46 protein-coding genes, 2 tRNA genes, 1 CRISPR repeat array and 1 other annotated feature (1 of these 50 running past the window's edge) are annotated in these 57,671 nt (G+C 58.0%); of the genes, 14 read left to right on the top strand and 34 right to left on the bottom strand.

What is annotated here, in order from left to right:
* Positions 1–586: the 5' end (the start) of an acetolactate synthase large subunit gene (locus RBT76_13265; protein MDX9858754.1), read on the bottom strand. Its footprint begins 1,055 nt before the window's first position; 586 of the gene's 1,641 nt are visible here — the first part of the coding sequence; its start codon is at positions 584–586; its stop codon lies beyond the left edge, outside the window.
* 309 nt (positions 587–895) lie between these two features.
* Here RBT76_13265 and RBT76_13260 point away from each other — a divergent pair, with 309 nt between their 5' ends.
* A complete protein-coding gene (locus RBT76_13260; GenBank protein ID MDX9858753.1) occupies positions 896–2,152 on the top strand; it encodes a HAMP domain-containing sensor histidine kinase in 1,257 nt (418 codons plus the stop codon).
* Positions 2,153–2,208: 56 nt separating this feature from the next.
* On the opposite strand, the gene RBT76_13255 is transcribed toward RBT76_13260, so the two are convergent.
* The gene (locus RBT76_13255; protein ID MDX9858752.1) at positions 2,209–3,213 is read right to left on the bottom strand and encodes a hypothetical protein; all 1,005 of its coding nucleotides are present in this window, start codon (positions 3,211–3,213) and stop codon (positions 2,209–2,211) included.
* A gap of 304 nt (positions 3,214–3,517) precedes the next feature.
* Between RBT76_13255 and RBT76_13250 the strand changes: the two genes are divergently transcribed.
* From RBT76_13250 to RBT76_13235, 4 genes are all read left to right on the top strand, one after another.
* Positions 3,518–4,336, top strand: a complete 819-nt coding sequence (locus RBT76_13250; protein ID MDX9858751.1) for a hypothetical protein — start codon at positions 3,518–3,520, stop codon at positions 4,334–4,336.
* Between the two features lie 138 nt (positions 4,337–4,474).
* The gene (locus RBT76_13245; protein MDX9858750.1) at positions 4,475–5,200 is read left to right on the top strand and encodes a glycosyltransferase family 2 protein; all 726 of its coding nucleotides are present in this window, start codon (positions 4,475–4,477) and stop codon (positions 5,198–5,200) included.
* A 4-nt stretch (positions 5,201–5,204) separates the two neighbouring features.
* A complete protein-coding gene (locus RBT76_13240) occupies positions 5,205–6,164 on the top strand; it encodes an NAD-dependent epimerase/dehydratase family protein (GenBank protein MDX9858749.1) in 960 nt (319 codons plus the stop codon).
* Positions 6,165–6,371: 207 nt separating this feature from the next.
* Entirely contained in the window at positions 6,372–7,082 is a 711-nt protein-coding gene (locus RBT76_13235; GenBank protein MDX9858748.1) for a hypothetical protein, read from the top strand.
* Positions 7,083–7,153: 71 nt separating this feature from the next.
* Here RBT76_13235 and RBT76_13230 read toward each other — a convergent pair whose 3' ends face one another.
* Positions 7,154–8,683 carry an ATP-binding cassette domain-containing protein gene (locus RBT76_13230; protein MDX9858747.1) on the bottom strand — a complete coding sequence of 510 codons (1,530 nt, stop codon included), beginning with the start codon at positions 8,681–8,683 and terminating at the stop codon, positions 7,154–7,156.
* A gap of 777 nt (positions 8,684–9,460) precedes the next feature.
* On the opposite strand from RBT76_13230, the gene RBT76_13225 reads away from it, so the two are divergent.
* Positions 9,461–9,685, top strand: a complete 225-nt coding sequence (locus RBT76_13225; protein ID MDX9858746.1) for a hypothetical protein — start codon at positions 9,461–9,463, stop codon at positions 9,683–9,685.
* A 225-nt stretch (positions 9,686–9,910) separates the two neighbouring features.
* A complete protein-coding gene (locus RBT76_13220; GenBank protein ID MDX9858745.1) occupies positions 9,911–10,915 on the top strand; it encodes a phosphotransferase in 1,005 nt (334 codons plus the stop codon).
* 46 nt (positions 10,916–10,961) lie between these two features.
* Here the strand turns inward: RBT76_13220 and RBT76_13215 are convergent, their stop codons facing one another.
* A complete protein-coding gene (locus RBT76_13215) occupies positions 10,962–12,080 on the bottom strand; it encodes a metallophosphoesterase (GenBank protein MDX9858744.1) in 1,119 nt (372 codons plus the stop codon).
* A 250-nt stretch (positions 12,081–12,330) separates the two neighbouring features.
* Between RBT76_13215 and RBT76_13210 the strand changes: the two genes are divergently transcribed.
* The 3 genes from RBT76_13210 to RBT76_13200 all read left to right on the top strand — a co-directional run bounded on the left by RBT76_13210 (position 12,331) and on the right by RBT76_13200 (position 15,508).
* Positions 12,331–12,732: a hypothetical protein gene (locus tag RBT76_13210; protein ID MDX9858743.1), complete on the top strand. Its 402-nt coding sequence runs from the start codon at positions 12,331–12,333 to the stop codon at positions 12,730–12,732.
* A gap of 303 nt (positions 12,733–13,035) precedes the next feature.
* Positions 13,036–13,914, top strand: a complete 879-nt coding sequence (locus RBT76_13205; protein MDX9858742.1) for an ABC transporter ATP-binding protein — start codon at positions 13,036–13,038, stop codon at positions 13,912–13,914.
* A 1-nt stretch (position 13,915) separates the two neighbouring features.
* Positions 13,916–15,508, top strand: a complete 1,593-nt coding sequence (locus RBT76_13200; GenBank protein ID MDX9858741.1) for a hypothetical protein — start codon at positions 13,916–13,918, stop codon at positions 15,506–15,508.
* 25 nt (positions 15,509–15,533) lie between these two features.
* Here the strand turns inward: RBT76_13200 and RBT76_13195 are convergent, their stop codons facing one another.
* Positions 15,534–15,854 (bottom strand): antibiotic biosynthesis monooxygenase family protein, encoded by a 321-nt coding sequence (locus tag RBT76_13195; GenBank protein ID MDX9858740.1) that lies wholly within the window; start codon positions 15,852–15,854, stop codon positions 15,534–15,536.
* Between the two features lie 216 nt (positions 15,855–16,070).
* On the opposite strand from RBT76_13195, the gene RBT76_13190 reads away from it, so the two are divergent.
* The gene (locus RBT76_13190) at positions 16,071–16,937 is read left to right on the top strand and encodes an MBL fold metallo-hydrolase (protein ID MDX9858739.1); all 867 of its coding nucleotides are present in this window, start codon (positions 16,071–16,073) and stop codon (positions 16,935–16,937) included.
* Positions 16,938–17,183: 246 nt separating this feature from the next.
* On the opposite strand, the gene RBT76_13185 is transcribed toward RBT76_13190, so the two are convergent.
* The 22 genes from RBT76_13185 to RBT76_13080 form a co-directional block, all read right to left on the bottom strand.
* Positions 17,184–18,405, bottom strand: a protein-coding gene (locus RBT76_13185; GenBank protein MDX9858738.1) for an IS3 family transposase whose coding sequence is annotated in 2 segments (ribosomal slippage) — positions 17,184–18,113 and positions 18,115–18,405 — 1,221 coding nt in all. Because the reading frame shifts where the segments join, the coding sequence is not laid out codon by codon here.
* Positions 18,009–18,127, bottom strand: a sequence feature (AL1L pseudoknot). Its footprint overlaps the gene before it by 119 nt.
* 47 nt (positions 18,406–18,452) lie before the next feature.
* A CRISPR array of direct repeats spans positions 18,453–23,733; the repeat unit is 29 nt; unit sequence CGGTTCATCCCCACACCCGTGGGGAACAC.
* 65 nt (positions 23,734–23,798) lie between these two features.
* Complete coding sequence (gene cas2e, locus RBT76_13180) at positions 23,799–24,122, bottom strand: type I-E CRISPR-associated endoribonuclease Cas2e (GenBank protein MDX9858737.1); 324 nt, start codon at positions 24,120–24,122, stop codon at positions 23,799–23,801.
* The gene (cas1e, locus tag RBT76_13175; GenBank protein MDX9858736.1) at positions 24,103–25,014 is read right to left on the bottom strand and encodes a type I-E CRISPR-associated endonuclease Cas1e; all 912 of its coding nucleotides are present in this window, start codon (positions 25,012–25,014) and stop codon (positions 24,103–24,105) included. The genes cas2e and cas1e overlap by 20 nt, the downstream gene beginning before the upstream one ends.
* Positions 25,015–25,017: 3 nt before the next feature.
* Positions 25,018–25,695: a type I-E CRISPR-associated protein Cas6/Cse3/CasE gene (gene cas6e / locus RBT76_13170; protein ID MDX9858735.1), complete on the bottom strand. Its 678-nt coding sequence runs from the start codon at positions 25,693–25,695 to the stop codon at positions 25,018–25,020.
* A 3-nt stretch (positions 25,696–25,698) separates the two neighbouring features.
* Positions 25,699–26,451: a type I-E CRISPR-associated protein Cas5/CasD gene (gene cas5e / locus RBT76_13165; protein ID MDX9858734.1), complete on the bottom strand. Its 753-nt coding sequence runs from the start codon at positions 26,449–26,451 to the stop codon at positions 25,699–25,701.
* 2 nt (positions 26,452–26,453) lie between these two features.
* Positions 26,454–27,494: a type I-E CRISPR-associated protein Cas7/Cse4/CasC gene (cas7e, locus tag RBT76_13160; protein MDX9858733.1), complete on the bottom strand. Its 1,041-nt coding sequence runs from the start codon at positions 27,492–27,494 to the stop codon at positions 26,454–26,456.
* A gap of 27 nt (positions 27,495–27,521) precedes the next feature.
* Positions 27,522–28,022: a type I-E CRISPR-associated protein Cse2/CasB gene (gene casB, locus RBT76_13155; GenBank protein MDX9858732.1), complete on the bottom strand. Its 501-nt coding sequence runs from the start codon at positions 28,020–28,022 to the stop codon at positions 27,522–27,524.
* Positions 28,019–29,593, bottom strand: a complete 1,575-nt coding sequence (gene casA / locus RBT76_13150) for a type I-E CRISPR-associated protein Cse1/CasA (GenBank protein MDX9858731.1) — start codon at positions 29,591–29,593, stop codon at positions 28,019–28,021. The genes casB and casA overlap by 4 nt, the downstream gene beginning before the upstream one ends.
* A complete protein-coding gene (gene cas3, locus RBT76_13145; protein ID MDX9858730.1) occupies positions 29,580–32,360 on the bottom strand; it encodes a CRISPR-associated helicase Cas3' in 2,781 nt (926 codons plus the stop codon). The genes casA and cas3 overlap by 14 nt, the downstream gene beginning before the upstream one ends.
* Positions 32,361–32,431: 71 nt before the next feature.
* Positions 32,432–33,457: a tyrosine-type recombinase/integrase gene (locus RBT76_13140; GenBank protein ID MDX9858729.1), complete on the bottom strand. Its 1,026-nt coding sequence runs from the start codon at positions 33,455–33,457 to the stop codon at positions 32,432–32,434.
* Positions 33,450–33,522, bottom strand: a tRNA-Lys gene (locus RBT76_13135). Before RBT76_13135 ends, RBT76_13140 begins: the two co-directional genes overlap by 8 nt.
* 221 nt (positions 33,523–33,743) lie before the next feature.
* Positions 33,744–33,815 (bottom strand) — tRNA-Lys (locus tag RBT76_13130).
* A gap of 285 nt (positions 33,816–34,100) precedes the next feature.
* Positions 34,101–34,706 (bottom strand): superoxide dismutase, encoded by a 606-nt coding sequence (locus tag RBT76_13125; protein MDX9858728.1) that lies wholly within the window; start codon positions 34,704–34,706, stop codon positions 34,101–34,103.
* Between the two features lie 225 nt (positions 34,707–34,931).
* Complete coding sequence (locus RBT76_13120) at positions 34,932–35,492, bottom strand: FKBP-type peptidyl-prolyl cis-trans isomerase (GenBank protein ID MDX9858727.1); 561 nt, start codon at positions 35,490–35,492, stop codon at positions 34,932–34,934.
* A 67-nt stretch (positions 35,493–35,559) separates the two neighbouring features.
* Complete coding sequence (locus RBT76_13115) at positions 35,560–36,834, bottom strand: adenylosuccinate synthase (protein MDX9858726.1); 1,275 nt, start codon at positions 36,832–36,834, stop codon at positions 35,560–35,562.
* Positions 36,835–36,847: 13 nt separating this feature from the next.
* The gene (gene yihA / locus RBT76_13110) at positions 36,848–37,441 is read right to left on the bottom strand and encodes a ribosome biogenesis GTP-binding protein YihA/YsxC (GenBank protein ID MDX9858725.1); all 594 of its coding nucleotides are present in this window, start codon (positions 37,439–37,441) and stop codon (positions 36,848–36,850) included.
* Positions 37,442–37,493: 52 nt separating this feature from the next.
* Entirely contained in the window at positions 37,494–39,893 is a 2,400-nt protein-coding gene (gene lon / locus RBT76_13105; protein ID MDX9858724.1) for an endopeptidase La, read from the bottom strand.
* A 155-nt stretch (positions 39,894–40,048) separates the two neighbouring features.
* On the bottom strand, positions 40,049–40,984 hold the full coding sequence (locus RBT76_13100) for a serine/threonine-protein kinase (GenBank protein MDX9858723.1): 936 nt from the start codon (positions 40,982–40,984) through the stop codon (positions 40,049–40,051).
* 62 nt (positions 40,985–41,046) lie between these two features.
* Complete coding sequence (locus RBT76_13095; protein MDX9858722.1) at positions 41,047–41,853, bottom strand: GIY-YIG nuclease family protein; 807 nt, start codon at positions 41,851–41,853, stop codon at positions 41,047–41,049.
* 46 nt (positions 41,854–41,899) lie between these two features.
* On the bottom strand, positions 41,900–42,655 hold the full coding sequence (locus RBT76_13090; GenBank protein MDX9858721.1) for an arylamine N-acetyltransferase: 756 nt from the start codon (positions 42,653–42,655) through the stop codon (positions 41,900–41,902).
* Between the two features lie 151 nt (positions 42,656–42,806).
* Positions 42,807–43,448, bottom strand: coding sequence for a hypothetical protein (locus RBT76_13085; GenBank protein MDX9858720.1), 642 nt, complete (start codon positions 43,446–43,448; stop codon positions 42,807–42,809).
* A gap of 60 nt (positions 43,449–43,508) precedes the next feature.
* Positions 43,509–45,716, bottom strand: a complete 2,208-nt coding sequence (locus RBT76_13080; protein MDX9858719.1) for a UvrD-helicase domain-containing protein — start codon at positions 45,714–45,716, stop codon at positions 43,509–43,511.
* A 443-nt stretch (positions 45,717–46,159) separates the two neighbouring features.
* Between RBT76_13080 and RBT76_13075 the strand changes: the two genes are divergently transcribed.
* Positions 46,160–46,747: a DUF899 family protein gene (locus tag RBT76_13075; GenBank protein ID MDX9858718.1), complete on the top strand. Its 588-nt coding sequence runs from the start codon at positions 46,160–46,162 to the stop codon at positions 46,745–46,747.
* Positions 46,748–47,104: 357 nt separating this feature from the next.
* Here RBT76_13075 and RBT76_13070 read toward each other — a convergent pair whose 3' ends face one another.
* From RBT76_13070 to RBT76_13055, 4 genes are all read right to left on the bottom strand, one after another.
* The gene (locus RBT76_13070; protein MDX9858717.1) at positions 47,105–47,995 is read right to left on the bottom strand and encodes a radical SAM protein; all 891 of its coding nucleotides are present in this window, start codon (positions 47,993–47,995) and stop codon (positions 47,105–47,107) included.
* Between the two features lie 96 nt (positions 47,996–48,091).
* Positions 48,092–48,880: a PhzF family phenazine biosynthesis protein gene (locus RBT76_13065; GenBank protein MDX9858716.1), complete on the bottom strand. Its 789-nt coding sequence runs from the start codon at positions 48,878–48,880 to the stop codon at positions 48,092–48,094.
* Between the two features lie 84 nt (positions 48,881–48,964).
* The gene (locus RBT76_13060) at positions 48,965–51,301 is read right to left on the bottom strand and encodes a DUF5916 domain-containing protein (GenBank protein MDX9858715.1); all 2,337 of its coding nucleotides are present in this window, start codon (positions 51,299–51,301) and stop codon (positions 48,965–48,967) included.
* A 103-nt stretch (positions 51,302–51,404) separates the two neighbouring features.
* Complete coding sequence (locus RBT76_13055) at positions 51,405–51,740, bottom strand: STAS domain-containing protein (protein ID MDX9858714.1); 336 nt, start codon at positions 51,738–51,740, stop codon at positions 51,405–51,407.
* A gap of 242 nt (positions 51,741–51,982) precedes the next feature.
* On the opposite strand from RBT76_13055, the gene RBT76_13050 reads away from it, so the two are divergent.
* Both RBT76_13050 and RBT76_13045 read left to right on the top strand, forming a co-directional pair.
* Complete coding sequence (locus RBT76_13050; GenBank protein MDX9858713.1) at positions 51,983–52,879, top strand: sulfite exporter TauE/SafE family protein; 897 nt, start codon at positions 51,983–51,985, stop codon at positions 52,877–52,879.
* Entirely contained in the window at positions 52,876–53,487 is a 612-nt protein-coding gene (locus RBT76_13045) for an HAD family phosphatase (protein ID MDX9858712.1), read from the top strand. Before RBT76_13050 ends, RBT76_13045 begins: the two co-directional genes overlap by 4 nt.
* Positions 53,488–53,815: 328 nt before the next feature.
* On the opposite strand, the gene clpX is transcribed toward RBT76_13045, so the two are convergent.
* From clpX to tig, 3 genes are read right to left on the bottom strand one after another with little or no spacing between them, the layout of a single operon-like run.
* Positions 53,816–55,096 carry an ATP-dependent Clp protease ATP-binding subunit ClpX gene (clpX, locus tag RBT76_13040; protein MDX9858711.1) on the bottom strand — a complete coding sequence of 427 codons (1,281 nt, stop codon included), beginning with the start codon at positions 55,094–55,096 and terminating at the stop codon, positions 53,816–53,818.
* 45 nt (positions 55,097–55,141) lie between these two features.
* On the bottom strand, positions 55,142–55,765 hold the full coding sequence (gene clpP, locus RBT76_13035) for an ATP-dependent Clp endopeptidase proteolytic subunit ClpP (protein ID MDX9858710.1): 624 nt from the start codon (positions 55,763–55,765) through the stop codon (positions 55,142–55,144).
* A gap of 52 nt (positions 55,766–55,817) precedes the next feature.
* Positions 55,818–57,074 carry a trigger factor gene (tig, locus tag RBT76_13030; GenBank protein ID MDX9858709.1) on the bottom strand — a complete coding sequence of 419 codons (1,257 nt, stop codon included), beginning with the start codon at positions 57,072–57,074 and terminating at the stop codon, positions 55,818–55,820.
* Positions 57,075–57,671 lie beyond the last annotated feature (597 nt).

Here is a 57,671-nt window from a genome sequence, read left to right as displayed (position 1 = left end):
ACCGCTCGATCATCTCGACCGCTTCGCCGATCGACTGCTCGCTGCAGTCCGGACGGCGTATCCGCACCGAGGGAATCACCGCGGCATCGGTTTCTTCCGTCGCAATATCCTCGGGCAGCTCGAGGTGCACCGCGCCCGGCCGCTCGATCGTCGCCAGTCGGAACGCTTCGCGCACGATCGCCGGTATGGTGTTGCCGTGGACTATCTGTTTCGTGAATTTGGTGAGCGGGTGCATCATGTCGACGATATCGATTATTTGGAAGCGCCCCTGTTTGCTCTTGAGAATCGGTTTCTGACCGGTAATCATCACCATCGGCATGGCGCCCAGCTGCGCGTACGCCGCTGCCGTCACCAGGTTGGTCGCCCCGGGGCCGAGCGTCGACAGACACACCCCCGGCGTGCCCGTCAGCCGCCCGTAGGTCGCCGCCATAAACCCGGCCGCCTGCTCGTGACGGGTGACCACCAGCCGGATCGATGATTTCCGGATCGATTCGAGCAGGTCGAGGTTTTCTTCGCCGGGAAGACCGAAGATGTATTTGACGCCTTCGTTTTCGAGGGCTTTGACAAACAGGTCCGATGCTTTCATAGTACTCAGAGCCTTCAGGTGGTGCGGCATGTCTCAGGCTATCTCGGCGGGCCCGAAAACGGACCCTCCCTGCAACAGTCTCACATCAGATTTTTGAACGTCACGTAAGTAAATCGCAACGGCAGCCCGTTCCAAGCGGTTTTCCGGGCAGGAACGCTCTTGAGCGGGCCGCGAATCTTGTCACGTAACCGGTACGCCGCGGCGGGAGTTCCTGTAATCGGGCAGGTCTCTGCGACCCCTGCCGGTTTTCTGAATCAATTCGGCGCCATCCGAATCAAAACAGAAAGGGTAAACTACTAAACGGGTGCAATGCCGACAACATCGACCATCACCGATCTGGACATAAAGCGCTATCTGGATACCTGCAACCGTCTGCTGACGGAGTCGACCCGAACGGAGGACGACCGCCGAATGCTGGCACTTGCCGAACGGATTCTGGCCAACCAGCTTATCGGGCTGCATATCTACGCCGATGATCCCGACCGCGCCTGTGGCAAGGTCACGCTTCGGTTTGCCGACGGTCGGTTTGTGCGGGCCGAAGGTCGGTTCGAGCAGGCCGATGTGGTTTGGAAAATCAGTTGTGACAAGATCCTCGGGGTTGCAGGCAATCCCGATGACTACCTGGATCATCCGGAGAAACAGGACTGGTCCTGCCTGATCAGCCGCCTCGGTCTGCACCCGGTGCCTCCGGCGGTGCTTGCCGGACCGGAGCAGGCAGCATGTGCGACCGACTCTTCGGCGATGTGTGTCACCGAAATTCAGCAGAAATACCGCGAACTGGTGGCGGCGATTCAGCACTTGCAGGAAGGTCAGTCGGAGCTGGTGACCTCGACCAAGATGTCCTGTCTCGCGGATTTTGTCTCCGCGGTCGCACATGAGTTAAATACGCCGCTGGGCGTGATCAACTCCTCCGCCGATTCACTCCGACGGGCCGTCGACAAGCTGAATGCCATTCTGGAGACCGACGAGGCGGGCGGTGTTGCGGACTCGCACTCGCAACGCTCGCGGTTGTTGAAGATTGTCCAGGACAACACCGCCGTGACAGTCGAAGCGAGCGCGCGGATCGCCGATCTGGTCCGCCGCCTCAAGCGCTTCGCCCATCACGACGAGGCTGAGTACCAGCCCGTGGATATAGTGGAAGGAGTCGAGGCCGCGCTCGGGCTGATAGAGCACAAGCTCAACAGCGGTATTGTCGTGCACCGGGAATTCAACGCCGTACCGATGATCAAAGGATATCCGAACAAGTTAAACGAGATGTTTCTGAGTATTCTTCGGAACGCTGTTCGCGCGATTGGATCGACCGGGCGCGGGGGCGATATCCGAATTACGACCGCATCGGATGAACACACGGTCTATGTAACGATTGCCGACAACGGTCCGGGCATTCCATCCGAAAAGCGCGCGCATTTATTCGATTTTGCATTCACGAAACATCGCGACCGTATCGGCGTGCAGACGGGTCTGGCGAGCAGTTTTAATATCGTCAGGCTTCACGGCGGGGATATACGCGTTGACAGCGAGGAAGGCAAGGGCACGACCGTGACAATCACGCTGCCCGTGGGGTGAGGGGGGGCGTAAGGTTTCAGTCTTTTGATGCGGACCATGGCCCGGACAGATCAGAGTCATTCGAACATATCAAAGTAATCATGGAGTCTATTCCTCCACTCTGTCAAACTAGACTCAAAATTCGCAAACTCGGCGGCGGTGACGACCCTGCACGAGTTGACTTGGTATGCGTGTTCGTATCCATAAAGCTCCACCAAGACATAGGTTGGCTCCTGAGAGTCACCTAGTAAATACTTGCCACCCAAAACGGCTCTTCTCCATAAGTCGAGATCCACGGGGTCTTTGTAGTCTTTCGCGCCTGTTGGGAGGGCATATTCAGCAGTTTGCACGATATCAACAAAGGCCGGAAGTGCCACCGCATCCTTAATATAGGTCACCGAAGACCAATCTACACGGTTTCCAAATCCGCCGAAGGATGCAGGAAAGTGAATCCGATACGGCAGCGCAGGACAACTGAAATACGAATTAACGCAATTCTCAGCAAAGTAATTGGTCAGATGAGTCTGCTTTAATCTTGGCACACGGGGAGTAATGGTGCGATCCGCGGGCAGCTCACTCAGTAGTAGCTGAGTCACTCCGTACACGTCTCCCAATATGTCGGGGCCAGTTGTACGCCACATCGACTCGCCCTTCCATATCACCACATGCTCAGTATCAGTAATCTCAATGGATACGGTGTGCAAGTACTGGACCCCCTGTCTAAAGTACTGCGAAGTGGTTGCGGCGCGGGTGCTCATGAGCGAGGCGACTGTTTGAGCGATAGAAACTCCGACAGAGCCGATTCCGCGCGCGTTCGGTGCCGAAACAATCCCTGATCCCGCCGTGGCCGAGAGCGAAAGACTCGAAATCCCCAAAGTGGATTGATTAGATAAGACCTCGATATCATCTACCCGTTCAGTCTGAAAACTGAAGACAAGTCTGAGGTCTGATACCGAATCAGATATCGTAAAACCGCGACGGCTCAGCAATGAGCGTAAACCCGTTTCAATATTTTTCTGCAACAATTCCTCTGTTCCAAGCAGGGGTTCACTTTCCCCATTAACCGCTATAGCTATACTCATCCCGACTTGGATCCTTGACTCGCCAATGAGGGTACGGCTCCATGGTCTCCAGGCTATTTGCCGTGGTATAGTCGGCCCACAGCCCGTAACAAGCAACATGAGAACAACGACGGCTATTGATCGCATATGAAATTACCTCCCTCACTTTTCACCAAGTAGGTCCCAAGCTCTCAATATTCAAAAGAATAAAGAGTACCACGCGATACGCAATCTTTTTCCCCCCACTTTTCCCTATCTTCTCCCCCTCCGTCTTCCGATACTTATCATAGACATTCCTATCGCCTATCACGGAAAGGATATCCATATGCGTTCCGGGCACCGTAAGTTGCTGCTGGGGCTTGGGTTACTTGCTGTTTTCGGCCTGATGTGCGCCTGCTCCTCCGACGACACTCCGTCCAAAAACGGTACGCTCGACCCCACTGGCGAAATCGACGGTTTTGTCGCCACTCATCTCGCCGCCGATCAGTTCGACCAGATCCCGACCGCTGCGTTTGATTCGGTCCGCTCGAAATTCAGCATTTTCTACGGCCATACCTCCCACGGCAGCCAGCTTATGACCGGGCTCGACCTGCTGGAATCCGAGCACCCGTACTGCGGACAACCGACCGTGCACGAGTACGGCGATGATCTCGGACTTACCGGGGATACCTCGTGGGTGCCACCGACGCGCTCATGGCTCAACGCACACCCGGAGTACAATATGGTTATCTGGTCCTGGTGCGGCGGGTGTTCGGGCAACACGTACGCGGGCATTCAGGCGTACCTTGGGGCCATGTCCGGTCTCGAGGAGGATTACCCCGAAGTCATATTCGTGTACATGACGGGGCATCTCGACGGCACCGGACCGTCCGGCAATCTATACTACTGCAACGGGCTGATCCGCCAGTACTGCGCCGATCACGACAAGGTGCTGTTTGATTTCGCCGATATCGAAAGCTACGATCCCGACGGCGCGTATTATCCCGACGAGACCGATGCCTGCGGGTGGTGTTCCGACTGGTGCGACGAGAACGATTGTGAATCGTGCAGTTGCGCGCACTCGCATTGTTTCAACTGCTACCGCAAGGGACAGGCCTTCTGGTGGCTTCTGGCGCGCCTGGGCGGCTGGGGGGATACGATCTAGCCCGGCCACCGAGCGCCGGGCGCCGGGCATTCGCCGGCCCCGTTTCGGACAAACACCTTGCCCGCCACCGTCTTGTGCCGCTATATTGCGGTTTCACGAGACCATGGGACTTCCCGCGCGACCGTCACAGTCAATTGAATGAGTACCACGCACCGCATACTCTGTATCCTCCCGGCCTACAACGAATCGGGCAAAATCGGCAAGGTCGTTCGCAAGGTGAAAGCTACGGGGCAGGTCGATGAGATAGTCGTTGTTGATGACTGTTCCACCGATACCACCGGCGAGGAAGCCCGGGAGGCCGGCGCAACGGTTGTCCGCCACGAGACCAATCAGGGTGTAGGAGCGGGTATCCGGTCGGGACTGATCTACGGCCGCGCTCACGGATTCACGATTGCCGTAATCATGTCGGGCGACGACCAGCACGAACCAGAAGAGCTGCAATCCGTGCTCGATATCCTCCGCGAAGACCGGGCCGATTTCGTGCAGGGTTCGCGGCGCATTCCCGGCGGCAGGACCGTGAACGCCCCGGTGTTTCGCGAGATATCGACACGGCTGTTTTCGCTGGCGTTTACGCTGCTGTCGGGACGGCGGATCACCGACGGTACCAACGGGTTTCGCGCGTTTTTTCTGAGAATCCTCGACAACCCGCGCATCAGACTGGACCAACCGTGGCTCAACACCTACGAGCTGGAGCCGTACCTGCTTTTCCGCGCCGTGCAGGACAAAAACTGCCGGGTTGTCGAAGCGCCGGTCACTGTGTATTATCACACGGAAAGCCGACAGTATACCAAGATGAAGCCGTTCCGGGACTGGTGGCGACTGGCTCGTCCCCTGTTCCTGCTGCGGCTCGGGCTGAGAGAGTAATTCCATGACCGATGTGCAGTTTGCGGGAAAAACGGTTCTGGTCACCGGCGGCGCCGGATTTGTCGGGTCGAACCTGGTCGGCCGTGTTGCCCGGTGCGGCGGAAAGGTGATTGTCCTCGACGATCTCTGCTCCGGAAGTCTCGACAACCTCGACCGGGATATCGACTACGAGTTCGTGAAGGGGTCGGTGACCGATACTGCGCTGGTGAACCAACTCGTGCAGCGGGTCGATTATATCGCGCACATGGCGGCGCGCAATATTGTCGTCTCGACCAAAAATCCCCGCGAGGATTTCGAAGTCAACATCGGCGGTACGCTCAATGTCCTGATGGCTGCGAGAGAACACCCGGTCGAACGGATCGTCTACACCTCGTCGGCATCGGTCTACGGCAACCCGCGGATTATCCCGATTCTCGAAGACGAGCGTCCGCTGACGTTTTCGCCGTACGCCGTCTCCAAGCTCGCGGGCGAAAACTACTGCTATGCCTTCTACGAAACCTACGGTCTGCCGGTGACGTCGGTCCGCTACTCCAACGTCTACGGCCCCAAACAAAGCCCCGCGAACCCGTACTGCGGCGTTATCGCGAAGTTTCTTGATACCATCAGCCATGGCCGGCGGCCGTCGGTGCACGGCGACGGCCAGCAGACGCGCGACTTCACGTATGTCGATGACGCGGTCGACGCCACCCTGATTGCGCTGCTGTCGCCGAAGTCCGAGGGCAGCGTGTACAATGTCGGCACCGGTATCGAAACGAAAGTAATCGACCTCGTCGCCATCCTCTCGCGCCTGCTCTCCCGCGAGGCAGAGCCGGACCATATCGACCGCCGCGATATCGACAATATCAGGCGGCGCGTGGTCAGTATCGAAAAGATCCGCACTCATCTTCGATGGCAGCCGACCGTCTCGCTCGAAGAGGGACTGCGCCGAACGGTGGATTGGTTTTTGTCCAACCGGCGCTCGTAGCGCAGTGCACATCCCGGTTCCGCCGGGCATCCGCTGTGCATTCAAGTGATCAATCACGCCCGCGCTCGCTCCTGTGGGCGGTCTCCCATACTGTGCCAGTCTCTTGCGGGCGTTGAGGATACAATTCCCGCGTCAGGACCGGCCAATTCGGCCTGCCGTTTGCAGGATATCCCTCCAGAAGAAAGGCCCTCCCCTACGGAGACTTGTATGAAAAGACTGCTTGTCCTCGCTTCAGCGCTTCTGCTCCTCTCGCTTGTGCCTCTGTTCTCCGGCTGCGACAAGGAGAGGATCGTCGAGTCCACCGAGTATATCGAGAAAATCGAATACGTGGATGTTCCCGCGGATACCGTGATCGTTATCGACACGGTCGTCATTCGCGACTCGGTCTCGGTGAACACCACGGACACCGTCGTTGTCATTGATACCGTCTACAGTCAGACTACCATCCATGACACAATCACGGTGGTCCAGAATCACTACGATACAACCATTGTCACGGTTACGGATACGGTGGTAACCGTGCAACACCATTACGACACGGTGGAGGTTGTCAGCTTTGCGCCGAACGGGGCGCTGGCGTTCACGGCCATGCAGGCGTACAGCGATCAACTGGTGATCGACTTTATCACGCAGGAATTCGGCTACACCGACGGCTGGGTGCTTTACCTGTCAACCTACCAGGTCGACCTGCAGCAGCAGTCGGCGGGCGTGTACGACATCTATGGATACATCGATTACTGGCTGCCGGACTGGTCCGCCTACTACCCGCTTGAATTCTACTGGCGAATGTCGTACGACGGCGGCGATCCGGCCGACCCGAACAACTGGTCAATCGCCGAGCCGACCTCGTCGATCGGTCACGAGCCGGGAATCAGCCTCTCGGCCGACGCCCGACGCGACATGCTGGATATGAGATAGACCCCTCCCTTCTTGCTGAACATAGAACCCGGGCCCGGGAAGCGAGCTTCACGCTTCCCGGGTTCATTATTTCAGGCCAGGCGAACGGTGCGGTTTTCAATGACGTACAGCGTCTCGGCCACCGCGGCGACAAAAACCCGGTCATGACTGACAATCAAGAAACCGCCGTCAAACTCTCCGAGCACGTCCTCGAGAACCCGAATCGATTCGATATCGAGATGCGATGTTGGCTCGTCGAGGATGAGAAACTCCGCCCGGTGCAGAAGACACTTCGCGATAGCGGCCCTCATCAGCTCGCCTCGGGAAAACGACTCGACCGGCTCATGGACCTTGTCCTGCCTGATCTGGACTGCGCCAAGCACCCTGCGAATCTCCGTCTCGGCGATGGGGCAGTCGACGAAGTTCTCGATGAGAGTCGTATGTCTGAAAAACGAATCCAGGTCCTGCGCGACCTCCGCCACCGCTACGGCGTCGTTTCGCTCGGCTGTGCCGGCGGTGGGCTGGAGGGTACCGGTAACCAGCCGCAGCAGCGTCGACTTGCCTGACCCGTTGCTGCCCATCAGGCATATCTTGTCGCGGGTCGAGGCTCCGAACGACACGTCCTCGAGCAGCGGCTGCCCTGCGGCGTAGGAGTATGCCGCCCCACTCAGCGAAAAGACCCGGCGGTTTGGCACGGTGCGGGCGGCAAGCATCAGGTGCACACGCTTCGGGACGAAGGGCTTGATCTGCAACAGACGCTGCCGTTCCTTCTCGGCGAACTGCTCCACGACCTTTGCCCGCTTCGCCATTTTGGCGGCTCGCTTGGCGATAAATGACCGCTCCAGGCCGGACCCGCGTTTGGACTGTTCCTTGCGGTATGCCCACGTCGTGCGGCGCTGTACGTCGGCCTGCAGTTTCTGAATGGTTCTGCGGATTTGCCCGGCCTGCCGGGTGCGGCTCTGCAGGTCATCCTCGCGGGCTCCCCACACCAGCGTCGCGCCGCCGGGTACGCGGTAGCTTCGCTCGCGTGTCAGAAGCACGGTCTCGTCGGCGCACGTATCGGTCAGGGCGCGGTCGTGCGTGACCAACAGCACGCCCGCACCTCGCCGACGCTGCTGATCAAGATGATACTCCAACGCTGCCAGACCGTCGATGTCCAGGTAGTTGGTGGGCTCGTCCAGAAGCAGAAGATCCGCGTCGGAGCAGATCACTCGCGCAAGGGCAGCCTTTTGTAACTCTCCCGGGGAAAGCTGCGCGAGCGGCCGTTCCGGGTCTATCATGCCGAAATCGGCCGCGATCCGCATGGTCGTTCCGAATCGGTCGGGCGGCAACGACATACCCGGCTCCGCACTCGAAACGGACTGTGGAAGGTACGCGACCGATAAGCCGGATGTAACCTGGAGGTGCCCTCGAAGAAGCGGGCCGGCGACAAATTCCGGTTCCGGCCGATTGCCCGACCTGCGGTGGATAGCATCAAGCAGGGTCGATTTCCCGCAGCCGTTGCCGCCGACCAGGCACACGATCGCACCGGCGGGCACGGAAAACGTCACGTGGGAAGCGAGCGGAGCAGTATCCAGTGAGATGGTCAGATCAGTACAATGTACCAGTACGCGAAAAGACATTCGTCACCCCTATCATCCTGACGGTGAATGGTGATTGCAGCCGTGACGCGATGTCGTGGCTGCACGGCTGTCCCATATGTCGTCGTACTTGGTTACATCGTTTTGGCTCGAACGAAAGAGTCTCTTCACAAGATAGCGTCTCTCCCGACAATCGACAAGAAATCCGTGCGGATTACAGCAGAGTCAGTTGTTTGTCGAGCGGACAAACAGCCCGGCCGGATTGAGATCGCATTCCCCTCGACGCCGGCACATGTTCTCTGGTCCGATCCGGCACAGCCACACTGATGACGCCATATACACCGGCGGTGCATCGATCGGTGTCAGCGTCAGGGTGTCTCCCTGACGGTCATAGCGGCCGTTGACTGTCCGCGCGTAGTCGGTGCACTCGACCTGTGTGTCCGTTCGATCGCGTCGCAGCCTGATGGTAAATGAGACATTATTGTTCGCAACGCATGCCCCTCCCACTCCAGCGCCTCCCGGAACCCGCCGATCGGATACGCCGTGGCTGCGGGCTCGTCAGGTTTCGGGCAAGTGGCGCACTCCTCATCACTACAGCCTGTCAGGCACAACTAGCCGCGCAACCCCGACACAGTGAGCAGTGCCTTCATGATATCACCCTTCCGGTAAGATGGATTACTGTACAGGAAAATCATGATAAACGAACGCGTCCCTGCTATCCATCAAATCGGATAGATCAACTCGCTTTTCGTGTGCGGAGCCTTGAATAGACCAATAAGATTCCGGTATAATGTCTGGATTCTTTGACGGGAGATCTGTATGACCAAGGCAACCTATCTTACGATAGTAGGGCTTTTAATCCTGGCGCTGGTCCCTGTCGTTCCGAACATACTTAACCTGCGCATCCGCGTGCTGCGGTTTTTGCGATGGAACTCGCTTGCCGACTGGCACGAGCGGCATGTTGCCGGCTTGATTGTCGGCGTACGGATCACACTGGCGATCGTTGGACTAATCGTCCTGACAATCGGTCTGTTGCAGTTCTAAAAGGCGTGGGCGACTCCGGCATCAGTCCAACAGCCATCGTCATAGTACGTCCACCGGGACATCGTCAGAGCGCCTGGGGGGCCGCTTCGCTGCTTTGCGGGTACCGGCCGGGGCAGCCAACGGTCCGTGAAAATCGGACACCGGGTACGGCAACAATGGCCCGCAGAGTTCGTATCTTGAGATCAATAACATAACAGCAGGACAACGCACCATCGGGGACTACCATTGAGACCTGACCAGATCGCCCTCTTTACGGATGCCGTGCGGCTCGACGCCGCCGCTCGCTTCGGCTTGATCCTGAATCCCGAGCAGACCCTCGATGGATTCGAGAACGTCGTGCTCGAGGCCGAGCGTGAGGGCCGACCCTATATCATTCGACTGACTCACCATACGCATCGGGCGGTGAACCAGGTGCACGCTGAGCTGCACTGGATAGACTACCTGTCTACACACGGCGTCTCAGTGTGCCGTCCGGTCCGCTCGAAATCCGGTTCGCTGGTAGAGAACATCCGGACCGAGCACGATGTGTTCCTTGCGGTGGCGTTCGAGAAAGCGCCCGGCGGCCCGGTGAAACGGGAGCACTGGACCGACGCCATGACCCGCAACCGGGGCTCGCTGCTCGGCCGCATTCATCACCTGACAAAACGATATGAGCCGCTTCCCGCCCCCGCGCGAAGATCGCACTGGTACGACGACGATGACTTCATGATGTATCGACAGTACCTCCCGGCCGAGGACCGGGTCGTGGGCGATCGGTTCGAACAACTCCAGGCGTACCTTCGGAAGCTCTCAACCGACCCGGACAGTTACGGCTTGATCCACATGGACGCCCACACCGGGAACATCTTTTTCGACGGCGACCGCCCGACATTGTTTGATTTCGATGACTGCTGTTATGATTTCCTCGTCAGCGACATCGCCATCTCGCTCTTCTATGCCGTGGTCATGTATCCGGATGAAAAGCACAGACGCGAGTTCGCCCGGCACTTTCTTACCACCTTTCTCGATGGGTATCGCGAAGAGAACCGTCTCGACAATCGCTGGCGCGAACTGATACCGTGGATTCTCAAGCGGCGGGAGATGGTGTTGTATGTTGCGATTCACAACGGCTTTGACCCGGAGAATTTCGATGATTGGTGCCGGGCGTACCGCGACCGGCACCGTGAGCGGATTATCAATCAGACGCCCTATCTGGACCTGGACTGGTCGCAGTTTGATCTGGGCCGGTGAGGAGTATCGTCACCGGGGGAGGCGGCGTTGACACCGGCTGCTGCGTTTATTGCTGCGCGGCCGTTGTCTGACATCGACTCCCGTTCGCGCAGATTCGGAACATCGCGGTATCCTCGATCAGCAGCCCCTCCTGACCACCGCGCGACTCGACATCGACATCAATCGCAACAACTTTCCCGTCATGGTACGTTATCAGGCTGTCCTGTTCGGAATGCCCGACTACTACCCGGACGGCGTCGTAAAACGCCAGCACCGAGTCGATCTGGGGAGTCGTCATGGCAGCGTAGCTGTCTTCGAGATCCCGCGTGTATCCCCGGTACCAGAGCGGGCCGAGTCCGCCGTATGCATTTCGCGCCTCCGGCGCGAAATACAGCGCCGCTGCAGAGAAGTCGAGTCCGCTGCGTATCAGACGGTTCATATCATCGATAGACGTCCTGTTGCGGACGTAATCGAGATGAATCCCGCCATGCACGAACAGGGTGCCGTTGATCTTTACGGCCGCGTGTTTCGTGCGCAGCCATCGTCCAAGTGCCATATCAGAACCGAACAGGTCGTCGTAGGCGAACCGATTGCGTCGCGCTATCCCGTCGAGATACCGATCGTTGACATATCGAAGGTCGCCGCGAAGAACCATCAGTTCGTGATTGCCGAGCAGGTAGTGTACGGCGCCGCCTGCCGCGGCAGCCTCCCGTTCCAGCCGGTATATCAGCCACAGACACTCGGTGACCGCTTCGCCCCGGTCGAACACGTCGCCGTTGATTACGAGATGACCATCCCCCCATCTCCAGTTCAGCGAACTGTCCACGATGCCCGCCGTGATGAGAATCCCGGCGAAACTGCCATAGTCACCGTGCAGGTCGCTGACCGCGAATATCCGCCGCACGCCGCTGAATTCGCACGGGCCGGGCGCACCGAGACGGGTAGAGACGACGTACTGCCGCTCGGTATCAGTGCAAAAACCGGTGAAGGCTATCGAGTCCTGCCCGGTGAATTCCCTGCTGACGACTGAGTCGTTGCAGTAGTAGAAAACGACTGCCGAGGTATCGTCGGCCCAGTACACATGCGGCCCGTCATCGGTGCTGACCGATTGGGCGGTCGCGCCCGAATCGCCGTGGGGCTGTGCGAGGACGCCTGCAGCACTAATGAAGCATAGTGATACCAGCAAGACAGCTACCCGCTTATCTGATTTCCGACATGACGATCCAGACACGGAGACTCCTTATCCTGCAACAATCCGGGAGGTGTTTGCTCCAACATACGTGGAAGCACTGGTTCGAGCAATAGCTTCAAGAGCCGACCGCCGGTTCATCCCGGCGCAATCCGTGTTGACAGGAACCGCCGAACGTGGTATCCTGTATATGGAACGCGCCTCAGGGGAAAGTCACCAATCCTGAAACTGGCGGTGGGAGGTCCCTATGCTTCGGGCTGTACCTGTATTTCTGTGCACACTGATATTCGTTCTTACGGTTGCATGCAGTGATGATGATTCCTCCGTCAACAGCACCCTGTATTCGCCTGTTGTCGGCTCGTGGCTGGTCGATTCCGCGTCGTCCAATGGGGTAGTCTATGCGGTCGATGCCGACACGTTCACGTATCGCTCCGATCGCACCGGCAGCTACCGCTCGGTGATCGGCTGGGGTGCCTGCGACTTCATCTACTCCATCCGAGGTGACTCGCTGCTGGTGCATATCACGAGTGGACAGGGCGCCGGTTCGAACCTCAGCTACGACTTTGAATTGAGCGGTACTCATCTGGTTCGGAGATACCTGGACGGTGCGGTGGTGCGCATCACTTTTATGACCCGCCGCGACCGCTGATCAATCCAACAAAACGCATTCTCACGGCATCGGTATTCGAATCAGCGAGTAGATCCGGGAGGTTCTTTGTATGGCCCGAAGCCTGAAGGCACCGCACAATCGACCTCATTGCAACGTGACCTGACGTTCACTTTGATTTTAAGATACGCGGGTACGCACGGAGGCGGCATAACGCCCTTGCTCTCACCGGATTCACTGCTTCCTTCTTTTACATTGCTCCTGCGCCATTGACTGCAACATTCTCGTCCGGCAGCGGTCTAATAACCACCAACAACCGACACCCCATTCCCGGGAGGAATTCAGGTGCGTCTCTCGATAACCGATTTGGGCAAGCGGTATGCCCGTGACTTCTGGGGCCTGCAGGACTTCACGCTCGAGATCGACTCCGGCGTGGTGGGCATTCTCGGGCCAAACGGCGCCGGCAAGTCTACCCTGTTCCGTATTCTCGCCACCGTCAGCCGGCCGACCACCGGAACGGTGCTGTGGGAGGATGTGGACATTCGTGTTCGCCCGGACCACTTCCGTGCCCGACTCGGTTACCTCCCCCAGGACTTCGGCATCTACCCACACCTCACCGCCGTGGAATTTCTCACCTACCTCGGGGCGGCACGAGGGATTGTCGGACGCGACTCCCGGCGGCGTATCTCGCACCTGCTGGATTTGGTCAACTTGAGCGAGGCCCGTCACCGGAAGCTCGGCTCCATGTCGGGCGGCATGAAGCAGCGCGTCGGTATCGCACAAGCCCTCCTCAATGATCCGCAGTTGCTCATTGTCGACGAGCCCACCGCCGGGCTGGATCCCGAAGAACGCATCCGCTTCCGCAACCTTCTCGGGGAGCTGGCCGGCAACCGGGTAGTGCTTCTTTCGTCACACATCGTCTCGGATATCGAGGCGGTTGCTTCGACCGTGGCGGTCGTTGCGCGCGGCAGGCTCCTGTGCTGTCTCACCCCCCGCGAAATGCTGGCTCGTGTCGAGAGCAAGGTGCGTGAGTGGGAAACCGATCGACAAACATTCGAGCAGCAAAGTCCCGAATTCATCGTCAGTTCGGTACTCCACGACAACGGCCGGGTGCGGGCGCGTGTAATCGGCGGCCCCGATGATCTCCCTTCCGCCCGGCCCGTCACGCCGTCGCTCGAAGACGCCTACCTGTACTGCCTCGACGAACAAAAGCAGAAGCAGTGATATGAACCATACCAGCATCCTCTGGCAGTTGGCGCTGGCCGACTTTCGGGAGCGCACCCGACGCTACAGCTACCTGCTCACGCTCATGGTCGGGCTTTATCTCGGCTATCTGGTGCTCATCGGACAATACTCGTACCACTTCGGGCCGTTCCACCCCGTGTACACATCAAGCTGGGTCGGGGCTACGGTCGCGCTCGCCGGCGCCCTCATTTTCTCGTTTGTCGGTTTTTACATCGTACGGACCTCGATCAGCCGCGACCGCGAAACCCGAGTCGGAGAAATTCTCGCCGCCACCCGCCTCTCGAACGGCCTGTACCTGCTCGCTAAGTTTGTCAGCAATCTGCTGGTGTTGTGGTCGATGGTCGCTGCGCTGGCCGTGGCCGGTTACTGTGGCATGTTGCTCACCATACCCTGGCATCAAATCCACCTGCTGCCCTTCCTGATCCCGTTCGTCGGCTTCCCCATGATTACGACCATCTTCGTCGCCGGCGCCGCCGTTCTCTTCGATACCGTTCGTTTCCTGCGCGGCGCCGTCGGCAACGTGCTCTTTTTCGTTGTCGCCCAGTTTCTGCTCGCCTCCGGCCTGATCGGTATCCCCGCCCTTGATCTCGGCGGTATCGCCGTATTCGAATCCAGTGTGAAAGAAACGATCGCGGCTCACTACCCCGGCCGGGACATTCCCATGTCGGTCGGCTTTATCTATGGGATGAAAGAAACCGCATACGCCGCCACCGGCATGTTCGAGTGGAGCGGCTTTGATTGGAACTTGACACTGATCACCTATCGGCTGCTCTGGCCCGCCGCTGCTCTGATAATGTTGATCCTGTCGCTGGCAGCCTTTGACCGATTCACCCACAGCCCGCGACCGGCGCGCGGCAGGATACGTCGATCACATCGTTCCGATCCCGTTTCCGATCACGATCCGGCCCCGGCGTTTCATCCCTCGTTTTCCTTCAGCGCCATACCTGAAGTCCGACCCTCGTTTGCCCTTGTTCCACTCATCCGTTCCGAGCTCCTGCTCGGACTGAAAGAACTGCCCTGGATATGGTTGCTGATCGGCCTGGCGCTGCTCGTGGCCGAATCGGTCGTCCCGTACCAAATCGCACGACATTACCTGCTGCCTGCCGCCATGATGTGGCCGCTGGTTTTTTGGTCCAATCTCGGTACTCGCGAATCTCGCTACCATACCGGCTCGCTCTTGTTCAGCTCGGCCGGGGTACACACGCGTCAGTTTGTCGCGCAACTCGCCGGCGGTATTGTGGTTGCCCTGATAATGACCACCCCCATGCTGGTTCGCGCCGCTGCCGCAGCCGACGTGTCATACGTTCTGCTGCTACTGGTGTCAGCCGCCATGATTCCATCGGTGGCGTATGCGCTGGGGAATGTCAGTGGAAGTCGTAAGTTATTCGAGGTGATCTATCCGATGATCTGGTACGGCGGATCCATAGACAAGATGACAGCGATCGACCTGCTCGGGACGACCGCCGACTCGACCGGCCCCGGCCGAATCACTACCTTTCTCGCACTGACGGCGGCCGCCATCACCACCGCCGCTTTTGTCCGGCGCCGTCGCGCACAGATGCAGGATCGGTGATAACGTCTCGGAGATCAGATCCCCATTACAGTGGCTCAAACCGGCCGATATGCGTTTCCTCGGTCGTGAAGCGCTCGCAGTGACGGTCGATTGATTCGAACTCAGCGGCTTTCTGCGTGCGGAACGTCTCGAAAGCCTCCCGCGATTCCCATCGGTCGATCGTGACAAATCGACGCGGATTTTCTCGGTCGCGCATCAGCTCGGTGCCGAGATAGCCGATCGCGCCCCGAAACAGCTTCACCCAGGCGCCGTCGGGCCCGTACTCGCGGACAAATTCCGTTATGCACCCCTCGCGCACGAGGTAGGTCCAGATGTAGATGTAGTGACCCTGCAAGGGAAACCTCATTGTGTCCAGATTCACACCATACCGGGCGGTCAGCCCTTTTCCGAGCGCATCGAGGCCTTTCGGCCAGAGAATCGATACCCGGTCACAGCATGAGGCCGGGCGGCGCGACCGCCTACAACAAAATGTATCTCCGGGCCGTCATTATTCGTACAATATCGCGAGGCCCGTATCAAAGACGGATTCGTCCACAGGCGTTTTATCCGGGAGCAACGCTGTATGGTCTATCGACTGCTCATTCTGCTTGTTTCCTCACAGATTCTAGGCTGCAGTTCCGAAAACGAACAGCCCAAACTCGCGGTCACTTACATCGCCAACTGCGGCTATCTGATCGAAACCGAGCACAAGGCGGTCATTATCGACGGTTTTCTGGCCCCGCTGGAGCGTGACTACTACTTCAAACCAACCGACAGTGTCGCCAATCTGATGCGCACCGCGCAGCCGCCGTTTGACCGGATCGACCTCGCCCTGTTCACGCACGTGCATGACGACCATTTCAATGCCGATGTCACCGCGCAACATCTATTCAACAATCCGCGGGCGAATGTAGTCGGCCCGCCGCAAATCGATTCGGCCATGAGCCTGACTGAGCAGTATCGAGAGATTCGTGATCGAGTTCATGTCGTCGCGGCGCCGGGCGATTCAGTTGAGACGTTATACCTCAACGGCATCACGGTGGAGGTGTTCCCCTCAAAACACTCTTCATATGTCGACGAAGACACCGTCACCGGTGAGAAGTTCGACCGCCATGCCGGTATCGGACACTTGGAGTATTTCGTGACGATGGACGGTCGGACGTTGTATCACAGCGGCGATGCTGGTTTGATGGATTTCGAGCGCTACCAATCGTTTGGATTCGGCGACACGACTGTTGATATGGCCTTTGTCGACTGGTGGGATGAGCGTCCGCAAATCACCTTCACACAGAAGCTGATCCACGATGTCATCCGGCCGGACCGGATCTTCATGATCCACATGTCGCCGAGCCGCCCGCCGCAGGGCTGCCCCGACACGCAGACGTTTGTGGCCCCTGAGGTTTACTTGCCGGAATCACTGATGCAGCGTTGGGACTTTAGCGGTCCATGACATTCGTTCCTTTGTCCAAACTGGGCTTTCGAGGCTTACGTGCCGTTTCGACAAGAGACACTCATACGAACGACTGGTGTGTACACAAGATCCCTTTTCTATACGGAGTCGTCCAGAGACTCGCCAGTGGTTTGGCAGGGGAAGTGCGGGAATGACATTCTCGGTCGGTTTGAGTGGAACTCAGGTCACAAGCCCAACATGGTAACCTGAACCGCCCCGGTTATACCGGAGAGTGTTTTGGTAGAGTCAGGCCACGTGGACCTGTGTCTTCTGAGTGCTATAATATACCTCTTCGAACCCGGCCGGGGGAACGTTTCCAATCGGCTCCAGCAATCGCTGATTGTTGAACCAGTCGACCCACTCCAGGGTCGCGAACTCCACTGCTTCAAAATGCTTCCACGGCCCGCGCCGATGAGTTATCTCGGTCTTGTACAGCCCGATCACTGATTCCGCCAAGGCGTTGTCGTAGGAATCGCCCACCGAACCCACTGAGGGTTCAATACCAACTTCAGCCAGGCGCTCCGTGTAACGAAGCGACAGATACTGCACCCCACGATCGCTGTGATGCACCAACTGCCGCGTATCCGGCCGCGCCCACAGGGCCTGCTCCAGCGCGTCCAGGGCCAGATCGGTGCGCGGGGAGCGCGATGCTCGCCAGCCCACGATCATGCGTGAGAACACATCGATCACGAAGGCCACATAGACGAACCCCTGCCAGGTCGTCACGTACGTCAGATCCGAGACCCACAGCTGGTTCGGACGCGACGCACTGAACTCCCGACACACCAGGTCCGAAGGCCGTGCCCCGGTGTCATCGGCGATCGTGGTCCTGGCCTTCCGACCCCGAACCGCTCCGGATAAGCCTGAAGCCCGCATCAACCGCTCTACCGTGCACCGGGCCACCGGTATACCCTCACGGTTCAACTGCCGCCACACCTTACGGGCTCCGTACACCTGGAAGTTCTCCTCCCAGACCCGGCTGATCTCCGGCCGCAATGCCGCGTCCCGCTTGGATCGGTTTGATAAGCGATCAGGATTCGCCTGCTGTGCCTTCCGATCGTAATACGTCGACGGGGCGATCGACAACAGCGCGCAGATCGGCTCGACCCCATGAGTCGGCTTATGCTCGTCGATGAACGACACCATCACTTCGGTTTGCGGTCGAGCTCCGCCTGGGGGAAAAAAAAGCCGACGCTTTGCGTAGAATCTCATTCGCCCGCTTAAGCTCACGATTTTCTCGCTCCAATTGCTTCAGCCGCTCACGCTCGGATGTGGTCAACCCCGGACGGTGACCCGCGTCCCGCTGCGCCTGAACAACCCACTTCCGCAGAGTCTCCGCAGAGCACCCAATCTTCTGCGCTATCGACTGGATCGCCGCCCACTGAGAACCATACTCCTCGAGATGCTCCTCGACCATCCGCACGGCCCGTTGACGGACCTCCGGTGAATACCTGCTTGGTTTTGCCATGACAGTAATCTCTCACATAATCCTGTCTCCGGCAACCCGGGGCGGTTCAGTTCATCCCCACACCCGTGGGGAACACGAGCATCATCCCCCCGTTCCAGACCTCTTCGAACGGTTCATCCCCACACCCGTGGGGAACACACGGCCCTCGAAGTCACAACCCGGATAGTTACAGGTTCATCCCCACACCCGTGGGGAACACCCATGTTAGGGTTTGGGTCAAATCCTTCACCCCGGTTCATCCCCACACCCGTGGGGAACACTGTCGAAGGTCTCGTCGAAAAACAAGCGAAATCGGTTCATCCCCACACCCGTGGGGAACACTGATCTACAAACAGCCCTTTATGCCAGATTATCGGTTCATCCCCACACCCGTGGGGAACACATCTGAATCGGTCGGGTCTGTGGGATGAACGACGGTTCATCCCCACACCCGTGGGGAACACCGCACACTCACGGCGAAGCAACTGGCCGCTGGCGGTTCATCCCCACACCCGTGGGGAACACACGAGGTGGACCAATGGCAGCGAAAAAAAGCACGGTTCATCCCCACACCCGTGGGGAACACGCATCAAAGGCGACGCGTTTGTTTTGTGCGAGCGGTTCATCCCCACACCCGTGGGGAACACGAGCCATAGCAGATTCATACAAAATATCTCCACGGTTCATCCCCACACCCGTGGGGAACACGACGCACGGCGACGGTCTGGCGATTGACGTTGCGGTTCATCCCCACACCCGTGGGGAACACAGCGACCTAACGTAGTCGATGAACGGCTCTATCGGTTCATCCCCACACCCGTGGGGAACACGCTATCGCGCACGCAGGTGAGCAGTAGATGTTCGGTTCATCCCCACACCCGTGGGGAACACTTTGATCGGCGCGAACAAAGCTATCACTGATGCGGTTCATCCCCACACCCGTGGGGAACACCCGACATACGAGTATATGTCAAACGATGGAGACGGTTCATCCCCACACCCGTGGGGAACACCGCCGCCAAACCGTAAAACGAAACGGCGTAATCGGTTCATCCCCACACCCGTGGGGAACACACATACTGCGCACGTTTGGAGAGGCGTTTGAACGGTTCATCCCCACACCCGTGGGGAACACTTTGGGTTCTAACGACATAACGTCTATCCCTACGGTTCATCCCCACACCCGTGGGGAACACGGGATTATGATGATGGTCGAGGCACACGACGACGGTTCATCCCCACACCCGTGGGGAACACTACTTGCGCGTCTGCACGATATGAGTCGCGGCCGGTTCATCCCCACACCCGTGGGGAACACATCCCCGCGTCCGTAAAGACGGGCTTCAGGAACGGTTCATCCCCACACCCGTGGGGAACACGTGATCCAGAATCGACCGTTCGAGTAGTCTACCGGTTCATCCCCACACCCGTGGGGAACACAGTAGCGGCCAGGTCAAAGGCGTTTGCCCAGTCGGTTCATCCCCACACCCGTGGGGAACACATGTTGCGCCACTACACGATCTTCCCCCACGCCGGTTCATCCCCACACCCGTGGGGAACACATACGCTTTTGGAGAAGATAAAGGAGGACTGCCGGTTCATCCCCACACCCGTGGGGAACACTGCGCCGTTACCGCGCCCTGTGGGTCGAGCGTCGGTTCATCCCCACACCCGTGGGGAACACTTAGAAAACCTGCTCGACGGGTGGGGTTGTTTTCGGTTCATCCCCACACCCGTGGGGAACACAGCTTTGAAAATTGCTTTGAACATTACAACGCCGGTTCATCCCCACACCCGTGGGGAACACATACTGTCACGAGTTCGGTTTTCATGGTTCACCGGTTCATCCCCACACCCGTGGGGAACACCACGGAGAACGTGATCGCTGCACACGAAAAGGCGGTTCATCCCCACACCCGTGGGGAACACGGCAACCTTAAATGCCCGCCGATCACAGACATCGGTTCATCCCCACACCCGTGGGGAACACGAAGTCATGCGAGTCATTCATGCGCTTTTCTCCGGTTCATCCCCACACCCGTGGGGAACACATTCGCTCTGCGGATTCCTGGTGTTCAACGGCCGGTTCATCCCCACACCCGTGGGGAACACATCAGGGCATGTGTACCCAAATCCGCCATTTACGGTTCATCCCCACACCCGTGGGGAACACCAATACCAGTCGGCAACACACGCCAAGCGGGACGGTTCATCCCCACACCCGTGGGGAACACATCGGTTAAGTAGCTCATACCCGACCCAGCGTCGGTTCATCCCCACACCCGTGGGGAACACAAGTATTTGCCGAACGCGGCATCAACCTTCTCCGGTTCATCCCCACACCCGTGGGGAACACGAACATATTTCTCAGCCATTGTCCGCCTCCTCCGGTTCATCCCCACACCCGTGGGGAACACCACGGCGCAACCGTACATGAAACCAGTAATCCCGGTTCATCCCCACACCCGTGGGGAACACAACTGCCGTTGCTGGTCGATCTCCTCCGGGTGCGGTTCATCCCCACACCCGTGGGGAACACGAATTCATGCGAGTCATTCATTCGCTTTTTTCCGGTTCATCCCCACACCCGTGGGGAACACACCAGTTACGGTATTTACGGGCATGGGACCAACGGTTCATCCCCACACCCGTGGGGAACACTCAATGCGGCCGAAAACGTCTATCTCGAATTCCGGTTCATCCCCACACCCGTGGGGAACACGTTGGCGGGCTGATCTCGGAACAACTGGACAACGGTTCATCCCCACACCCGTGGGGAACACTTGTGGATTGGCCTCCTGATTGCGGGGGTCTTCGGTTCATCCCCACACCCGTGGGGAACACGTTGCAGGAATGGCCGCAGAGACGTGGCACCCCGGTTCATCCCCACACCCGTGGGGAACACGTTGTCTTGCTTCAGACAATCGCACAGTATGTCGGTTCATCCCCACACCCGTGGGGAACACCCCGACCAATCCGGACACCCTGAGTTTCACCGACGGTTCATCCCCACACCCGTGGGGAACACTCCGGATGCGGCCCGACAGTCTCGAAGATTGTCGGTTCATCCCCACACCCGTGGGGAACACGCTATCGCGCACGCAGGTGAGCAGTAGATGTTCGGTTCATCCCCACACCCGTGGGGAACACGTCTCCTGCTCCAACTGGACCTCTTCTAAGGTCGGTTCATCCCCACACCCGTGGGGAACACGAGCCGGAGGCCAGTGACCCGTTTGCTGAACTCGGTTCATCCCCACACCCGTGGGGAACACCCTCTGACTCCCCATCCTTGGAGACATGGAGCCGGTTCATCCCCACACCCGTGGGGAACACGGAGGCGACCGCCTCGGTGTCGCCCTTGTATTTCGGTTCATCCCCACACCCGTGGGGAACACTTAAAGTACTCCGGGTCCGTGACCTCGAATCTCGGTTCATCCCCACACCCGTGGGGAACACGGGTTGAGATTCTGCGGGCTCATGCATCAATACGGTTCATCCCCACACCCGTGGGGAACACCGGCGCCGGCGGCGATCACCTCGTTATTAGCCACGGTTCATCCCCACACCCGTGGGGAACACAGGATGTCGACCTCGAGAATCGCGTGATGATCCGGTTCATCCCCACACCCGTGGGGAACACGTAGGTGCACTCTGTCTGACGGCTGCGTTGGCCGGTTCATCCCCACACCCGTGGGGAACACCATACCCTCTGACTCAATTAGCTTGTAGAAGGCGGTTCATCCCCACACCCGTGGGGAACACAACTGGGGACAATCGAAATATCTCTGGCAACCCGGTTCATCCCCACACCCGTGGGGAACACGTTAGAAACGTTTCCTGTTTTGGTTCCGTAACCGGTTCATCCCCACACCCGTGGGGAACACTCGATTGTGCCTTGGCGAACACGTCTACTAAGCGGTTCATCCCCACACCCGTGGGGAACACTTCCCGGTGTCGTTTTCCATTTTTCCACCATTCGGTTCATCCCCACACCCGTGGGGAACACGGGATGTGTGTTTGCTGAACAATATCACATAACGGTTCATCCCCACACCCGTGGGGAACACTGCTTCCTTGTCCGTCAAAAACAACGGACTATCGGTTCATCCCCACACCCGTGGGGAACACTTTGCAGAATATTGTTTAGTTCCTTTTTCAACCGGTTCATCCCCACACCCGTGGGGAACACGTGCAGCTGGCCCCGATGACAAACCAGAATGACGGTTCATCCCCACACCCGTGGGGAACACTTCCCGGTGTAACTTCCCATTTATCCACCATTCGGTTCATCCCCACACCCGTGGGGAACACGACAAGGGGGATATCTTATTATCGGATAAAGACGGTTCATCCCCACACCCGTGGGGAACACAGCTGACTGGTATCGACGACAGGCGACGATTGCGGTTCATCCCCACACCCGTGGGGAACACCCCTTTCTGTACCAAAAAACGGTGCCATCTGCCGGTTCATCCCCACACCCGTGGGGAACACGTCCAAGCATACGGGGCAAGTGCAATTGACGACGGTTCATCCCCACACCCGTGGGGAACACTTGATCTCGTCGGCGAGAACCTCTGCCTCCTCCGGTTCATCCCCACACCCGTGGGGAACACGATTGCAGCTTGAGCGCCTGAATAAAGCTCGACGGTTCATCCCCACACCCGTGGGGAACACGAGGGAAGGCTTCGCGATGCCTTAGCGCTACCCGGTTCATCCCCACACCCGTGGGGAACACTGGTGCGAGGGCGATAATCCCGGGTCGGGATACGGTTCATCCCCACACCCGTGGGGAACACTTGAGATAATAAAGGCCCTAGATTATTAGGGCCGGTTCATCCCCACACCCGTGGGGAACACAATCCCAATTTTCTCGGCCCATTCTTCATTTACGGTTCATCCCCACACCCGTGGGGAACACTACAAAATTGTACAAAACATTGATGCTTTCAACGGTTCATCCCCACACCCGTGGGGAACACTACAAAATTGTACAAAACATTGATGCTTTCAACGGTTCATCCCCACACCCGTGGGGAACACGTCGATTTCATGTTGCTCTCAGTCTACTGCCCCTGGTTCATCCCCACACCCGTGGGGAACACGCTACCAGTTGCTTGTCGGCGAGGTCCTGGCGCGGTTCATCCCCACACCCGTGGGGAACACTCCCGGATCGGCTGTCCGTCTATGACGACCGTCGGTTCATCCCCACACCCGTGGGGAACACTATACGGATGCCACTAAAGGTACGTGGTATGGCGGTTCATCCCCACACCCGTGGGGAACACTCAGGACTCACTATTTTTCCAACAGCAGGAGCCGGTTCATCCCCACACCCGTGGGGAACACACTAATCCATAAGCCATTACTAATGCGAGCGTTACGATTGCTGGCAGAGTTGTACCAACTGCCTGCTATTCACCAATTCCATCGCCGTCGTCCTCCAGATTGTCCTCCGTATCTGGGGGAAGAAATGACACCAACCTAATACCGTCAAAGTCAACCGGAATGCGACGATTCTTACCGTAGGTGGCAATATCGTATCCGCTCTCCGTGTTGGTCTTCCAGATCATTGCGGCGTTTCCTTCCTCGCACCCCTGCATCACCTGATCCCAGATCATCTCGCGCACTCTGCGGGATAGATTAGCTACGTATAACCCTGCACGTACTTCCACCATCCAGATCGCCAGCCTTCCGCGAAGCCTCGGGGGGACATTTTCAACCGCGATGACCAGGATCGCCAATTCCAGTATCCTCCTCAAAAGCGGGCGGTTGGCTATCGTCGGGAGCCTGAGGAACCGGTATCCCCCCGGCTGCGAGGATTGTCTCGATATCAGGAATGATCCGGAGTAGCAGCCGGGTTTCTCGGAACATGTCTCGACAAGCGACTCGCACAGCACTCTCCGGTGCACTCGGCTCCTTAGCGGCGATGCTGAATGCCAGAGGGACAACCGTATCGAACTTGTATATGTCTGCCACATCGTACACAAACGACAGCGGCTTCCCAGTGTGGATGAAGCCGATAGCCGGAGCATAACCAGCCGCCAGCACGGCCGCTTCGGTTACTCCATAAAGGCTTGCTGTCGCGCTACTTACACAGCGATTCACAAGGTTCGACGCTGACCAGTTCTTGGGATCGTATCGACGTCTGTCCCAACTGATTCGGTATTTCCTTGCCAACTGCTCGTAGATTCTCCTGACACGTGCCCCCTCCAGACCACGAAGTTGGACGAGGCTGCGCCTCTGAGGTGGTGGTTCACCCCATCGCATTTCAAGCATTTTCCTGGCGACTCTGAGTCGGGCTGATTCATCGAGAGCTAACGCAGCCTGATGCAATAGCCTGTCCGACCTTGCTCCCCCGGGCTGGCCAGCTGCATAGACCCTCACTCCACCGTCACCAATCCACAGAAGCAAGGTTCCCACTCGTGCCGCAGCCATTACTGCTCGGTGGGATATGCGCGTACCGGTTTCCAGCATGAGACATGCAATGGAGCCGATGGGCAGGTGTGTTCTCACACCGTTCTTATCAATGACGACCACTGACCCGTCGAGCAAGTCGATTCGACCCTTCTCCACATGTACAACTGAGACTCGCTCCTTAACGGGAATAGGCTTTAGTCGGGGTAACATCGATCACACCGGCTTAATAAGCAGCAACCCGCATCCGAAAGCCTTCGAAGGGCCTATTCCAGAATGTAATGTCGACAGAAAGGGAGTGGGGTCAGTAATGGTCAGAAGACCTCTCATGTCTAATGTAGAGTATTCCACTAGCTTGTTAGCGGGCTGGCCTTTCCTTGCCACGTGCTTCACATATGCATCGGCCCGGAAACGGCTGCCGTCGAGTATGAAGCCGCCGTCCACTGATCGTCTCTCAAGCCACGCTCGACCGCTTTCCTGGATGATCTGGCGGTCCGGTATTGTTTTGTCGTCGTGGCGGAGTTTCCACTTCGTGTCCATGACCACATCGTGCCGAACCTGATGGTTGTTATCATCCCGCCTTTTCACCACCGGATTGACACGAATCGAGAAAAGGAATCGCTGTCCCGACCGGAGATTTGGGCTGTAGGATTTTGTCTCGACAATCCATCCGGGCCGCTCGGCCTGGGGCAGGCGACCTGACAGCACGTAGTAGATTAATCGGTCCGGTCGTATCTCCTGTCGGAAGAGAAAGTCACGCGTCGCATCCGGCGAACCGGGAAACAGCTCCCAGAGGAGCTGGTGCTCTTTGTACTTATCAGTTAAGATGGTCTCTATCAGTCCTGCGGCACCAGGACCCGTGAAAGGCACCGTTATTCGACTGAAGTACTTCATGCCTCAATCCTCCTGTTTAGACTCGATCGTACCGGCGTACTCGCTTCTTAGCCCAAACTGCCAACGACTGCGTGAAAGAAGTAGATCGTATCTAGTGGCTTCCCAGGAGACCGGTATCTCTGCATCTTCGCCGGTTAATTCTTCCCAGTAGACCTCAAACACACGATCGTCGATGGTTTCCGGAACGATGATTTGGTCTGGGCGATATGCCCGGAGTGCTCCGAGTAATGAATGACTACCGATGATGGAAGGAGACATTGGAAGTGCAAGAGGACACGACTTTCGTCCAAGAAACACCACGAAGGTCGGTCGCTGTAGAGCGTCCGAGATATCCCCAAGGCTGATGAAGGCATCAGCACTACGTTGCCAAAGGGCAACCACGTAGGCTTCGTCCATTCGATATTCCCGATCAGAGAGGATCGTGTTGGGTCTTCCGGCCAGCAGTTCGTCGCGACGTGAACGCACCCACGGCAGCATCTCTCCCCTCTTCTCGACATTACCTCGGATAGGTGTCTGAACCGTGTGATAATCTCGCAGAGTCTCCCCCTTTCGAACGACCCAACAGGCGTAGCCGAGAACTAGGTGGAGTTGCCTGTGCAGTTCTTCAGCGTCTCTGGTTACACCAAGTGCGGAAGCTATCAATCCCAAGACCGCCGTCTTTGTGGGATGGGACAGTGTGCTGCGGATTTCTCCCACGGCTACTTCTCCCCAACTGGCCAAGGGGGAATACAGTTGAAATACCAGGAAATCCCTCATTCTCACATCTCCGCAGCGAAACGTGACAGTTCCTCTAGTTTTCCTTCACCGGTAACTGCGTTAACGGTCTTTCGCCTGTCGGCGCAGGGTCCGTAGACGCTGTCCATATTGTTCATGGTCGTTTCGAGGCTCTGTATTGAGTTAGTCAGAATGTCATCTCCATCGATGGGCTTGAGAAACGCAACCGAAAGAGAACGCGGCTGTTGGTTCCCCTTTTCGGCAACAATGTAAGATGCCCGAGCTCGTGAGGCGAAGCTGGCTTGTTTGCCGGTTGGGCCGACAGTTGATGCACACTCCAACAGTGCCTCAATCGTTCTTGATGCAAGTCCAATATCCCCGCGGAGATTGCTAACCAGAAGTTCTCGGTCGATACACAAGTACTGATAGAATAGGCCGGCAGCAAACTCGGTCTCTCCGATATGAGCTGCACCGCCATCCTCACGACCGATATTGAGGTCATCGACTGCAGTGAAGTAGTCGTCCTCCACGGTGACTCGATGGGTCGTCACGGCATGCGCTACCTGGGCAGCCGCATCGACGTTGTTGGCCACATGTTCGGCCATCATACGACCGAAAAGAGCTATGTCAGAGGCTTTCACCTCCGGACTTCGTAGTGACTCCAGTTCTTCATCCTTGGGCATCCGCTTCTCGTTGCAAAGTGTCATCATCAGCCTGTCAACAGCCGACCATTCATCAGGCCCTATGTGAGCCAACTGGCTGATCATCAGACTGTCCTTTTCAACTTTGCCAAACTGCTCCGCTATTGCCCGTGCCCACTTGGTTGCATCACCATCGCTCACCTTGTTCTCCTTGAGTTTATCTGCGACATACAACCCCAAGCGTTTGGTCCGTGTACCGCTGTGCTTATCCAGCGATGCCCTGAAGACATCTGACGTTCGCCAAGCCCTTTTCAGGCTCTGGGAAGATATGCGGAGTCTGAGGCAACCACCCATAACAGCTGTCTTGGGCCTGCCACGGTCATCCCGGTTTAGGTTCGCCGGGGGATACGAAGTAAGCAAGTGCAATTGAAGGAACCGTTCCATTGTACTAATCCTCATGTGATTATGTAACTATGACTTTTCGGTCTCCGATGTAGCAGCGAAATAGGTAAAGGCCCAGTCACGCTTCACCGCATCACCCCAGTACCACACGGCTCGAGACAAGTCCAGCAGATTGACCTTTCGCCCGAGCATGTGGATTATCCGACGCATGGTGTCTGGAAGCTCGTGCCACTCGCGTTGAAGCAGCCTTCGGAATCGAAGATCACTTACCGCGGGTCCTCCCCCCTTGCCGGTGGCCATCTGAACTGCCATTCGCTTTCTGCCGTCGTGACTGTCCACCTGCGCAAGCAGCCCGGCCAGAACTCCAACACGCTCTAATGAAGCACTGTCGAACTGGCTTCTAGGTCGAAGCATGAAGGCAAGTCTGTGGAATGCGGGCGATTGAATGATCTCTGTCACTGTTCTGGCCCTCTTCAGCTCTGCACGCCCGCCACGGTCATGAATGAGTGCCGCATGCCAGGACAGGATTGTTTTGGAATCATTCGAATCCGGATTGAAATTGAGGTTCAAACAAGTTCCTCCTCTGCATTGACTGTCATGATCTTGTGAAAGCGATCTGGATGTAGCTCCTTAACAAGCTGCTTCTTGGCGGGAATGAGCTTCTCCAAGTTTGCAAAACCGATATCGATACGGCTGAGTGCTTCGTCGAAGATGTTGAACGCTGTCGCGCGCAGTGTCCTGATCCAGACTTCGGCCAGTTGCCTGCGTGCCGTATCTGCACTGGTACCCCGTTCGACCTTACGTGAAGCAATCAATTCCTGAACTGTGGAGAAGAAAACTGCCTCCGTCTTCTGGTACAGCCTCTGGCTCGCATCGGCTGTGATGGTCTGTGCAAGAGCGGCTCCCGCTGTCTTACATGCTTTGTGGAGGTTACGTGCGGCGTGAGTTGCCGCTTGAATAAACTGGTGTATTACCGCACTCACCTCCGGAATATCACGTTCGTCCACGTGGTAGATCGGAAATCGCAGCTCGTGCCAACCACGTGCCTTCATATTGTCCATGTCATAACCAAAGCAGTTCAGGCGCAGTTGGATGCTGCGGGGGACGAAGGACATTGCCTCTGATACAACTCGAGCAGCAGAGACATATTGATCGCCAAAGACCCACGAACACCAGTGGCGGTAGGAGAAGCCCTCCGGACCAGGATGCACACAGGTCGGCTGACCATCCTTGCTTGCTCGGTATGGAGAGAGTGGGTGAAGCCAAGCACCCTCATAGTTGTTTCCATATGCACGGGTTAGGTAGGTGCTCAAAACTTCTCCTTTCCCTTGACAGAGGCTGCACGTACCGTCGTCAACTTCTTCCCAGAGCAGTTGTATCCTCCGAGGTGTCGCCCAGAAGCACTGCAGACCGCTGACATCTTCGGGAGTTATGGGCCTTCCTTGATTGGGTTCACTGGTGGCAGTGCGAGACATCCATGGGAAGACTCGCGACAGGTCAGCGCACGGCAGCAAGTCGAGGTCCGTGGCGATCTCTGCGGGAAGCACGTTGAACCAAAGTCGGTCAAAGAGTGTCGTATTAGTCTGTCCCGAAACATCGATGTCGACGAGGGTTGTCAGCGGTCCACCTCCTCTGATTGAAGTCCGGTGCCCCTTGCCCCCAGCGGGGGCGTTGACTTGGAGTGTCATCAGGGCGGTTGCCAGACAAGGTTTGCAGAACCTCACTGCTCCCGCCCGCTTCACGAAATGGTCGGCATTGTTCCTAAGTGTATTGTCACCAGGCTGTTCTATCAGCAGGTTTGCGACGCTCTGAGGATCACCCTCTAAGGATTCAAAGTCTTGCATGAACTTTGGACCGTCTCCATCTAGTTTGAATGCTGGTTTTACCGCCTCAAACTTCTCTTGAAGTGCCTGGGGACTGGGTGGATTTTCAAGCGTTTCGTCCCACGTGGCCCGATCCACACGAAGTGTCGATTGGAGCAGTCCGACCAGAAACTGAAGCAATGCTGCATTGAAGTCTGGTCTGTTGGCAGCCACGGCGGTCGGTGGATTGACGCGGTCCGTGATCTGCCAAGGGGCAATCAGTTCTCGCGTTCCGTCTCTTCGGTGCACTGGAATCCAGGGGTCATCAATCAGGTTCATGCAAATCCTCACGCAGTATCGCATAGTCATTTGATGTTATGAAGCCAAGTTCAGAAGAGTAATGGACTGTCTTCTCCTCTCCGTAGGCGTCTATTACTTTGCACTCCCAATTCCCTCCGGAACCCTTCGTCATAGGAAGCAATACACCCCATCGGCACTGCCCAGGGATCAAACTCTTCACTTGTTCTATGGCACCTCTGAGCAATTGATCCGGTGGAGCAGGCTCCTTGACGATTGCCGCTCTGACATTCAGCATGCTGAGCAACCATGCTTGAGGACCTCCCCGAGTCCAAGGTTCCAATCGTTCACCAACCAAGCGGCAAAGGAGAATAGTCGTACTTTCCTCCATCAACCTGGTTGGAGTGGATCGATCGTCCCACCATACGGTGTTGACGTCCCGCGTATAACCTTGGGCCAAGGGAATGGTGTTTCTAAGCCCGATCGATCTACTGACCACTTGGTCAGACTCATCTCGGGTAATCGATTGCCGCAGACCGGGGGGGACCTCTTGACGGATATCATCCGCATAGACAGACTCGATCAGCCACCTCGTGTCGTTTGGAAGCGTCAGTGTTCCTTTCTCCTGCAGAAGCTTTGCTGTCAGCCACAATTGTGCATGATTCGGATATACAGATGAAGCCTTGTGAAAATGGGCTTTGTACCAGTCACTGCCTGAGTCTGCTGCAGGCGACGGCCCATGAACGTGAAGCACCAAGGGCCCGCGCAGGTCTTGGCCTACTACGCGCTTACCGAACTGGTCGCGACAGTGTCGGCGCATTCGTCCGAGACGTTGTATCAACAGGTCGATCGGTGCCAAGTCGGAGATCATCTCGTCAAAATCCAAATCTAGTGACTGCTCGACTACTTGGGTGGCGATGACAACCCGGCCATTGCGCTGCTCAGCGGTACTGTTCGGTCCGAAAGTCTCGATCAGGCTGTTTTCTGCCGCAAGTCTTTCGCCATTAGTAAAACGCGCGTGTAGGAGAAACACCGACTCGGCGGGTAACCGCCGCCGAAGCTCAACGAATGCCATCTGTGCGTCGCTAACGGTGTTTCGTATCCACACCATACACCGACCCGACTTGACGGTTTCCAAGATGAGGTCGATACATGCCGCGTGACTAGTGAGAAGGTGAGTGCTGAGTGTCCTCTCACATCGGCTGGGCGTGACCAGCCTCGTCTCAACTGACCCTTTGCAGTTACAGGTCGTGATCAGTGGGTACTCTGACTTGCTTAATCCGACATCCTGCGAGGAGATGCCAACTCCTTGATTGAAAGCTGTGACAAGCCTCTCTCGCTGCTTACTGGGGAGTGTTGCCGACAGAAGAATGGTGCTTCCTCCTGCAACGGCATGGGCTTGAATCAGCTTTTCCAGAATGGCAGACATGTAGACATCGCAGGCGTGTACTTCGTCTACGATTAGGACCTTGCCAGCGAGGCCCAACAGACGTAGAGTCAAGTGCTTGGAAGGCAGCACGGCCAGCAGGGCCTGGTCGACAGTGCCTACACCAACATGCGCCAATAGTGCTTTCTTGCGATGGTCCGCAAGCCAATGACTACACGCGGCTCCAGCTGGCAACGCTGAATCGCCAACAGTTCGTGACGATTGCGAATCTTCGGCGAGAATGGAGGCACTGAATTCCGGATTATGATCTCTCATTCCATGACTCAGTACTAAAGTCGGGTGCTCATCGGCGTTGTACAGCAGTCTGTAGTATCGTCTCAGCCTTCGATACATTGAGTCAGATGTGGCTGTAGTAGGAAGAGCCACATACAAGCCGATGTAGTTTAGAGCAGTCATCAGGCGATGCGCAAGAAGAGCTGCCGCTTCCGTCTTACCAGAGCCTGTGGATTCCTCGATGATGAAGAGATAGGGGCCGGACTCAACCTGAAAATTGGCCACCGTTTGCTGCAGATTCGTTTGGTTGATCGAACCGCTATTGGTGCCCAAGATATCGCTCAGTGATATCTCAGCACCTAATCTTGCAGGCAGTATGCCCGTACGATCCACCGCCAGTGAGGCCCGCTCACGAGACTTTTCCAAGTACTCCTGTAGCGGGTATCTTAGGCTCTCCATAGGAAAGTGTGATTCACTCGACGCTATCCAGTCACAGAGCGTGATGAATCCGTTCACCCACCACGACGCTGTTGCCGCCGCTTCCACCGTGATAACAGAAGGATTGACTTCCTGAACAGATAGGAGCGAGAGTGCTTCTGATAGGAAGGTAACGGCTGCCTTCAGATTCGATTCCTCCAGGTGGTCGCGGAGCACTAGGGATACACTTCGCGATTGGAGTGGTAGCCCGTGATGACCGAACGCAGAAGCAGCGAGGATATCAAGTGATGATCTCCGATGAAAACGTCGAGTGTCTCTCCCCGTAAGCCTTCCCGCCTCGCTCAATTGATCGACCAGATGCTGATTCCATATTTCCAATCCAAGCAAGTCATGCCTTGCGGTATATGGAAGCGGTTGCGATTGCTTCAAGAGTCGCTTTGCCAATTCAGGGACAAGACCTTGAAAAGATACGCAGAATTTGCCAATGTCATGCACCAACATCAACAGGCGAATGATTCCTCTGACGTCCTCCTCGGACGTACGAAGTAGCCTAGTTAGAACATCGCTTGCAGGGTGCCGCCGATCCAACAGGCAATCACCAACTGCAACTACGTCAAGCAGGTGATAGGGGAGCAAATGGTGCCGGAAGGCATCATTGCGACTTGCCTTGGCCCAATAATTGTAGTAATCCACTGCTGGTTCGAGGAACATAGTGGGACTCCTCCCAAAGCGAAAATTAGCGACGGACACGATAAATGGCAACACTAAATAGATGCTCTCCACTATACCTCTACTACCCTGTCTGGCGACAGCAGTGCATGGTCGGCCACGAGGTCAGCCGGGCTCAGGTGCAGGTAGTTCTGTGTCACCAATAGAGTGCTATGGCCCAGAATCTGTCTCAGGACCTCAAGGTTCGATCCCCGTTGCTTGGCGTACCATGTGGCGGCTGAGTGTCTGAGCAAGTGAGGGTTGAGCTTCACTCCAACCCGCTGGCCACGACGTTGAACGGTCTTATGGACATGTCGTGACGCTAAGGGCTCTCCCGATCTCATGCAGATAAGGGGCTCGCCCGGTAACTGACTGCGCCACCTGACCAGATACTGCTGGAGGAGCTTGAGCGTCCTCACACCCAGAGGTATGATCCTCCCTTTTCTTCCCTTCCCCTCCCGGATATGGAGTCGTCTGCCCTGGAAGTCAACGTCCTCGGCAGTGAGGTCTCTCATCTCCTTGAGCCGTATCATGCCGCTCCAGAAGATCATCAGCATGCAGACATCCCTGAAGCCAGTGAAGGTCCTTCGGTCGATAGCTTTGAAAACCCGCTGAAGGTCCTCCGGGCTGATCACAGGCTTCGCCCGCTTCGCCACCCGGAGCATACGCACGTTCTTCATCGGACTCACTTCTGACCAGAGACCCTCCGCCAACAGAAAGTTCCAGAAGACCTTGAATACCCGCAGTCGACCGTTTACGGTCTCATCTGAAACACTTCCCTTCACACTCAGGATGTAGTCTTGAATCACATTTCGATCAACTTGTGCGAGCGTGGCTCCATGGTGGTGGAGGTACTTGACGAAGTACCCCGTTCTTTCCAGGTAGCAGGAGATGGTTTTGGGTGTGAGATTCCTCAACTGCAGATCATAGTTGAATGCCTGCAGCAAGTCCTCGTTCGCAAGAGTGCGCTGGGGATTGTCATTGATTGGGTGAGCTGTTCTGGTGTGCATCTCTCGCTCCTTTGTCAGAGGCCCTTTGAGGGCAGGTTTTGCGACCGCGATCGCTATAACCCTAAGAGACACAATAAAAACATGCGCCATCAGGGACTCGAACCCCGGACCCGCTGATTAAGAGTCAGCTGCTCTACCAACTGAGCTAATGGCGCATACAATACGATAGCGTCCCCCGCGCGGGCGGGGTCCGATGTCGGACAACCAATATATGCATCATCCCCCGACACGCAAGCGCAATTCCCACCGCGCCGGCCCCCCTGTCGTCGCCTGTGCCCGGCCGATCGCCCGGCCCCGGATAACCGCGCGGCGACTGCCAAACAACTCGGCGCCCCGGCCGTAAGCCCGGCCGAAGCGCCTATATGCAAGAAACTTATGAGGGTGGAAGGAATCGAACCTTCGACAGCCTGCTTAAAAGGCAGGAGCTCTACCGCTGAGCTACACCCCCATAACGCCTCGACTCTCTTGTCGTGTAGTCGTCTAAAATACCCCGGACCGGTACAAAGTCAACCGGTTTTTGACAGCCAAAGTTCGCTCCCGGCAAGGGTTTTCGGGCCTCGTCCGGCTGTCGGATGCTTATCCACCGAAGGCGGATGGCATTCGACAAAACGATTGATGTCTTTGCCTTCGACACGCGGCATCCGTCAGAGCATCACGGCCGAAAGGCGCCACAAAAAGCCGCCGTGGTCGAGTCGACCGCGGCGGCTTCGTTTTCTCGCTCGGAGAAGTTACGCTACTTCGTCGCGGCCGTGTACAGCTCGCCGACCTTCTCCCAGTTGATCACGTTGAAAAACGCGGCCACATAGTCGGGACGCTTGTTCTGGTACTTCAGGTAGTACGCATGCTCCCAGACGTCGACACCCACAATCGGTTTTTTGCCCGCGCTCAGCGGGGAGTCCTGGTTCGCAGTCGACATAATCTCCAGCTTGCCGCCGTTCACCACCAGCCACGCCCAGCCGGAGCCGAACTGCCCGACCGCGGCGGCGGTGAATTTCTCCTTGAACTGATCGAATCCGCCCAGCTCGCGGGTGATCGCATCGGCCGCCGGGCCGGCGAACTTGACGTCCTTTTTCAGAATCTGCCAGAAGAAGGAGTGATTGACATGCCCGCCGCCGTGATTGCGCACGGCCGTGCGGATGCTCTCCGGCACCGCACTGAGATTGGACACCAGCTCCTCCGCCGGTTTTTTCTCGAGGTCGGCTTTGCCGCTGATCGCTTCCACGAGTTTGGTGATGTAGGCCTGGTGGTGCTTGTCGTGATGGATTTCCATCGTTGTGGCGTCGATATACGGCTCGAGCGCGTCAAAGGCGTATGGCAATGCGGGAAGGGTGTGTGCCATTGCAGTCCTCCTGAGTGTTCGCGGGACGGCCATCATGGGCCATCCCAGTCCAAATTATTCCATGTACGGACTACAACAGTCGAATCGCGCGAAGGTGCCCGAAAAGGACTGGCCGTATACCGGCCGTGCGGACCGTCTCCATCGAATGACCCGCACAAAAAAACGGGTGTCGCGTGCCGTCGGCAAAGCGCCACCCGCATTCATCTTTCCGTATCGTCGGCCTGCTTATTTGCCCGGATAGCTCACCAGTTCGATTTCAAAAAACAACGTCGAGTTCGCCGGAATCATGTTGCCCATCGCGCGGGAACCGTAGCCGAGATCCGGCGGGATCAGCAGCCGCCGAAGGCCGCCCGGTTTCATCCCGACCATCCCCTCGTTCCAGCCCTTGATCAAATTGCCGTCGCCGAGCTTGAACTTGAACGTCTGCACCTGGCCGGTCTGCGGGTTCGCGTCGCGCGAGTTCTGCACCGACTTGCCCTTCTCGCCGTTTTCATCGGCAAGGAACAAATGATAGTGGCATTCGACATTGTCACCGAACTCGGCCGCTTTGCCTTCGCCGACCTTGAGGTCCATCCACTTCAGACCCGACTCGTTGGTTGTCCATTCCATTTTCTGCTCCGCCACCTCGCCGGGTTCGGCTTCGACTTTTTTCACGGTCGTCACCGCGGGTTTCTCTTTTACGGTCACGGCTTTTTCTTCCGTCACCTTCGTGGAATCGTCGCCGCCGAATGCCGGCAGAGCGACTGCACATGCAAACATCGCGGCAAGTGTCACCATTCTCTTCATCTGGATCAGCTCCTTATGTATTTCTTTTCGATCAGTCAATATGCCTGTAGTTCCGGCGCCTGCAACCTTATACCACGATCGTCTCGTCACGTTTGGACCCGGTGGATACGACCCGGATAGCCACGTCAAGATCAGTGGCGATATAGTTCAGGTAGTCTTTCGCTTTTTGCGGCAGCTCGTCGAACGAGGTCACGCCGGTGGTATCCGCCTGCCAGCCCGGTATGGACTTATACACCGGTTTCACGTATGCGAGCTGCGTTAGATCGAGCGGCACCTGATCGCTGACGTCGCCGTCGATTTCGTAATGCGTGCACACCTTGATCTCGGGCTGGTTGTCCAGCACGTCGAGCTTGGTGATCGCGATAGAATCCACGCCGTTGATTCGCACGGCGTGCCGAAGAGCGACCAGGTCGAGCCAGCCGCATCGCCGCGGTCGCCCGGTGGTCGCGCCGTACTCGTCGCCCAGGCGGCGGATTTCCTCGCCGGTAGCGTCCACGAGTTCGGTCGGAAACGGACCCGACCCCACCCTCGTCGTGTAAGCCTTGACCACCCCAACCACCTCGTCGATCATTTTCGGCCCGATCCCCAACCCGGTCAGCGCGCCGCCCGTGGTGGTGTTGGACGACGTCGCAAACGGGTAGGTGCCGAGGTCGACATCCAGCAGGCAACCCTGCGCGCCCTCATAAAGAATTGATTTGCCCTCCCGGTGCGCACGATACAACATCAGCGACACGTCGGCCACCATCGGCCGGATGATCTCGGCCATCTCGAGCAGCATGCGGTACGTCCGGTCGAGATCGGCCCGATCATCGGTTGAGCCTTCCAGATATCGCGACTTGATCACGCGCTGGTACTCGAGCCGGCGGCGAAGGCGGTCCGGGACGAACAGATCGGCCACCCGGATTCCGTGCCGGGCCACTTTGTCGACGTAGGCAGGGCCGATTCCCCGCTTGGTCGTCCCGATCGATCCCGTCCCCCGGTTCTCTTCCTCGACCGCGTCGATCAGCTTGTGATACGGCAGGACGAGGTTGGTGGCGGGGCTGACAAACAGCCGCCCGGCGCATTCAATTCCCTGGGCCGACAGAAAGTCCAGCTCGGTCCGGAAGTCGATCGGATCGAGCACCACGCCGTTGCCGATCACGCAGGTTTTGCCGGGCTGGATGATGCCCGACGGGATCAGGTGCAGAACGTACTTTTTATCGCCGACATGAATCGTGTGGCCGGCATTCGCCCCCCCCTGGAAGCGGGCGATAATGTCGGCCCCGGCTGCCAGCAGATCGACGATCTTGCCCTTGCCTTCGTCGCCCCACTGACAGCCGACAACTACTCTATTCTTGCTCATAAACAAACGCCTCTCAGCGTACTGTGAAATCTTCTACCAGTTCGGTAATCGCGCGCTGCAATTCGAGTTTGCCGACGCCGGTCTTGACCGACGTCACGATCGCCGACAACCCCAGGTCCCGCTCAAGGTGCGCCTCCTGCCGACCGAGCTGACTGCGTGTCAGCTTGTCCGCTTTCGTCAGCGCGATTAGGGCGGGCACCTCGCGGGCGGCGAGCCAGTCGAGAAGCTGAACGTCTTCCGGTGTGGGTTCCCGACGGCTGTCAATCAGCAGTATCAGGCCCGCGAGGGCGGTCGACGTGCGCAGATACGTTTCGATCATCCTGCCCCATGATTCCTTGATCTCTTTCGCCACCCGGGCGTATCCGTAGCCGGGCAGGTCCACCAGGTAAAACGCCCCGTTCACGAGGAAGAAATTCAGCGAGCGCGTTTTGCCGGGCGTCCCCGATACCTTGGCCAGCCCCCTGCGACCGACCAGGCGGTTGAGCAGCGATGACTTTCCGACATTGGACCGTCCGGCCAGCGCGACATGCGGTCGCCGATCCACCGGAATCTGCTGCATGTCGAAAAACGAGCCGACAAACTCCGCGTTAAACCCTCTCGCTCCTATCGCGCTCCTCCTCGCACCCGGTTGTATCCCGCACAGCGCACCCGAAGGCGGCTCAACTCGGACGATTCGCCGCCGGCTGCTGTGCCCGGCGAGTCTGCCGATCGCCCGGCGCCTGCGTCATCGCCAGCTTGATCACGTCATCGATCCGCCGCACGAAATGCAGCTGCAAACCGTCCAGCAGTTCCGGCTGAAGGTCCGGCAGATCCTTGCGGTTCCGCTCGGGCACGATTATCTCGGTGATGCCGTTCCGCTTGGCCGCAAGCAGCTTCTCGTTTAATCCGCCGATCGGCAGCACGTCTCCCGTCAGCGTGATCTCCCCGGTCATCGCGATGTCCGTACGGACCGGTATCCCCGTCAGGCTCGAAAGCATCGCCACCGCCAGAGTGATTCCCGCCGATGGTCCGTCTTTGGGGACGGCTCCTTCCGGGATGTGCACGTGCAGCTCGATCTCTTCGTAAAACTCGTCGGCCAGCCCGTACCGCTTGGTATGGTTGCGAATGTACGACAGCGCGGCCGACGCCGACTCGCGCATCACGTCGCCCAGCGATCCGGTCAGCGTCAGCTTGGCCTTGCCGCGCATCGGAAGCACTTCGACCGGCAGCGCTTCGCCGCCCATTTCGGTCCACGCCAGTCCGACCGCATAGCCGACCGTCGGGTGCGTCTTCAAATTCGTGTCTACATAACGGCGCGGTCCGAGCAACTTGCCGACCTTCGCCTTGTTGAACACCACGCGGCGGATTCTCCTGCCCCTGGCGAGGTCCACCGCGGTCTTGCGCACCATCTCGGTAAGCTTGCGCTCGAGTTCCCGTACCCCCGCCTCCCGCGTGTAGTACCGGATCACTTCGTACATTGCGTCGTCCTTCAGCGACAGATCCATGGATTCGACACCCATTTCCTTTTTGACTTTCGGAAACAGGTAGTCGCGCGCGATGGACGCCTTCTCGAATTCGAGATATCCGGGCAGGCGGATGATCTCCATCCGGTCTCGAAGGGGCGCGGGGATACTCGCAGTTGTATTCGCCGTCGTGATAAACAGGATCTCCGATAAATCGTACTCGACCTCGAGATAGTTGTCGCTGAACGTATTGTTCTGTTCCGGATCGAGTACTTCGAGCAGGGCCGAGGCCGGGTCGCCGCGAAAGTCCTTTCCGACCTTGTCGATCTCGTCGAGCAGAAAGACCGGGTTCGATGACTCGGTTTTCTTGAGAGCCTGGATGATCCGTCCCGGCATGGCGCCGATATACGTGCGCCGGTGCCCGCGTATTTCGGCCTCGTCATGGATCCCGCCCAGCGACATGCGGACGAAATTCCGACCCATCGCCCGTGCGATCGACCGGCCCACCGACGTTTTTCCCACCCCGGGCGGCCCGACCAGGCACAGGATAGGCCCCTTGACTTTGCCCGCAAGACGGATCACCGCGAGATGCTCGAGTATCCGCTTTTTGGCTTTCTCCAGGCCGTAATGGTCGCCGTCGAGAATCGTCTGCACTTCGTTGAAGTCCGTGCGGTCCTCGGTCGTGATTTCCCACGGCAGCGCCAGCAGCCACTCGACATAGCTGCGCACCACGCCGGACTCCGCCGAATACGGATGCATCCGCGACAACCGCTTGATCTCCTCTTCGGCTTTCTCCTTCACACGCTGCGGGTAGGCCCGGGACGACAACTGCGAAAGCAGGTCCTCGACATCGGCCGACTGGTCATCCGCCTGACCCAGCTCGTCCTTGATCGCCTTGAGCTGCTGCTGCAAATACATTTCGCGCTGCGAACGCGACATCGAGTCCCGCACCGAGCCGTCGATCTTCTGCTCCAGGCGCAGTATTTCGATCTCTTCGGTCAAGACGTCGGTCAGAATGCGGAACTGCTCTTTGATCGAATACGCCGACAAAATCGCCTGCTTCGTTTCGATCTTGTGCAGGATATGGGCGGCGATCGTGTCCGCCAGCTGCGTGTACTCCTCGATCGACGCCACCGACACCAGTACCTCGTCGGGTATCCGACGGTTGAGCCGAATGTATTCCGCAAACTGCTCGGTCACCTTGCGGGACAGCGCCTCGGTTTCGCGATCGTACTGCTCGACATCGGGCGGTATCACGCGGATGCGTGCGGACAAATGGTTCTCGGTCTTGGCCAGCCGCACTACCTCGGCGCGAACCAGCCCCTCAACCAGCACCTTCAGCGTCCCGTTCGGCATCTTCATGACCTGCAGCACGCGGGCCACGACGCCGACATCGAACAGATCCTCGGTCGCGGGAACTTCAATTGAGGGCGACCGCTGCGCCATCAAAAACAACTGCTTGTCCCGGACCATCGCCTCCTGCAGGGCGTTCACCGTCATCTTGCGCCCGACCAAAAGCGGGTAAATCATATGCGGAAAGACCACGACATCGCGCAGCGGGACCACCGGCAGGCGCGATTTGATCTCTATCGTCTCAGTGTTGTGTTTCAGCTTCATTGGCTCTCTACGGGCCTTTTCCCGGATCAAAATGAAACGCTCCGTGCAAACCCTTTATAATACGCCCGTACGGGCCGATCGCCAATAACTTTCTGGGGTGTGTGAGGATGATCCCCAACCGGGGATTGAGGGATAACTATCTGTACAGTAATATGTTAATAGCCGCGATAGGTCATCAAAAACCAGATGATCACCAGGATGACAGCTATTGCCGACAAGACCAGAACCCGTCGCGGATTCCCCGATGGCGGCTCCTCGTCCGAGGGTCGGTCCACGACCTCCCGCGTGTGCTGCTCCCTCATCTCCTGAAGGCTCGCCACCAGCGATAACGCCGACAACCGGTCGGCCGGATCCGGCGCACACATCCGCTCGAGCAGCAGACGCGCCTCCGGTGGAACGCGCTGCGCCGCCATCGACTGAAACGACACCGGGATCGACATCACCGCCGTGCGTATCGCCGCAAGCGTGGCGCCTTCAAACGCGGGCTCGCCGGTCAAAAGCTCGAAAAACACCGCTCCAAGCGAAAACATATCGGAGGCGGGCGTCGGTAGCTCGCCGGAGAGCTGCTCCGGTGAACGATATCTGCATGAGCCCACGACGGCCGCGTCGGATTCATCCTGATCGCCGCTCCACGGCAGACAGGAGTCCACCAGCACCATCCGGAGGTCGTCATCGACAATGATGTTGTCGGGGCTGATATTGCCTAACGCCACGTCCTCGACATGCGCCGCCTGCAGGACACCGGCCAGCTGGAGCGCCATCCCGAGAAACTCGGAGTAAAACACGGGCTCGCCGCGCGTGTGCGCCCGAAGCGGGACGCCGGCGGCATATTCCCGCACGATGAACGGACGGTCGGTCTCGGTATCAATCGTGAAAAACGCCGCGATCGACCGATGCTTCAGCGCGTTGAGGCGCTTCATCGCATCAAGAAACCCCTGCCGAAATTCCGCATCGGTCACGAGCGCGGACGGAAGAAACTTCAGGACGACCGGTCGCTGCAACGCTTCGTCGATCGCCAGCCACGTCTCCCCGTGCCGACCCGTACCGAGCAGGTTGGTCAGGCGATATTGTCGAATGTGGAGATGGTCCATTACCTAATCCGACAGGCGCATGAGTTGCCAAACGAACGTTGTAACTCTCATTAGAGTTCAGGTCAATTACTATTCAAACCGTGGGTCCTTGTCAGAAGAACCTCTTTCCAGTGGTTCTCCCGATCATTCACTTTGTCAAGCGGTGTCTGTGGATCAGCTATCTCGAGTACCGCATACTGGAAATTGTCTGCGTAAGCCTCACCCTCATTTTCCAGCAGCGATACTAGTTCAAGGTTTCCCCCATGACCGGTCGCCGCATACTCGGACCACCTTTGCCAGATACCGCCGATACCGCACGCGCTACCAACATAGCCCTTGCCTGTCTCTTTGTCCACTATCAGGTATATCCCATTGATGCTGGAAAGGGCCGACTTCCAAGCGGGCTCGCTTCGGGATACAATGAGTTTCAACTGGTCGTAAGAAAGTTTTACCGAATTGTAACCGGGGAAGTCATCCACAAGATACGAGTCCTCAAGTATCTGCGTTACCTCCAGCATGTGGCCGAAACGGCTACCGTGGATGTACGACGATCGGAAAGTCCTCTTAAACTTGACAATAACCCTGCCAATCAAGTCTTCCTGGTCTGGCAGAAGTTCGGTCGAATACAGCCATCGCGTATTCGTCCCCGGCACCACACCCAGTACACGGAATGCTCCAGCGTATAGCCACCTGTCACCCCCCATCTGGATCAAGCCAAGAACGATGTCGCAGTTAAAATTCCGATTCTGCTGCTCCTCCTGCCATCTCTGGAAATCACCTTTTCGAAAGGCCTCCATTGGATCGCTTTTAGGTCTATACGTCGCCAGATGTATCTTGTAGCTATCGAGCGGCACTCGTCGCACTGTCAGAATCTCAGTCAGCTTGATCACAACAGCACTCCTCTCCCATTGAAACAACGAATCGAATTCTTCCGACTTAGAAGCGTATCCCGAACCGCTCCGCCAGAGTACGCTCATACTCCTCGTGTGACGAAACCGGCGTCTCCATCCTCACGCCGCTCTCGGTCTCGATCACCTTGCTGTCCGTCAGCGTGAAACGGCCCGTCGGCGTCGCGATCGTTATCATGTTCCGCTGCGTGAAGTGTGAGTCGGGCGATGTTTGATGGTACGTGCACATGGCCGCAAACTCGGCAATTTCCCGCGGCTGGTCCGTAAACCGAAACTGCGGCTTCCAGCCGTCATCGACCCGCCGTTCGAGTACATAACATCCCGAATCCGCTTCTCTTGGCCGCACCCGGTACCGGCCCGAGATATCCTCGACCTCGCCGTTCGGCAGACGGATCGGATGCCGCGCGGAGTCGCCGAATCCGACATCGACCAGATACCGCTCCGTTCCCATCGTTACGATCAACGCCATGTGGTCGAATTCCGGCCCTGCGTCTCCCGAATCGCTGAATACACGCGCCGATACGAGATCGACCGCATAGCCCAGCGCCCGAAGCAACTCACAAAACAGCCCGTTGAGCTCGTAACAGAATCCGCCGCGCCGCCTGACGACTACCTTGTCGAAAAGAGCCCCCGTCTCCAACTCAATCGGCACCGCGCGGCGGATATCGAGATTCTCGAACGGCACCGTGAGCACGTGCTGCTCCTGCAGCCGTGCCAGTCCCGCGAGCGTTGCGGGCTGCAGCGCCTCGATCCCGATTCTCCGAAGGTACCTGAGTGTGTTCATGACTGGTCCTGTACTGTAATCTTACCATACGCGGCTTAAGAGTGCAACCGGTCAAGCTGGGCCTGATGAAGCCTGACTTGGAGTCGCCAACCATCGACGGGCTCAGGGTGACGGATCATTGCGGCCGTGCCTTAGGTGACAAGGTAGCCACTCAACGACTCACGGGATCAGCCACTGCAATTGTCAGCGAACGAAGCGTGCCGTAAGTCGCATCACTTGGACGGGAAAAGTCCATCCACTCAACAACATATCTGCCACGCAACTTGAGGAGCTTCTCGCGCCCTTTCATCGTACCATCCGAGGCATTTGGGCCCCAGCCAAGTTCTCCTTCCAGGATTCGTGCGTCGTGAACCCTGAATTTGGCATCTACGGTATCAGTCTTTCCGGGGCCGGTCCAATAGGAGCTGTCATTAGTAAGCAGGATCGCATAACCAACGGATGCGACGTGTCCGCCAACTACATGCTCCAGCCGCTGAATGTCTCTTATGAAATCGTACCTGCCGGTATCCTGAGCACTCTGATTCTTCAGTCGATACCTTTCGCCATCTCTGTCGACCGTCAAGTCGCGAGTTTTGTACTTAAGCTCCACAGCCGCGATTTCATCCCGATACCGTATGCAGATGTCGACGTGAATTGACCGACTCCCCACTTGAATCGGCAACTCCAGGCGGACAGAGGCATCAGGGAACATCCGGTGAACTTCCCAAGCAAATGCATGTTGGAAGTCAGCTTCTGAATGGAAAATTGGTCTCTTCCCTGCCAGGCTGGTCAGGACCGCGGGAATTTCTTTCATGGTACTGCGCGTTCTTTTGTAAGATTGCATCAAGGGCAGCAGTCGCCCGCCTACAAACGGTTACCCGATCACCTTCAGTCTCGCGTACTTCGCCATGATCTTCTTCATACCGATACCCGAAAACATGATCTCGAGCCTGACGGACTCGCCGTACCCGTCGACCTTCATGATCCGTCCCCGCCCGAACGTGGGGTGCATCACGATCCGCCCGGCCTTGAATCCGTGCTCGTCTTCGTATTCGTACTGAAGTTCCCCCGGCTCCGCGGACGACCGGGCGGAACGCTTGGGGAGAAACGACGGCACAGTGGCCGCCGAACCGGTTTGCGCATACACATGCCGCGAGCGGTAGTCGCGCACGTCCATCAATTCCGTCGGTATCTCCTTGATAAACCGCGACGGGATCGACTCTACCTCGCCGAACCGAAACCGCGTGGTCGCCGACGACAAACACAGCTTCTTTTTCGCCCGAGTGGCGCCGACATAAAACAACCGGCGCTCCTCCTCCAGCTCCATCGGCTCCATCACCGTCCGCTGCAGCGGGAATAACCCCTCTTCCAGCCCGACCAGGTAAACCGTGTCAAACTCCAGTCCCTTGGCGGCGTGCAGCGTCATCAGGGTGAGCTTGTTCTCGATCTCCCGGTACGCATCGATATCGGTAAACAGCGAAATTTCCGCAAGATAGTTTGCCAGCGTGTTTTCGCCGTTGTGACGGGCGTACTCCGACGCCCCCTCGATGAACGCTTCGATATTGTCCACCCGCCCCTGGCCTGCAACCGGATCCTCGGCCAGCAGTTCTCCGATCAGATTGAGATCGGTCACCAGGTCCTGAATCAGAAGATCGACCGGCCGGTGGTCCAGGTCCGTGCGGAATTTCTCTATCAACGTCGTAAACGGCGCGATTCGCTTTGCTTTCCCCGACAGCTCCGGCCGCCGGTCGGCCCCGAGCGCAATCTCGTACTGCGGTACGCTCTCCCGCGCCGCAAGTATCGCGATTGCCTGCAGTGTTTTGTCCCCGATACCGCGTTTCGGGTAGTTGATCACGCGGGCGAATGAGATATCGTCCTTGATGTTGACGATCAGCTTCAGGTACGCCAGAAGGTCCTTGATCTCTTTGCGCTGGTAAAAGCCCACGCCGCCGACAATCTGGTACGGCAGCCCCCGCCGTCGCAACTGCTCCTCGAACGGCCTCGACTGCGCGTTCGTGCGATACAGGATGACCGTGTCTTTCAGCAGTACGTCGTGCTGCTTGTTGTCGATCTGCTCGACAATACGCGTCGCTTCCTCGTCGGCGTTGTCCACGAGGTACAATTCGAGGTTCTCGCCCTCCCCGACATCGGTCCACAGCGTCTTTCCCTTGCGCATGTCGTTGTTGGCGATCACCGATGACGCGGCGCGGAGAATGCGACTGGTCGAACGGTAGTTCTGTTCCAGCTTGATAGTCTTCGCGCCGGGAAAATCCTTCTCGAAATTGAGAATGTTGCTGATGTCCGCGCCGCGCCACCCGTAAATGGACTGATCCTCGTCACCCACGACGCAGATGTTTTTCTCCGCACCGACCAGCTCTTTCAGCAGCAGGTACTGCACGTGGTTGGTGTCCTGGTATTCGTCGACCAGGATATACCGGAAAAACCGCCGATACTTCTCGCCGAGCCCGGCGCCGTTGCGAAGCAGCACCACGGCGTTGAACAGCAGGTCGTCAAAATCCATCCCGTTGCACGACCGGAGCCGGGCCTGATACAGCTTGTATATCTCCGCCGTACGGGATTCGAAATAGCCTGAAGACTGCTGGGCGAACGTATCCGGACCGATCAGTCGGTTTTTCGCATCGGAAATCTTGCGCATCTGCCCCTTGGGTGGAAACTGACCGTCGGAGAATCCCAGGTCTTTCAGGCAGCTTTTCACCAGCGACAGGGCGTCATCGGCGTCAAATATAGTGAAATTGGTATCGTAACCGATCGCGGCCGCTTCGCGGCGAAGCAGGCGCGCACAAAACGAGTGGAATGTGGAGACGTTCATATCGACGACCGACCCGCCAACCAGCTCGGCGACCCGTTCCTTCATCTCGCCCGCCGCTTTGTTGGTGAACGTCACCGCAAGCAGTTGGTACGGCGTCGCTTTCCGCGACACCAGCAGGTATGCCAGGCGGCGCGTCAACACCCGGGTTTTGCCCGAACCGGCCCCGGCGATTACCAGCAACGGACCGTCGGTCGTCTCCACCGCCTCGCGCTGGGCCGGGTTCAAATCCTTGAGCAGCCAATCCGAAGTCATTCAGCGAATATAGGCGCGCACACCGCCGATGCAACCGGATTGTGGCGGACACGGCGCCGACATCCGCCCGCCCCGGCAAGATGTGATATTCGTGCGTGCCGTTCGTACTCTTGCACCACGCTGCCGGGCGAAACAGAACGCAGGCGAGCCAGCAGCCGGGCAGACCGTCGAACTTCCCGTGCGTGGTGTACGTCCTCGTGCACCACGCTGCCGGGCGAAACCGGACGCAGGCGAACCAGCAGCCGGGCCGACCGTCGAACTTCCCGTGCGTGGTGTACGTCCTCGTGCACCACGCTGCCGGGCGAAACCGGACGCCGGGGAGTCCGGGGCCGAAAGGTGAGAGAAGAACAATACCTGACTGCCCCGGCGTGCCAAATGTTGCTTTCGACCGTATAATATCATAAGTATCACGATCGCACACTATCCCGGACAAGGAGCTCCCTATGACACCCGCCGCTTCCAAAGCCGCGCTCGCATCGCAGCTGCAAAAGGCCGAAAAAGACCTCGAGAAGATGAAAAACAAAGTCCTCAAGCTCCGCCGCAAAATCTCCGGCGAGCAAGTCGAGGACCACCCCCTTCGCGACAAGGGCGGCGAAACCGTCAGGCTCTCCAGCCTGTTCGGCAACAACGATGATCTCATCGTCGTCCACAACATGGGAAAGCACTGCCGATGGTGTACGCTGTGGGCCGACGGCCTCAACGGGCTGTACGACCATCTTGCCAGCCGAGCGTCGTTTGTGGTCGTGTCCAACGACCCGCACGACGTCATGAAAAAATTCGCCGAGGGACGCAACTGGCGGTTCAAGATTCTCTCCGGAGCCGGCAGCCCGTTTTCGAAAGCCATGGGATATATGCACGATGACGGCAGCCCGCAGCCGGGCGTGTCGACATTCCATCGCGATAAGGATGGGACGATCAGACGCGTCGCTCACACCTGGTTTGGTCCCGGCGATGACTTCTGCGCCGTCTGGCCGATCTTTGACATGCTCCAGGACGGCGTCAACGGCTGGGAACCGCAATACCAGTACTAGATGCTCTCCCTACTCGTGCGTGGTGTACGTCCCCGTGCACCACGCTACTGGGCCAAACCGGACGCCGGCGAATCAGCAGCTCAGCCGCCCGTCGGACTATTCGTGCGTGGTGTACGTCCGCGTGCACCACGCTACCGGGCGAATCAGGACGCCGGCGAATCAGCAGCTCAGCCGCCCGTCGAACTTCCCGTGCGTGGTGTACGTCCGCGTGCACCACGCTGCCGGGCGAATCAGGCCGCCGGCGAATCAGCAGCACAGCCGCCCGTCGAACTACTCGTGCGTGGTGTACGTCCCCGTGCACCACGCTGCCGGGCGAAACCGGACGCCGGAGAATCAGCAGCACAGCCGCCCGTCGGACTACTCCCCATACACCTGCCCCGGCGTGAGATACTGCGGAAAGCGAGGGCGAAGCTTCTTGCGCACGTCGTAGCAGAAGTGGCACTCGTCAACATACGAATCGTCGTGCTCCACGCCGTACGCTCGCGCCAGTTCCAGCGGTCCACCCTTCAGAAGCGGGCCGACAATCGGATGCTCGTGCGGGCGATACTGCCGAAACAGCGTCGACAGCCCGATCGTCCACATGTTGCCGATCGAGACCCCCTGGCACACCATCACGTTACCGAAACAGTCCACATGAACGCGCTTCGGGTCTGCGAGTTCCTCTCGGTCACACCGTGTAAACTCCCGACAGGGCCGACGCGGCAACCCGGCCGTCAGCTTCTCCGCAGACCGCCCGCGAAAACGCACGCCGCCTCCTACGATCGGTTCGCCTTTGCCGACCGTAGCGGCTGACCGCACGCTCGGCGGTCCGATACAGATGCTTTCAACCGGCAACCCCAGCTTGCGAGCCGCCGCAATCGCCATCTGCGCCGGCCGGTAGTCATCCGATGCATGGTAGTCATCATCACTGATACTCAGATCGTCAATCCCCATCTCGACCAGCGGCCCCAGCCACAGCTCGGCGTCTTCGACCGACGTTCCCCAGTAGCCGTTCGTGACAATACCGACTGTCAACCCCTGTTCGCGCGCGGCCCGTATACCTTCGATCATCAGCGGATAAAACAAAAACGGCTCCCCGCCCTCGAAATACACGCCCGTGATACCACCGACCAAATCGATTTCGCGCCACAGACGCTGCAGCTGATGCTGCGTAAACGTGCCTGTCGCCCTCGGCGAACAGTGCAGAAAACAGTGATCGCACTCGTTCGTGCAGGCATACGTCAGCAGAATATGAATTCCGTTCAGCATAGATCGTTCTCGGTCGCCGTCATCTATCGAGAGCGCCATCTAAGGATGTACGTGTCTGTCGGTCGTGAAACGACCGCTGCGACGCACGTACTTCGTTCAAACCAGCAGTTCACCGCGCATCACGATTACGGCCTTGCCCGCAAGGTGCACCCGGTCTCCGGCAACCGTCACCCGCAGGGTGCCGCCGCGACGCGACGCCTGGTACGCCAGCATGGTATCCTTGTTCAGCCGTTGACTCCAGTACGGCGCCAGAATGCAATGAGCCGATCCGGTCACCGGGTCTTCGGCAATCCCTACCCCCGGAGCAAAAAACCGCGACACAAAATCAAATTCCCCCGCGCTGCGGGACGTCACCATCACGCCGCGCACTCTCGTCTTTGTAAGTAGATTGAAATCCGGCGTGCAGGTTCGCACTTCGGTCTCCGTACCCACTTCGATCAGGTAATCAAACCGTGCTTTTCCAAAGAACACCGGTTTGACCCCGAGCGCAGCAACCACGTCCTCAATCGGATCGACCGGTTCCGTTCGCGCCGCGGGAAAATCGAGCGACACATACTCACCGTCGCGCACCGCATAGAGCGGCCCGCTTTTCGAATGAAACACGATCCGCTGATCCGACCGTGCGTGACCGTCGGAATACAGCACGTGCGCCGACGCCAGCGTGGCGTGTCCGCACAACTCCACCTCAACCACCGGCGTAAACCAGCGGATTCTCCAACCCCCGTCCGCAGGACTCAAAAAGGCGGTCTCGGAGAGGTTCATCTCCGCCGCCACGGCCTGCATCCACTGCTCGTTACCCGGTCCGTCCATCACGCAGACGGCTGCCGGATTGCCCCCAAACGGCTTGTCCGCGAACGCATCTACCTGAATGATTGACTGACCCATACGTGTATGACCTCTCGCGATATGCCCTGTCACAAGATATACGGCGCGAATGCGCGCACCAAGTGAGAAACATCGTTTGCGGAACTACGCGCGGAATAGATACTGGAGCTTCAAAAAGAACCGCTGGGCCGACCGCCGAACTTCCCCGAGCCCCGTATATTCATAATCCGTGTAGTCGTGCGATGACCCTATGTAGAAGATGGTGAAGGGGTTGACTTCATACGTCAACAGCGGCTCAACCAGCAGCTGACGCGTGCTCTCATCAGGACGGTACTCGTTTTTTTCATCGAAATACTCCACGATCAGCCGCAAGTTGAGCGGACGGGAAAACTGGTAGTTGAACCGCGTCCGCCAGACCCAGGTCGAGGACACCCCCTGTCCCGGCGATACGGCCGGACTGGTGAATATCGAGGTGTCCGTGTCGTGCAAAAGGTCTACGGAGAGATAGCTGATCTCCGGCTCCACCGTCATCCGCCGGCTGAGCTTTATCCGCGACCACATCGACAACTCTTTAGTCTGCCCGAGTACCGGCCGTTCCATGAACCGCACCAGCGAGTGACCTGTCGTAAAGCTGAATCCCGCCGATACCGGCTTGGAAAAGTGCGCATCCACGTCGACATGGTATCTGAGAATCCCGGTAATCAGTGTATCGCGAAACTGCTCGCGGCTGAACAGCACGTTCATGGATACCTGCGTCTGACCCTTCAGCCGCATGTACAGCGTCGGCACCACCCACTCGTCCTTGAACCGCTTCTCGAAATCCCACACCCGCGCAACGGTCAGGCTCGGCTCGATCGCGTCGATGACCGGGTGCGCATCGTACTGATAGTACAACCCGGTCCACGCCTCGATCTGACGCGTGTTCACGCGGCTCACGAAACCGTTGTCCGCACGGAACCGAGGCGAGTATTCCTGGTAGTCGACATTGAAATTCCACACCCGCGCGCTGCGCTCCACCGACGCGTAGACCGCGTGCCCCCAAAAACGCTCATCGTCAAACTCGATCGTATGTCGCCCGTTGTCGAACGTCGGCGATTGTTCCTCGGGCGCCGGCCCCAGAAACGGTGTGTCGAGCTCATCGGTATGACTCACCGCCGCCTGAAACTCGACCGAGTAGTTGGTAAGCGCCCGTATGCTCCCGTCCGTGCTGAACACCGTTCCCGATCCGCCGCCGTCGAGCCGACGGTCCGTGACCGTCCCCCCGACATACGAATCTTCGAGCAGGGTCTGCTTCACGCGAAGCACGTTAGAAAACGCCTTGTCCGCCGGCGCCAGCCAGCTCCGTTCGTGGCCCGGCACCAGCACCACCGCGCGCTCATCCTGCGCCGCGACGTAGGCTACCGACGTCCGCCCCAGCCGCCCGTACAACTTGCCCGCCACCTGCGGATCGTTGATTGTCCGCGTGTACACCACATCGATGAAATTGTCGAACAGGTCGCTGCCCTCCTGAAAGAAGGGGCGATGTTCCTCGAAGTAGAGCGCGAACGTGGAATTGACGTCGATCTGCGTGGCATCGGACTCCACCTGGCTGAAATCCGGGTTGATCGATCCCTCCGCGGTCAGATCGGTCGCGAGATTGTACTTGAGATTCAAGCCCGGTTCAGCGTCGGGATCCGCATTTTCGAAATGCTCGCCCCCGTTCCCGTACTCCTCGAGCTGTCCCGACTGGAATCCGACCACCGACGGCAGCACTTCCAGCTTGCCGCCGGGAACGACATTCGAGATCCCGCGAATCGTTCCGAACATACACAGCCAGCATGGATTGTCGCGGTCAAGCGCCGCCCAGGAGTATCGCCGACGACTGTCGCGCGGATGGTTTCGCCAGAAATTTGCCGTCCATTCCTGCTGTGCGCGGTTGGGAAAGCGGAGCGACCGGAATGGAATCGCCACCTCGACTTCGTACCCTTCCTCCGTGATCGCACCCGCCGAGTACCACACGAGGTCGTAGTTCATGTCTTCGTTGCCGCGATTCCAGCGAAGGTCCCCCTGAACGCCATACGGATTCACGAACATCTCGTAGGCCCATGCCTGGTCGCCGTAGGTGTCGAAGATGATGCCGAAATAGTCGTCCTGCCAGATATTGTCCCGTTCAGCCAGCGTCGCCCTGATGGTCGCCGGATCATCATACGCCCTGAACAACAGGTAGAGATTGGCCTCGTCGAACGTGACCAGGACTTCGGATTCAACCGGCGGGCGCACTTGATCGCCGGGATCGTTTTCGGCAAACCCGGCCGCCCGGGCCGCCGTTCGCCACCCCGTGTCATCGGTCTTGCCGTCGATTACAACCTCGCCCACCAGCGGCGAAACTTCCAATACCGGGTTGAACTGGGGCCGAAAGTTGTCCTGCGCCTGAAGGTCCCCCCCGACCACCGCCAGCAGACCGATACCAAGACACACGAGCGTTGACCCGACCACTCGCACCTGAACTCCCATGCTTACGGGTACGGCTTTCGGGTGACGTCGGTTGCACAAAAAAAGACCCTCCCGAACGGGAGGGTCCTGATTCTGATCGCCGCAGATATCGTTACTTGAACGACTTGATAGCCTCTTGCCGACTGTCGTAATGCTCGAATACCGAGATGAGCCGCGTTATGGTCAGGATCGACTCGATCTTATCGATCCGGCACAGCACGAGACGACCACCGGAGTTCTTGACAGTCGTCAACGCCGATATAAGCATCCCAAGACCAACCGAGTTCATCCAGTCGACTTTGCCGAGATCGACGACGATGTTCTTCTTGTTGGAGCTGATATATTCGTGAATCTTCCCGTGAAACAGAGTAGCTTCCTCACCACCCATGATTTTTCCGGAAACATCAAGAACAACCACGCCGTCCTGCATCAGATCTTCAAATTTCATCGATTGGTACCTTCTATCTTGGTTTCGTTTGTCATCGCATAGAATGCCGGAGTCGATTTGTAGAGTTATCGTACTCTGCCGTAAGAGGCTATCGAAAACCGCCGAAAAATACCGCCCGGACCGCAAAAAGCAAGCTGTTTTTGCCAAGCCGCTGCCGTCCGGCCAGTTACCGGAACCCCGGCGATCCCGGCGCCCCTATTCTCCCGTTGCCCGCCCCCGCTTTCCTCCGTACCATATCGCCCATGTTTGAGTTCCCTGTCTCCGGCGTCGAAACGTACTGGTGGCTTCCCTCGCTGGTCGCATTCGCCATCTCTGCCATCACGGCGACCGGCGGCGTTACCGGGGCCTTCATTCTTCTGCCGTTTCAGGTAAGTGCTTTGGGATACACCGGACCGGGAGTTACACCCACCAACATGGCTTTCAACATCATCGCCATTCCGTCCGGTGTGTGGCGCTTTCACCGTGACCAACGGATGGTCTGGTCGCTGGCGATGGCCACCGGTCTCGGCACACTTCCCGGCGTGGCAATCGGCGCCTGGATCAGGATCCGCTATTTGCCGGACCCTGCGGCGTTCAAGTTCTTTGTGGGTTGTGTCCTGCTCTATCTCGGCGCACGGCTGGTGATGGATATCATCCGGAAACGACGCTCCGTAACCGTCAATAACGGCAGCGGACCGGCAACAGTCACCGACGAACATTTCAGCCTGCAGACTATCACCTTTTCGTACGGCGGTGAGTCGTACGCTATGGCAACCAAACCGATCATCTTATTCAGCCTCGTGTTCGGAATTGTCGGCGGCATTTACGGGATCGGCGGCGGTGCTATTCTTTCGCCGTATTTCGTCTCCATCTACCACCTCCCGGTTCATTCCATCGCCGGCGCCATGCTGCTGGGGACATGGATCACATCGGTGGCGGGTGTCGTTATATTCGTCTTCATCTCGCCGCTACTTACCGGCGGCACAATCATTCAGCCGGACTGGCTGCTCGGCCTGTCCTTTGGGCTTGGAGGCGCCTTCGGCGTCTACACCGGCGCATACCTGCAACGCTTTGTCTCACCGAATATCATCAAGGTCATCCTGATAGCCGCGCTGCTGTTCATCTCCGTCAAATACATCCTGGGGTATATCGCACCATGACGACCCGACGCGTCACGCAGACACTCATATTCGACCTCGGCAAGGTCATTTGTCCGTTCGAGGTGCTGATTCCATGCCGCAAGCTGGCTCCGATGTGCGGCATGGAGCCGATGCAGATCAAGCAGAGTGTTTTCTTCGGCGAACCGGAGACCCTGTTCGAGACGGGCAAAATCGACGAACACGAGTTCACGCGTCAGGTCAACCGTGCCCTTGGCCTGTCACTCACCACCGATCAATTACGCGATATCTGGGCGCCGATGTTTGAGCTCGATCATGCCATGATCGCATTGCTCGAAGAGCTCAAGCCGACCACGCAGTTGATCCTGCTGTCGAACACTTCCCCCTGGCATTTCGCCTGGATCGAACAACAGTTCGCTGTCGGGCGCCATTTCGATGAACTCGTGCTGTCTTACGATGTCGGCTACATGAAACCGGCCGAACCGATCTATCGGGCCGCACTTGATGCGTCCCGATTCCGTGATACAGCGGTCTTTATCGATGACTTGCAGGTGAATGTCGAGGCCTCTGTTGCTGCCGGCCTGCCCGCGATTTTGTTCGAAAGCGAACCGAAACTCCGCGAAGACCTCGAGCAACTCGGACGATTATAGCTCGCCAGGCGGCTCCGCCTTCGAACCCGCCGTTGCGCCACGCACGAGCTACCCACAATAACAGGCTTGTTGAAAAAGCCGATGTGAGTGCGGTCAGGCGACCCCGCCCGACTGCACTCGCCAAAACCTCTATTTGTACTCAATGACTTTCGTCGAATGTCGGCCCTGCGCGACGGACTATCACCCGAAGACACGGGTTCACGAGCGGTTGTTCAACAGGCCCTGAATGGTAGGCCACCACCGACGACAACCTCTGCTCCACCTCCCCCCCAAACAAAAAACAGCCCGCCTTTCGGCGGGCTGTTGACTCGTCCATTCGGTGCCAAACTTACCCGGCCTTTTTGTTCTCCGCATGCGTGACCTTCCGGGGCTCCGCATTTTTCGCAATCACCTCCTCGGTGACCACGACTTCGGCCAGTTCCGGATGCGACGGTATGTCGTACATCACATCCAACATCGCTTTCTCGAAAATCGACCGCAGCGCCCGCGCGCCGGTCTTGCGCTCCAGCGCGATCTTCACCGCCGCCTTCAGCGCGCCCGGCTCGAACGTCAGCTTCACGCCCTCCATCTCGAGCAGTTTCGCGTACTGCCGCGTGAGGGCGTTTTTCGGCTCGGTCAAAATCGACAACAGCGCCGCCTCGTCCAGCGGACCGAGCGCCGCCGTCACCGGAATGCGCCCGACCATCTCCGGAATCAACCCGTACTCGATCAGATCCGCCGGCGTTACGTTCTTGAATATCTCCTCGGAATCCAGCGCGATCCGCTGCGATTTCGCCTCGAACCCGACCACCTTGTTCCCCAAACGACGCGCCACGATCTTCTCGAGACCGTCAAACGCCCCGCCGCAGATGAACAGGATGTTGGTCGTGTCGATCTGCACGAATGCCTGCTCCGGATGTTTCCGCCCGCCTTTCGGCGGAATATTGGCGATCGTGCCTTCGAGAATCTTCAAAAGCCCCTGCTGCACGCCCTCGCCCGAAACGTCGCGCGTGATCGACGGGTTGCCGTCCTTGCGCGCGATCTTGTCGATTTCGTCGATATAGATTATCCCGCGCTCGGTCTTCTGCGGATTGAAGTCCGAGGCCTGGAACAGCCGCACGAGTATGTTCTCCACATCCTCGCCCACATACCCCGCCTCGGTCAGCACGGTCGCGTCGGCGATCGTGAACGGCACCTTCAGAAACTTCGCCAGCGACCGCGCGATCAACGTCTTGCCCGTCCCGGTCGGACCGAGCAGCAAAATGTTCGACTTCTCCAGCTCGACATCGTTCGAACTGTTTTTGCCGTTGCCCTCGGCCAGCCGGCGCGCATAGGAGTTGATCCGCTTGTAATGGTTGTAGACCGCCACCGACACCGTCTTCTTGGCGGTCTCCTGCCCGATCACGTACTGGTCGAGAAAATTCTTGATATCCGCCGGCCGTGGAAGATTGGTAATCTCCTCGGCCGCATCGCCGTCCGGCGCCGCCGTCAGCAAATCCGAACACAGAGACACGCACTCGTTGCAGATGTACGAGTTGTGCCCCGAAAACAGCCGCTTGACCTGCGTGTACGGCTTGCCGCAGAACGAACAGCGATGCGTCAGTTCCGGCGGGCCTGTTTCGTGTGCCATAAGAATCCTATCCTTACGAGACGGTCGCGTCCGATCCTCGCGCGACTACTCTTTCGTCTTCTTGGTTGACGGGAACTCGTACACCTTGTCGATTATCCCGTACTCCTTCGCATCGTTCGCCGACATGAAATAATTCCGGTCGGTATCCTTCTCGATCCGCTCCATCGGCTGCCCGGTGTGATGCACCAGAAGCTCGTTGAGCCGCTTCTTCGTCCGCGTGAACTCCTCGGTCATGATGACGATATCCGAGATCTGCCCCTGCGTGCCCGCCAGCGGCTGGTGGATCATGATCCGGCTGTTCGGCAGCGCCGACCGCTTCCCCTGCGTTCCGCACGCCAGCAGAAACGCGCCCATCGAGGCCGCCAGCCCCATGCAGATCGTCGCTACGTCCGGCTTGATGAACTGGATCGTATCGTACATCGCCAGCCCGGCCGACACCGACCCGCCCGGCGAATTGATATACAACGAAATATCCTTGTCCGGATCCTCCGCCGCCAGAAACAACAACTGCGCGATCACCAGATTCGCAACGTTGTCGTCGATCGGCGTCCCTATGAATATGATCCGGTCTTTGAGCAGTCGGGAATAGATGTCGTACGCGCGCTCGCCCCGACCGGTCTGCTCGACCACCATCGGGATCAGATAGCTGGTGATGTGTTTGTCGTCCATAACTCCCTTCTTATGTGCAAGAACCATCCTTTGTTATTCAACTGCCGGCGGCCTACGCGGTTTCCACCACCCGGGCTTTTTCAAACAGAAAATCCAGTACCTTCTGTTCCAGAAGCGAGTCCCGGATAGTGTTCGCCCGCCCCGATTTCGACAGCGCCTGTTTGGCCTGCTCCGGGGTCACATTGTTGGCTTTCGCAAACCCGTTAATCCAGTTTTCGGTATCCGCCGGGGAAACTTCAATCTTTTCTTGCTCCGCCAGCTTGTGGTACAACAGGTTCCACCGAATCGAATTTATCGCGTTCTCCCGGTAGTTCTTCCGAATCTCCTCTTCCTTCGCCCCCGGGAACTGCTGCTGGTAATCCTTCACCATCGCGTCGAGATATTCCTCCGTCAGGCTTTCCGGGATCGGGATCGGATTTTTCTCGCACATCTGGTGGATTATTTCCCCCCGCTGGTGGTTTCTCGCGACATCCTTGCGCTCCGCCTCGAGTTCTTTGCGGATGTTCATCCGAAGTTCCAGCGCCGTCTCGGCCTGGCCGGTCCGCTTCGCGAGTATATCGTTGAATTCCGGCAGCAGCCGTTCCTGCACCTTCTTCACGGTCGCCTTGTACGTGATCGTCGCCCCCGCCATCCGCTCGTCGCCGTAATCGTCGGCATAGGTGACTTTCACGTCTTTCGACTCGCCCGCCTTCAGCCCCGGCAGTTCCTTTTTGAACTCCGCGATCGTCGTCGGCTTGGCTAAATCGATCTCGACATCCTCATACGTGTCTTTCGGCATGATCCCGCGCGGATCGTCCACCTTCGACAAATCCAGCATCGCCACGTCGTTTTCACCGAGCGGGCGGTTCACCTCGCGAACTTCCGAGTAGCGCTGGCGGTAGAATCCGACTATCTCGTCGACATCGGCGTCCGGCACCTCGAGTTTTGACTTCGTCACCGACAGCCCGTCGTACGTTATCGCGCCCAGTTCCGGGAACACTTCCACTTCGGCGCTGAACACCAGATCGCCCGCCTCGGTGAAATCGAGCTTGGTCAGGGTGGGCGGCCCGGCGATTTTCAGGTCCTTTTCCTTGACCGCGTCGGAGAGGGTGGCTTTGATCAACTCGTCGGCCACTTCGGCGCGCGCCTCGTCGCCGTACAAAGACTTGATCATGGTCAGCGGCGCTTTGCCTTTGCGGAAGCCTTTGATCGTGGATTGCCTGCGGAAATCATTCAGTTTGCGGCTGATTTCGGATTCGACCCGTTCGGCCGGCACCTCGATATTGAGTTCCCGCTTGAGATCGTTTTTGTTGGTCAGTTCTACTTTCACGCGACTCACTTCACTGCTTATCGTTGCTGCGTTTCATTTCCAAATACGTGCGTGGTGTACGTCCCCGTGCACCACGTACCCTGTCGTTTGTGGCCCACCTAAAGTGAGTCCGCCTCCGACGAACGGCAGGTGGGACCCGCCCGACAATACTACCGTGCGTGGTGTACGTCCCCGTGCACCACGTACCCTAACGCACGCCTTGTAGGGTGGGCCCGTCCTCGAACCCGCCAGTCCTCGTAGGGCGGGTCTGTCCTCGAACCCGCCAGTACTCGTAGGGCGGGTCCGTCCTCGAACCCGCCAGTACTCGTAGGGCGGGTCCGTCCTCGAACCCGCCAGAGTGGGACAGAACGAAGTTCTGTCATTCCCTCGAAAGCCGTAAGGTCCGCCGTGGCGGACGGGAATCCATCTTCAATTACGGTGCCTGTGCGTGGTGTACGTCCCCGTGCACCACGCACCCTAACGCACGCCTTGTAGGGCGGGTCCGTCTTCGATGTACGGTGTCAAGACATGTGTTACATATTGTGTCAGGACATTGGTTACAGTTTCTGTTTCTGCACCGGTTGGAGGAGTGTCACCGATGCTCCCGTTGTGAGATCG

It is taken from the genome of Candidatus Zixiibacteriota bacterium (genome assembly GCA_034003725.1).
In the GTDB taxonomy this organism is placed as follows: Bacteria; Zixibacteria; MSB-5A5; order GN15; family FEB-12; genus WJMS01.
Note: the sequence above shows the minus strand (reverse complement) of the source record. Positions and strands in the feature narration are given on the sequence as shown.

Bases quoted from the DNA above. Each gene is read 5' to 3' on its own strand.
- RBT76_13140 (MDX9858729.1), bottom strand. From the start codon at position 33,457: ATGGCGCATGTTTTTATTGTGTCTCTTAGGGTTATAGCGATCGCGGTC.
- RBT76_13245 (MDX9858750.1), top strand. From the start codon at position 4,475: ATGAGTACCACGCACCGCATACTCTGTATCCTCCCGGCCTACAACGAA.
- RBT76_13055 (MDX9858714.1), bottom strand. From the start codon at position 51,740: ATGAAATTTGAAGATCTGATGCAGGACGGCGTGGTTGTTCTTGATGTT.
- RBT76_13240 (MDX9858749.1), top strand. From the start codon at position 5,205: ATGACCGATGTGCAGTTTGCGGGAAAAACGGTTCTGGTCACCGGCGGC.
- RBT76_13085 (MDX9858720.1), bottom strand. From the start codon at position 43,448: ATGAAAGAAATTCCCGCGGTCCTGACCAGCCTGGCAGGGAAGAGACCA.
- RBT76_13200 (MDX9858741.1), top strand. From the start codon at position 13,916: ATGAACCATACCAGCATCCTCTGGCAGTTGGCGCTGGCCGACTTTCGG.
- clpP (MDX9858710.1), bottom strand. From the start codon at position 55,765: ATGGACGACAAACACATCACCAGCTATCTGATCCCGATGGTGGTCGAG.
- RBT76_13070 (MDX9858717.1), bottom strand. From the start codon at position 47,995: ATGCTGAACGGAATTCATATTCTGCTGACGTATGCCTGCACGAACGAG.
- RBT76_13235 (MDX9858748.1), top strand. From the start codon at position 6,372: ATGAAAAGACTGCTTGTCCTCGCTTCAGCGCTTCTGCTCCTCTCGCTT.
- cas3 (MDX9858730.1), bottom strand. From the start codon at position 32,360: ATGTTCCTCGAACCAGCAGTGGATTACTACAATTATTGGGCCAAGGCA.
- RBT76_13075 (MDX9858718.1), top strand. From the start codon at position 46,160: ATGACACCCGCCGCTTCCAAAGCCGCGCTCGCATCGCAGCTGCAAAAG.
- RBT76_13125 (MDX9858728.1), bottom strand. From the start codon at position 34,706: ATGGCACACACCCTTCCCGCATTGCCATACGCCTTTGACGCGCTCGAG.
- RBT76_13120 (MDX9858727.1), bottom strand. From the start codon at position 35,492: ATGAAGAGAATGGTGACACTTGCCGCGATGTTTGCATGTGCAGTCGCT.
- lon (MDX9858724.1), bottom strand. From the start codon at position 39,893: ATGAAGCTGAAACACAACACTGAGACGATAGAGATCAAATCGCGCCTG.
- RBT76_13230 (MDX9858747.1), bottom strand. From the start codon at position 8,683: ATGTCTTTTCGCGTACTGGTACATTGTACTGATCTGACCATCTCACTG.
- RBT76_13250 (MDX9858751.1), top strand. From the start codon at position 3,518: ATGCGTTCCGGGCACCGTAAGTTGCTGCTGGGGCTTGGGTTACTTGCT.
- RBT76_13045 (MDX9858712.1), top strand. From the start codon at position 52,876: ATGACGACCCGACGCGTCACGCAGACACTCATATTCGACCTCGGCAAG.
- RBT76_13255 (MDX9858752.1), bottom strand. From the start codon at position 3,213: ATGAGTATAGCTATAGCGGTTAATGGGGAAAGTGAACCCCTGCTTGGA.
- RBT76_13080 (MDX9858719.1), bottom strand. From the start codon at position 45,716: ATGACTTCGGATTGGCTGCTCAAGGATTTGAACCCGGCCCAGCGCGAG.
- RBT76_13115 (MDX9858726.1), bottom strand. From the start codon at position 36,834: ATGAGCAAGAATAGAGTAGTTGTCGGCTGTCAGTGGGGCGACGAAGGC.
- clpX (MDX9858711.1), bottom strand. From the start codon at position 55,096: ATGGCACACGAAACAGGCCCGCCGGAACTGACGCATCGCTGTTCGTTC.
- RBT76_13065 (MDX9858716.1), bottom strand. From the start codon at position 48,880: ATGGGTCAGTCAATCATTCAGGTAGATGCGTTCGCGGACAAGCCGTTT.
- RBT76_13190 (MDX9858739.1), top strand. From the start codon at position 16,071: ATGGTCTATCGACTGCTCATTCTGCTTGTTTCCTCACAGATTCTAGGC.
- RBT76_13225 (MDX9858746.1), top strand. From the start codon at position 9,461: ATGACCAAGGCAACCTATCTTACGATAGTAGGGCTTTTAATCCTGGCG.
- cas5e (MDX9858734.1), bottom strand. From the start codon at position 26,451: ATGAGGGATTTCCTGGTATTTCAACTGTATTCCCCCTTGGCCAGTTGG.
- RBT76_13260 (MDX9858753.1), top strand. From the start codon at position 896: ATGCCGACAACATCGACCATCACCGATCTGGACATAAAGCGCTATCTG.
- RBT76_13050 (MDX9858713.1), top strand. From the start codon at position 51,983: ATGTTTGAGTTCCCTGTCTCCGGCGTCGAAACGTACTGGTGGCTTCCC.
- RBT76_13210 (MDX9858743.1), top strand. From the start codon at position 12,331: ATGCTTCGGGCTGTACCTGTATTTCTGTGCACACTGATATTCGTTCTT.
- cas1e (MDX9858736.1), bottom strand. From the start codon at position 25,014: ATGTTACCCCGACTAAAGCCTATTCCCGTTAAGGAGCGAGTCTCAGTT.
- cas7e (MDX9858733.1), bottom strand. From the start codon at position 27,494: ATGGAACGGTTCCTTCAATTGCACTTGCTTACTTCGTATCCCCCGGCG.
- casA (MDX9858731.1), bottom strand. From the start codon at position 29,593: ATGAACCTGATTGATGACCCCTGGATTCCAGTGCACCGAAGAGACGGA.
- cas6e (MDX9858735.1), bottom strand. From the start codon at position 25,695: ATGAAGTACTTCAGTCGAATAACGGTGCCTTTCACGGGTCCTGGTGCC.
- RBT76_13100 (MDX9858723.1), bottom strand. From the start codon at position 40,984: ATGGACCATCTCCACATTCGACAATATCGCCTGACCAACCTGCTCGGT.
- RBT76_13195 (MDX9858740.1), bottom strand. From the start codon at position 15,854: ATGAGGTTTCCCTTGCAGGGTCACTACATCTACATCTGGACCTACCTC.
- RBT76_13090 (MDX9858721.1), bottom strand. From the start codon at position 42,655: ATGAACACACTCAGGTACCTTCGGAGAATCGGGATCGAGGCGCTGCAG.